Here is a 55623-nt window from a genome sequence, read left to right as displayed (position 1 = left end):
ACCCGAAGATCACCGCGGGGATCACGGGCACGCCCTACAGCCCGGGCGCCTACATCAACCTGACCGGCGCGGAAATGAAGGCGATCGCCACGGCCGCGACCGCGATCGCCGGACTCAGCGCCGTCGCCATCTGCTCAGGAACGACCAAGCTCCCGTCACCAGTGGCAAAAGTCGCGGCGGTCCTGTGCACCGCCGCTGGAGGTGTGACGGTGAAGGCAGTCTTCAAGAGCATCGCCAAGATCTACTCGAACAAGAAGTACGCCAGCAACTCCTGCTACCAGACCAAGGTCGGCTCCGCGAAGCCCTTCGTGAAGACCGCCCGCAAGAACTGCAGCAGTTAGGGTCGATCCGATGTTGCTGAAGTTCATCGCGGTACCGATCGTCGTCCTCGGCCTGATCGGCTTCCTCACCGACACCAGTTGGTGGTTGCTCGCCATCCTTGGAGCTGCCTCGGCGCTTGCACTCATCGCGGGCGACGCCCTGATCGCTCGACACAAACGGCGGACGTCACCACGCCGATAGAGCAATGACGTAACAGAGCCCCAGCACCCAACGGTGCTGGGGCTCTCGCGTTGCGTCTCACGTCACAACCGTGTGAAGGATCGTGCCCAGAATCGGGCAGATCAGCGTGGACCACCACACACCCGGATCCCCAGATCTCCGCGGGCGCCGGATTCACTGCCGAGGCGTGCGGTAGCCGATCGGCTGTCGGACACGTCATCCGCCGGGAAATCGCCCCATCCACTTGTGCACGAGACTCCCTTCCCACCGCATCCCTGCCGACGACGGTCGGGGTCGCTAGGGTCATGGAAGGATCGACCCACACAGAATGGGACTGCTGCAGGTTTGGTTGACTCGTTCGATTAGGCCGGGAGTGCGACCTGTGGGTTGATGATCGTCTCGTACTCGATCGGGGTCAACTTCCCCAGACCACGTTGGCGCCGTTTCCGGTGGTAGGTCGCTTCGATCCAGGTGATGATCGCGAGCCGGAGCTCGTCCCGGGTCGCCCAGCGTCTCCGGTTGAGGACGTTCTTCTGCAGGAGCGCGAAGAATGATTCCATCGCAGCGTTGTCCGCGCACGCGCCGACCCGCCCCATCGATCCGAGCAGCCCGACGTCCGATAGCGCCCGGACGAACTTCTTCGATCGAACCTGGCTGCCCCGATCCGAATGGACCACCGTCCCTGACGGGTTCCGGCGGTGCACCGCCATCTGCAGAGCCGCGACGGCGAGCGAGGACCGCATCCGGTCACTGATCGAGTAGCCGACGATGCGCCGCGAGCACGCGTCCTTGATCGCGCAGAGGTAGAGCTTGCCCTCACCGGTCGGGTGCTCCGTGACGTCCGTCAGCCAGAGCTTGTCGAGGTCTGGTGCCGTGAACGCACGCCGGACCCGGTCGTCGTGCACCGGCGGCCCGGCCTTGCGATTCAGGCCGCGCTTCTTCGCATGCAGCGACCAGAGCCGCTGCTGCGAGCACAGCCGCCACACCCGCCGCTCTGATGCTCGGTGGCCGGCAGCATGAAGGTCATCGGCGATGAACCGGTATCCGAACGTCGGATCGTCGCGGTGCGCATCGATCGTTGCGTTGGTCAGGTGCGCGTCCGCCCAGTCGCGATCGGTCACCGGATCGACACGCCACCGATAGAAGGCCTGCTTCGAGAAGCCCAACACCCGGCAGGCCACCGCGACCGGGATCCGATCGTCGGCGAGTTCGAGGACCAGCGGGTAGATCATTTTGGGAGTTGCGACTGGGCGAAGTACGCGGCCGCCCGGCGGAGGATCTCGTTCTCCTGCTCGAGCAGCCGGATCCGTTTCTGCGCGTCTCGCAGCTCCGCTTGCTCGACAAATTTCGCCGACGGCGACGCTGCAACCCTGATGCCGTCGTCGCGGTCCGCGAGCCGCAACCAGCGGGCCAGGCAGGACTCGGACACGCCGAAGTCCTTCGCGACCTGCCGCACCGACGTCTCGCCCTTCCGGGCGACCGCGATCACGTCGCGGCGGAACTCTTCCGGATACGCCTTCACCATGGCGCACATCCTTCCAGCAGGAGCCAACGCCCCTACCCGTCAGGAGTCAACCAAACCTGCAGCAGTCCCGAGGTACTGATGCCTGCCGCAGATGTGCGAAGACGCGTAACGCGCGGCGGTCGGGCTGACATGGTGCGCCAGGTCATCAGCACGTACGGGGTGAGCACGCTCGCGGCCGCGATCCGCCTACACAGCCTGCAGCTGATCGAGACGGTGGACCTGGAACAGGTTCGGCAGGAGTCCGATGACGTCTGGCAGCGCGAACGCGACCAGCTCAGCGCCGCCGACGGCCACCCGCCGTACGCGACGCTGCGATACCGCGACCTCGGCCCGACCTATGTCGGCCGAGTGATGCGAGCCCTGCACCAGAACCGCGTTGACTACCTCGAGGCCAGCTACATGCTCGGCGCGAAGATCCCCACGGTCGAGAAGCTCGAGCAGGAGTACCAACGACGAGGTAGCCAGTGACCGACTACACACTCGACACGAACATCCTCATCCTGCTCAACCGGCACTACCCGCGCGACATTTTCCCCGGCCCCTGGACCGAACTCGAAGCGCTCATCGACGCCCGGCACGCCTGCATCTGCCGGGAAGTCCTCGACGAACTCGCCCGCGGCGGCGACCAGCTGCACAGCTGGGCGAAGAACGAGACCGGTTTCGTCTGCGAGATCACCGCCGAGGAAATCCCGATCGTCGACGCGATCAGCATCGCGCACCCCGGCTGGGTGCAAGGCACCGCCAATGCCGCGGATCCATGGCTGATCGCACACGCAGCGGCCAGTGGCCGAACGATCGTCACAGAGGAACGCCGCGCTGGCGACAACGTGCAAGACCAAAACCAAAAGATCCCCACCGTCGCCACCGAACAACAGGTCGACACGATCAACTTCTTCGCGCTTGCACGCGCCGAAGGATGGCAGTTCTCCTCCAACGTGTGATCATCCTTGGACCGAATGTGGTCCCGGTTGAGGATCCGCTAACGGGCGCGCGAGGGGGTTCAGGATGCGGCTACGCCGGGCGATCAGCGGTGGGTTCCGAGTTGCGCGATGGTCCGATGATGATGCGACCGACCGTCTTTGGTGGCGCTGCTACGGTCTTCTTGTGCGGATAGCAGCCATTTCCGACGTCCACGGGAACGTCTTCGCCCTCGAAGCAGTGCTCGACGAAATTAGTTCCTTGCAGATCGATCTCATCGTGAACCTCGGCGATCTCCTCTCTGGTGGTGTCCGACCCGCGGAGACTGCCGATCTGCTCATGCGGACCCCTGCGGTCACCGTCCGCGGCAACCATGAACGGCAACTCCTCGAGCTCCCGCGAGACCAGATGAGCCGGTCCGACTCGCTCGCTGCGGACGAAATCACCGCGACGCACCGACAGTGGATCGCGTCACTTCCCGCGCGCGTGGTGCCCGTTCCGGGCGTTCTCGCGTTCCACGGGGCACCCGATGACGACCTGGTGTACCTGCTCGAAACCGTCACTCCCGACGGGGTCCGTGCCGCCACGATGGACGAGGTCGTCGCGCGACTCGGCGGGCTTCCGGACGAACGGCTGCTCCTGTGCGGCCACACACATCTGCAGCGGCAGCTGCGGCTCAGCAACGGTGCGCTCGTCGTGAACCCTGGAAGTGTGGGCTGGCCGGCGTACGACGACGATCGGCCCCACCCGCATGTGATCGAAGCGGGCTCACCAGAGGCGCGTTTCGCGGTTATCGAGGATGTGGCCGGCTCCTGGGAAGCCACCTTTTACAGCGTCGCTTACCCGATCGAGACGGCCGCGGAGGTCGCGCGCGCGAACGAGCGTCCAGATGTCGAGTACGCGCTACGCACGGGCCGCATGCCCAGCAGCGGCAAGTAGCGAACCGTTGCCGGAATACTCAAACGGGGGGCGTTGACATCGTCGTGCCATCCGACCGCTTCGCGGCTGCGCGGTTCAGCCCTATGCGATTCGAGAACAGTCACCGGCCAAACCCGCACGTGGCTGAGGCGGTACTCGACGCTGCGCGACTGGCACCCTCTGCCGGAAACTCGCAGCCGTGGGGTTTCATCGTTGGCCTTCGCGGAGACACCACACACTCGCGGTTCTCACGCCGCCTCGCGCGGAGTTCGGCCCAGTGGGCGCCGGACGCGGACTTCTTGTCGCGAACCTCACCCAAGTGCGCATCATCGACAGCGACATGGAGTACTCCGAGTTCGCACGGTACGACCTCGGGCAGGCAGTAGCGCACATGACCTTCGAAGCGCATCGTCGCGGGCTGTCCGCCCACCAGTTCAGAGCATTCGACAGGGAGGCACTCAGCCACGAGTTCTCCCTCCCAGGGCACCTCGAGCTGACGAGCATGACAGCATTCGGCGTCCCGGCGCACGCAATTGGTGAGGTCGTGGGACCCGGTACGAATCGTCAACGGCTCTCACACGATGAGATCCTTTGGAGCCAAACCGATGGATGAACGACCACGGCACGCTGCTCGCTGAACCCAGCGTCGCCCCCCCCGATCCGCATCGCAGTCACTCACTCACTCAGCGATCCTGATCCGAACGCGCGATGAGGCAGCTCGGGGACTGCAGCAGTCCCATGGCTGCTCCGGGCCGGTGTCCATTGCGGGTCGGAACGGTTGCGCCTTCAGTCAAGATTCGCATCATTTGTAGAACTGGGCGACGCCGCCGTGGTGTGAGCACGCGCCTTGGTGGTGCGCAGCGTACGAGAGAGAACCGTCAACACAGAGAGCGGTGGCGCCGCCCCCGTCGGGCACGGCCGGTGCCGGTGCAGGCGCCGGCGCCGGGGCTGGTGCGACGTATGTGCCGACGCTTGTGACCTGCGCCACTGGTGGTGTGGTGACTTCCTGGAGAACCTGTTGGCGTCTGGTCTCTTTGCCGTCGGTGATCGTGACGCGGTACGTCGTGGTCTGGACGCCGCGGACGCCTTTGGTCGTCACGGTGGTCGTGCCCTGCGCGAGAGTGTCGTTTTCGACGGTCGTGGACTCGAACGGGATTCTGGCGGTCTCGGTGACGAGCTTCGTCGTTACCGTCGGTGTCGGTGTCGGTGTCGGTGTCGCCGCCGCGTGTGGTGTCTTGGTGGGGGCGGGGGAGGCGGCCATCGCCGCCGGCTGATCGGCTGCGGGACTCGACGGGTGCGCGGCGCCGAAGGCTGATCCAGAGCCGAGGAGTACAACGAAAGCGAGCCCTGCCCCGAGCGCCGCTGCGGAGCGTTTCCGGGGGAGCCTGAGCCAGGTGGTGCGCCGGAACAGCAGACCGTAGACGGCAGTGATCAGGACTACGAGGGCGGTCATCAGGAGCATCGACCACACACCGCCCGAAGCGAGAGCGATCAGCGCCAGCACCAAGGTGACGACGATCCCGACCCACGTCGCGGTGGGGAGCTTCCTGCGGTTGGTGCCGATCGGGCGGTGGCTGCTCGGGCGGTGTGAAGGCATTGCGGCTCCCTGGTGATGAGGACCGCACAAGTCTGCGGGGCTGCTCAGCTCAACGCTTTCCCCCAGATCGGGGGTGCGTTGTGCGCCAACGACATCGGCGGAAGACCGCGCCGAAGGACGCCGCCCGGTTCCTCGCGGTCGCGCTGACCCGCCACGCCGCCACCCGGTACGCGTCCGGCATGGTGTCCGCCCGCGGGCTGCTCGGCATCGAGACCACCGGGTGGGAGGGCGACACGCTCTCCCAGTGGGTCGAGGAACACCCCACGAAGGGGCTGCACCTGTCCCTCGCGGTGGTGTTCTCCGGGTTCGAGAACATCGCGAACCGTGAGTGGTGGCGCACCCCGGACGCGGAGTCCCGCGGCTACCTGAACCAGTTGGCCGCGTGGGGGTACCCGCTCAGCCACGTCGAGCAGTTGGCCGCAGGCATCCAGCCCGACCCCGACCAGGCGGACGGCGAGGACGCGGCAGCCGAGTAGGTGACACGGCATGAGGGTCGCAGCCAGCGGCCCTCACGCCCACGCGGCACCGGTTCGTGTCCCATCCGACACCGAAAATGTCCCACGGACTCTCCCGACGTCCGTGGGCTGCGCGTCGGCTTCGCCACCGCATGAGGGGCGTGCCCCTCATCGCTCCCCAGCGCTGCTCGACGGACCTCGCACCGTGACGACACCGCAGAGCGGCGCCGCATCAATCCCGCTCAGACGCCCGCAGGATCCGCCGCCGGCGACGTTGACGAGCGATCCTGGGTGGCCCATGCGATCTGGTGGTCGTCGCAGAACCGTCCCGGCGGTTCCTCGCCCGTGTCGAGGTCCAGTAGCTCCCACGCTTCCGGACCGGCCTGAGCGGTGCAGCCGGCGACGTCGCACGGCTCGAGTACAGCGAACTGCACCCAGAACGCGTTCGACACGACAATCGCGGTCGGCGCGGTCGTCGCTGCCGCATATGGGTCTGCGGCCGCGGACGGCAGGGGCTTGGGTACCAGCTCGAGCAGCGCGTCTGCTGGCTGAATCCGGGTTCGGCTCTGTTTCCTACGGCCGCCGCGACGAGATCCCATACCGGCGATGCTGCCAGCGGCACCATCGACGCTGCTGTACGACATGCCGTCGTTGGGAGGTGAAACCGGGGCGGGAGTACGCACGATCACTCAGAAAGAGTTCCCGCCCCGGCGCCGGCCCCAGGGGAGGGAAACCGGCACCAGCAACCATGCCCGACCGACTCGCTTCACGTCCACTGCTTCTGGCCAAGCTCCCACCGCCACCAGCATGGACTGTGCGGTAGCTGCCTGCAGCGATCAGTTCTGTGTCGGCCCCGACGAGGGGAAGGCGGCCGCGGGATCTCCGCCGCGTGCCGCGACGTCATACCGTGCCCACGACTCCACCTGCAGCGGAGACGGGGTCGCGCCGCCGTGGACGGTGGCCGCGATCTCGTTCGCGTACATGTCACGCATCTCTTCAGCATGCTTCCGCAACAACACCATCGACTCCCCTCAGGCCGGAGCACGCATCGACGATGCGCCCCCATAGCAGCGCTCCACCGCATCGTCGATGCGCTCGCATGATTGTGCCTCACTTCGTGCGATGTTGCACAAAGTCGTGGATCCGAACATGCCGAAGTGCTCGCCGCTGAGCGCACGGATCAGCAGGTTGATGACGAGCGCCAGGCCGGCGAGGACGCCGAGGAAGTCGAGCAAGGGCCCGACCGAGTCGAAGAACCGGCCGATCGCTCGGAACGGGCGCCGGCGTTGCCGCGGGGCGGGGTGTCCGGCGTGCTCGCTCATGGGACGAGTATCCCAAGGCTTCCGGCCAGAGGCCGGGAGTCGCTGCGCTCCGGGTGGAACCGGCTCCGCCGGCACTGTGGGCCCTTCGGGCAGTTGGTTTGCCTGGAAGCCTTCGGCAGCGTACGGACGTCCAGGTTCCGCGCAAGCGGCAAGCGGCAAGCGGCAAGCCGCAAGCCGCAAGCCGCCGGATCCTCCGAGATTTCCGGCACGCGCTTCGCTTATTTCGCGCCGAAATTCTCTCCCCTCCGCCCTTCGGGTTGCACTGCACCCTCCCGTCCTAGCGGCGACAAGTCGCCTTCCAGGCAAAACAACGAGAGGGAGAGAGGAAACCCAATGCAGCACATTAACACCGTCACCACCATCGTCCCGGTCGTGGACGCGGACGACATTCCGCGCCAGTTGGCGAAGATCGCCGAACGAGACGAAGACCTCCGGGTCCGCGCCCGTCAGGGGTACCAGCTGACCCACACCGCCACGGTCGCAGGTCCGCACTTCACCACGTTCGTCGACACCTTCACCCACGACAGCGGCCGGGAGTGAGCAAAGCGGCCGGGACCAACACGAATTTGGTCCCGGCCGCCCGAATCACTCTCCCACAACCGATCCCGAAGGAACCGGCACCACCATGACTACCACCATCCTCCCCACGAAGGCCGTCGCGGCCTTGCTCCGCAAGGAACTGCGCACCCGGTTCCCGGGCATCAAGTTCTCCGTGCGCTGCTCCACCGGCACCGCGGCCGCGTGGATCAACGTCCACCACGAAGACGGCCCCACCAGTGCGCAGGTCGACGAGATCTGCGGCAAGTACGAGGGCCGCTCGTTCGACGGGATGGCCGACACCTACACCGACCACGGCACCACGTTGATCGCTGGGGAGGCGGGGGAGATGCCGACCGAAGTCCAGTACGGCTGCGACGGCATCAACACCGCCCGCGACTTCACCCCAGCCGGACACATCGAAGCCCAGCGGATTGTCCGCGAGTCCAGCAACATGCCGCACCTGGTCCTCTGCGACGACGCCGGCGTCCTCGTCGAGGGCCGCGACATCACGGACGGGCAGAGCTGCGAGTTCAACGACGGCTGGCACGCCTGGGACCGCTCGCACCTCTCCGCCTGGTCTGCGGTGCGGTTCCTGTTGCAGCACGTTGACCTCACACCGGCCCCAGCACGCCAGTAGCCGAGCAGGCCGCGCCGCCGATAGCGACGGCGACGCGGCCCCCTATCTCCCACGGAACGCCCGCCGACCAAGCGGGCACCCCAGCAGCACTGTAAAGGACTACCGCTCATGTTCATCACCTACGAACGCCCCACCCACCTCACCGACGAGCAGACCGACCCGCAGGCCCCGGCCGCCGACCTGGCACCCGGCGCGGACGTCGACCCCCGCGTGCCGGTGTGCGGTGCGTCAACCTACGACGTCGACGGCACCCGCTGGACCTGCACCCGTGGTCCAGGCCACGCCGACGACGAGCACCGGGCCGTGTTCGACCGCTACCACGGGGGTGCCGTCGGCCAGGTCGCGTTCGCGTGGCAGTACGAGTGGGGCGGAGCCGGCCACGGCCCGTCGTCGACCGTCCCCATGACGACTGTCATCGTCACGGTGTCGTTTCCGTCGACGGCGTGGACGAACGAGCAGCTGCCCGAATCGATCGCCGACGAAGTACGGTCCGTGTTCTGGGAGTGCGACCACGACGACGTCACCGTGCAGACCATCGCGACCAGCACCACGCACCCCGTCGCGGGCTGACCCGCCGGGGCGGTGACGGTCGGCGACGTGGTGAAAAGCGCCGGGGTGACACATTTAGAGAATGCGCAGCACGCTATTTCTATCGGGTGACGGTAATAGCAGCACGACGTTAATGCGCCAGGGGATAGCCAGCCCTCCCGCCGTGATCGATGCCCCAGCCGTGCGTTCGTAAACGTCAAGCGTTGGTGCCAGATAATGCATATGCAACAACCTGCCAGCAGTAGTGCCGCCCGGTAAAAAATAGTAGAAGAATGTGCGAAAAAGGCTACCCATATAGGCCCGCGTGTTATAGAATAGAAGCATGCAACGGGGGAGAGTCCCCCGGCATCACAAACTTTACGAAAAGGTGATTTCGATGAGCATCACGGTGTACACCAAGTCCGGGTTCTGCGGCATGTGCAAGGCCACCGAGCGTGCTCTCGCATCCGCCGGCATCGAGTACACCGAAGCCCACCTCGAAGACGTCGACCAGGCGCAGATCGACGAGTGGAAGACCACCCTCGGCATGAACGCCCCCATCGTCATCACCGACACGGAAGTTGGCGCATGGTCTGGGTTCCGCCCCGACAAGATCGGCGAACTCGCCTCGAGCGCGGCCGCGTGATGTCGATGACCCTCGAACGTCCGACCACCGTCCGCCCCGACGTCATCCAGCCGGCGACCCGTGCCGCCGTCGACGAGCTCTACGCCGGCGACACCGTCACCGCGTTCCGCGCCATCGACCAGGCCACCGCCGACCCGACCGAGCACGTCCACGGATGGGAACTGTCCGACGAGCAGCGGCAGGTCTACGAGGCCGGGTTCATGGTCGGGTTTCAGATGGCTGCGCCGGAGCTCATGGCCGAGGTCGCCTCGCTGCGGGCCCGCCTCGAGCAGGCCGAGCACGACGCCGACCGGTACTACGCCGAATTGTGCCGCCGACCCGCACCCGCGGAACCGTTCGCATCGGACCCGACGTTCGCGGAGATCTCTCAGTTCCGCGGCGAGCACGACCGCGCCGCCCGCCACGATGCAGCGATCGACCGGATGTTCCCCCAGTACGCCCGCGCATGAGCAGGGACACTAGAACGATGGTGACAAGCGACGACGACGAGTGGCTGCGTTCCCGGCCGGTGTCGCGGGAGCTGCAGCGTGCGTCTGCTCGTGCGCGGCCACCGCACATCCGGGTGCACGACGCGGAGCAGTTCCGCCGGGACGTGCTGCAGCACATCGACGCCCTCGCGCGCCTCGACGTGACCGCGGCCGAACGCGCCGAGACCGCCGCATGGCGGCACCGCATCGAGGCGGCACCCTCCCACCGGGTGTGGGTCGAGTACCAGCACCCCTCCGCCGACGACCAGGAAGCACCGCGGTGAGTGCCGGACGGAAGCGAGTCCGCGTGCAGGGGTTCGAGATCCCAGCAGGGGAGATCATCGGACTGATCCGCTGGTTCCCCCTCGAGGGGGAGTGGCAGCACGAACTCGTCACCGGCGCCCTCCACGGCCTCACCGCCGACGGCCGAATCGAGCTGATCAACGGCGACGAGCTCCGCGCCTACGACGCCGACGTGTGGGCCGTGTGCTCGGCCGTCCCGGAACCGCTCCACGGTCTCGCGTCCTGATGTCAGCGCAGCCCACGTTCACGTTCGCACGGCAAGCCGAGACACGGGAGCCTCAGCCGTTGGTTCCGGACGTGTTCGCGGCGCCGGCGGATCTCGACGAGTTGGCAGCACCGCCCGCGGATCGCGGTTCGGGTGAGACCCCGATGGGGGAGTTCACCGCGCGGGAGTGGGCGATCTTCCGGCAGGGGCAACGGTGGGGGTATGAGTCACGGCAGGCGGAGGTGGACGCGGCGTGGAACGCGTTCAACGCTGCGGACTTCGACGCCGACCGGTACTACCGGGCCGCGTACGACCACGACAACCATGACTGCGCCATCCATGCGAACAAGGGCCGCTACCAGGGTGCGTCGATGCGGCTACTGCACTGGGTGGATCCCGACGACGCTGAACCGTCCGATTCTGCGGGGCGCGCATGAGTGGTGATCGTGGTGGTGTGTCCGCGGCCGAGGTGGACCGGCGGGTGCAGTTCGCGGACGCGGCGCTCGGCGCTGCAGGCCATCAGGTCACGGACCCGGTACTCCGCGAGTACGTCCGTCGCGTCGCCGCCGAGACGATGACAGTCGACGCCGCACTCGCAGCCGGGCTCGCGCACCTTGACGCCGAACAGGACCGGGGCGGGGCCGACACGTGACCAGGTCGACGTCGGCCGCTCCGGAACGGTTCTGGTCGCACGTGGTCAAAGGGCCGGGAGCGGCGGACTGTTGGATCTGGACGGGCGCGATCGGTGACGACGGGTACGGCCGCTTCTGGGTCCCGCAACCCGACGGTGGCCAGCGGGCGATGCGGCCGCAGCGGTGGCTGTACGAGCATCTGACCGGTGTCGCGCTTCTGCCGGAGGTGTTGCTGCTGCACGCGTGTGACGTGCCGTTGTGTGTGCACGTCGACGTTGACGCGGAGTGGTCGCACCTGGCGACGGGAACGCATCGGGGGAACATGCTCGAGCGGGTGCAGCGCGGACGGCACCGCAACGGGTCGACCGCGATCCGCACGGCGGGCATCGCGCGTGCGGAGCGGGTGCGGTTGTCGCGTGCGCTCCGGGCGGCGTTCCGCGAGCACGGCTGGGATCCCGCCGCGATCGCCGCGCACAAGACCGGGATCGAGTCGGACACACCGACTCTCTGGTGAACGCAGCCCAGCCGCGTGCGTTACCCGACGCGTGGGGTGGCCGCGTGTGTGGGGCAGAGATCGGTGTAGCTGCTGGAGGTGTCCGCGGTCGACCATCCGTGTTCGCGTGCGAACGATCGTGCTTCGGCGCGACTGCTGGTGTCGTCGGCCGTCGCGATCGGAATGATGACGCGATCGCAGCCGAACGCGTCGCAGCTCACGATCATTGCTGAGCGGGCAGCCACCGTGCGCCCCCCCTACCTGAGCGGCCCGGCGAAACCGCACGCGGCGAGAGTCATGATCACGCGGCCGGGTCTTCGCCGCGATCGACGTCGCACTCGTCCGCTCGTGCGCTGTCATCGACCGCCGGCAATTCGTCCGGCCGCTCAGCAGTGGACGTGGCCGTGCCCCGCTTGGGGCGCTTCACCTCGCGCACGGGCAGGCCCAGGCGTTCGGCGACCTCGTCGCGGGTGACCTTGGTGTCGAGCATCTGCCCGACGATGTCGGCTGCGTCCGCGCGGGACGCTTCGACCTGCTGCTCGGTCTCGGCACGGATCGCGGCGATGCGCTCTTCCGCGGCCGCCTCGATGCCCGCGACTGCGTCGACGGCAACGAAGTATTCGACCGCGAGTTCTTCAAGCTGCTCCTGCCGGCGGCGGAACTCCGCGGCGCGCTGCGCTGCCTGTTCCCGCGCCGCCTTACGGGCAGCGGTCTGCTTCGCTGACTTCCGGTTCTCGGCCATGTCGATCTCTCCCAATCATCCGCCCGGCCGCCCTGTCACGACCTAACGGCCACTACACCGACCGTGAGCGGCCGGAAGCGGACCGGCGGTCGCCGGGCCGTGTTCATCCGAGCCAGAACCGGACTGCGGTTCTGGCTCGGATGCTGCCCTCGACGCACTCCCAACCAGCTGCAACGACAGTCTTCGGTCCTCAGCCGTCGAAGCATCTGGTTTCATGGTCTCAACCAGCATCCGCGCTCACTCTAGCTCGCGTGCAAGTTCCCCTCATCCTTCGGTCCACTAGCTGTCACACCATAGGCATTATGAATGAGTGGGGTACCCTTGCCGCATGTTCGCCGCCGCATACCGTCCCGCTCTGGGGGGCTGCTGATGACGATGAGCTTGCACGTTCTGTCCACGGGTGACGGCTACACGTACTACACGTCGGAGGTCGCGACCGGCGACGTGCGGCGTGCGCGGGGCCGGGAGATCGGCGACTACTACACCGTCGAGGGGAACCCTCCGGGGCAGTGGGTCGGTGGCGGGATCGGTCTGCTCGGCATGGCCGGTGAGGTCTCCGAGGCGCAGATGAAGGCCCTCTTCGGTGAAGGTCTGCACCCGGACGCGGAGGCGATGGTCGCGAGCGCTATGGAGGCGGGGAAGAGCTACGAGGACGCGGAGAAGGACGCCCGGCTGGGCCGGGCGCCGCACCGCATGTCGGCGTCGTCGACGAAGCTTGCGGCCGCGATCAAGGAGGCCGAGGACCGGTTCGAGCGCACCCGGCACCGGGAGCCCGACGCGTCGGAACGCGCGCAGTTGCGCACCGCTGTCGGTGCGCAGGCGTTCCGCGAGGCGAACGGCCGACCGCCTGCAGACGGCGAAGAACTCGGGAAGTTCATCACCGCCGCGACCCGCTCCGACCGGAACACCGTCTCGGGGATCGACTTGACGTTCTCGCCGCCGAAGTCGGTGTCGATCGCGTGGGCTGCCGCGATCGCGCAGGACGACCACGCCACCGCACGGCTCATCGAGCAGGCCCAGGAGCGCGCGATCGCTGACTCGATCGCGTGGCTTGAGGAGAACGCGATCGCCACCCGCGCCGGCGTGAACGGCGTCCGCCAGCTCGACGTCGAGGGTGGGCTGATCGCGACGAAGTTCCGCCACCATGACTCCCGCTCCGGGGACCCGCAGCTCCACGACCACGTCGTCGTCGCGAACCGTGTCCTCGGCTCCGACGGGAAGTGGCGGACCCTGGATTCGAAGCTGCTGCACCGGCAGGCGATGGCCGCCGCGGCGATCCACAACCGTGCCGTCATGGACTACGTCTGCGAACTGACCGGCGCCACCACCCGCGCCCGTGTCCTCCGCGCCGGTGACCCCCCGGTAGTGGAGCTCGCGGGCGTCAGCGACGACCTGATCGCCGAATCGTCCACTAGATCGCGTGACTCCCGGAAGGTCGCCGCGGACCTCGAGCGGGACTACCGACGCGACCACGGCCGTTCACCTGACCGTGCCACGAGGCGCAAGATCGCCCAGCAGGCGGTGCTCGCGACGCGGCCGAAGAAGGAGCACAGCCGCCCCGTCGCCGAGGTCGCGAAGACCTGGTTCACCGCCGCCCGGAAGAGCACCCGACGTCAGGACCTCGAGGTCGGTGCGCTCCTCGGCCGCGGTCTCGGCTCTGACCAGGAGACCCCGTTCGACCCGGAGGACGCCGCACGGGCGATCCTCGCGAGGGTGTCCGAGGATCGGTCCATGTGGGGCGTCAACAACGTGCAGATCGCCGCCGAGCAGTGGGTGAACGAACACCGCGGCATGCCGGGCCTGGACGGCAAGACCGGTGCCGCGGTCATCACGAAGACCGTCATCGACGGCCACTCCATCCGCCTGACCCCGCCGCCGGCGCACGGCGCGTTCCAGCCCGTCGCGATGCGCGACGGATCCTCCCCATACGCCTCCAAGGGTGCCGTGGTGTTCTCCTCGCAGGCCGTGTTCGACGCGGAAGCGATCATCCTCGACGCCGCAAAAGATCGCACCATCGGCCCCGTTCGCGCGGAGACGTTCGCCGCCGCACGGGCGGAACACGGAGCGCACCTCGACGACGGGCAGGCCGCTCTCGCCGCGGCGTTCGCATGCGACCCCCTGCGGGTCTTGGTCGGTGTCGGGCCCGCCGGCACCGGCAAGACGACCGCGCTGAAGGTCGCCGCGCGTGCGATCGAAGCCGAAGGCGGCCGCATGATCGGTCTGACCCCGTCCGCCGCGGCGGCCGCGGTCATGTCCGACGCCGTCGGCATCCGCGCCGTCACGCTCGACAAGTTCCTCGTCGGCACCACCCTCGAGCAGCTGCTCGAGGCGAAGTCCATCACGGGCGACATCGACCTGCTTCGTGGGGACGTGATCGTGGTCGACGAAGCCGGCATGGCCGGCACAGTGAACCTCGCCAAAGTCGTCCGCATCGCCGAGCTCACCGGCGCGCACGTGCGGTTCATCGGCGACGACAAGCAGCTCGACGCCGTCGCCTCCGGCGGCATGCTCCGCCTCCTCGAGCACGAAGTCGGCGCCACATACCTCGACGAGCTCCACCGGTTCAGCAACCCCGACGAAGCCGCCGCCACCCTGCTCCTGCGCGACCCGACGGTTAAGGACCCGTGGGCGTGGCATCTCGCCAACGACCGCGTCGTCGGCGGGGACGCGGACCGGATGGCCGACCACGTCTTTGGCGGCTGGCAGCAGGACATCGACCAGGGGCTCGACGCCCTCATGGCCGCCCCGACCCGTGTGCAGATCGCCGAGCTCAACGCCCGCGCCCAGGCGTACCGGTTCACTACCGGCGAGGTGTCCGGCCGCCGTGGGGCGAATCTGATGGACGGATTCCAAGCCCACGCCGGCGACCGGATCGTGACGCGGAAGAACGACTACAAGCAGCGCACCCTCCGGGGACGGGAGTTCGTCAAGAACGGCGACCGCTGGACCGTGAAGCACGTGAACCAGGACGGATCCCTTGACGTCGTCCACGCCGGCCACGGCGGAAAGCTCCGCCTCCCCGCCGACTACGTCAAAGACCACACCCAGCTCGGCTACGCACGCACCACCCACGGCGAGCAGGGCAACACCGGCGACACCATGTGGCAAATCGTCGACGCATCCACCACCCGGAACGCCGCGTACGTCGGCGGGACCCGCGGCCGCCACAGCAACACCTTCGCCGTCATCACCGAACCCGGCCAGGACATGCGCGACGTCCTGACGAAGATCGCCGGGAACGTCGACCCGAACCTCACCGCACGCGAACAGCTGCGGATCACCCACCGCGACGCGGATCGCATCGTGACCCTCGCCGACCAGTACGCCGACCTCACCCAGCAGGCCGACCGGATCCGCTTCACCGCAGCCGCGGAACAAGCGCTCGGCCCCGACGTCACTAACACCCTCGGTGGCGAGGACACCTGGGGTGTCACCGTCACCGCAATGCGCCGCGCGGAGCGGGCCGGGCTCGACCCAGCCGACGTGCTCTACCGGGCATGGACAGAACGTCCCGTCGACGACGTCGACAACGTCCCAGCCGCACTCGGCTCCCGCATCACTGCCCTCACGAAGCAGTGGAAACAGGAACACCCACAGCCCGCCGTCGAACGGGCCGTCCCGACGTGGATCGCCGACACGGCACCCATCCGGTCGCCCCACCTCCCGCAGGCATGGCGGGACGAGCTCCAGGAACGCCACGACCACCTCCGCGCCCGTCTCATGGAGCGCGGTGAAGCGATGGCCGCTGAGCAGCCCGCTTGGGCAGCGCAGCTCGGCTCCGTGCCCGCCGAGCCCGATCGGCGAGCGGCGTGGGTGCGGCTCGCCGCGGAAGTCGACACCTTCCGCGACCGCCACAACGTCCCCCTCGCGGAGACCCAGGCCATCCCCGTCGGTCGACGCGATGAGGGCGTCGGGAAGGACCTGCAGGAACGTGTTGTCGCGTCGCACAAGTCACAGAGCCTTCGTGAGCAGGCAGCGGACCGGAAGGACCGCCTTGCTGCGATCCGTGGCCGCAACGCCGACGACGCTCGGCGACGCCGCGAGGCGTGGGAACAGGCTCACGGCCGGCAGGTGCCGACCGTTCGGCCGGACGACAGCACGACGAGCCGCGACCTCCCGAAGCCGCCGAGCCGCGACAATGAACGAGAACGCTAACGCGGACCGGGCAGTTGGGTTGGCGGGTGGTGCCAGAATGCTCGCGTGGGGGTGTTGTGGTCTGTCCTGGTGGGTGTGGGTCGGCACGTGCTGAGCTGGTGGCGCAGAGCCTTTCCGAGAACCCCTGAGCATGTCCACTCGGATCTGCGGGCGTTCGAGCAGCGCCTCACGGCGTATCGGGCCGCAAGCGACTCCGCGCGAGCTGAAGCCCGCGCGGTCCTCCGAAACAGAGCGGTCGCGGCTGGGAGCGCCCTTCCCGGCACAGTCCTCGGCGCGGGGCTCACCGCGATCGTTGCTCTCACCGGCTTGATCGGCACCTACACGATCTTCCTCATGCAGTCCGGCGTCTCCGCCGCGCGTGACGCGCAGGTCCGATCCGACGCTCTCAACGACGTAGGCAAACTTGATGACGCCAAGACAACCCTCAGCGCAGCGCTCACCGGCATGGACAGCCTGCTGCACAGCGGCGGCGAACTCCTCATCACCATCGGTGCGATCGTCCTCGGTGCGATTTTCCTTGCCTGGGTGATCGCCCGCGATCGAGCCGCGCTCCATGCCATCGCGAGCGCTTGGCTCGAGGCGTATCTCGAAGTGGAAAACCCTGCACCGGCTCCCCTGCAGCGTTCGCGCTGGCTACGCCGATAATCGCCGTTATGTCAGATATGTATGTGGACAGCGCCTGGGTCTCTCCTACGTTGCCCCAGGGCTGGTACCAGCCGTAGCCGGATATCGATGCTCCCGGGTCAGGACTTCGCGCATCGGATGGTGGGAAACCGCCACCAGGTCATGCGGCCACCACCGTCGAGGGTTGCTCGAAGTCGCCCCTACTGTGAAGGCGTGCAGAAAGTGATCGCCCTCTGGAAGTCCGCGGTGGACCTCCTCTTCGACGCGTTGCTCGGGCTGATCTGGGTCGTCCTGTTGGTGACACTGTTCGTCACCGCTGTCGGGACGATCCCGGCAGGCGGGGTCGGTGTGCTCCTGCTGGTAATCGCCAGTGCGGTCGCGCGCGGTGCCGCGCAGTCGGAGCGGCTCCGCGCCGTCGCGCTCCTCGATCTGGCGATCACCCCGCCCACCCGGAAGACCACCCGGGTCACCGGTCTGCGCCGACCGTTCGCGCAGGCGTTCGTTGACATGGCGGATCCAGTGACGTGGCGGGCGCTGACCCATCACCTCGTGTCCGCGGTCCTCGGGTGCGGCTTCCTCGGCATCCTGGCCGCAGTGCCGTTCTTCGTAGCTATCGTTCGCACCGCGAACCTGCCGGGCTTGCCAAGCGGCACCGCAACCTGGGTGGTCGCCGGTGTCGTGGTTCTCGCCCTGGCGCCGCTGTACGTGTTAGGCGCTGGCATGCTCGACCGGTTACTCACCGTCGCGCTCCTCGGCGCGAGCCGAACCGTGGCACTGCAGGAACGGATCGATACCCTCGCTTCCGCTCGACAGGGCGCCGTCGATGCCGCCTCGACCGAACGGCAGCGGATAGAGCGCGATCTGCACGACGGTGTGCAGCCCCGACTTGTCGCGCTGGCGATGACGCTCGGTATGGCTCGGTCACGTTTCGACAGCGACCCCGCGGCCACGCGGGAGCTCCTCGACCAGGCGCACCGCGATGCGAAGGAATCAATCACGGAGCTGCGGCAGCTCGCACGGGGCATTCATCCTGCGATCCTCACTGACCGGGGGCTTGATGCTGCCCTCTCGGCGGTGGCGGCACGAAACGTCATCCCTACCACCGTCGACGTCGCGCTCATCGGCCGGCCACGGCCCGAGATTGAGGCGGTGCTGTACTTCGCGGTAGCCGAGGCGCTCACGAACGTGGCCAAGCACTCCGGTGCGTCGCAGTGCACGGTGACCGTCGCTCAGGTGCGAGACGGCGTCCGGACCGTGGTGTGGGACGACGGACACGGCGGCGCCGGCTCCGAGGGCCACCCTGGTGGCGGGCTGAGCGGCATGCGCGACCGCGTCCGCGCCGCTGGCGGCACCCTGTCCACCGACAGCCCCGTCGGTGGGCCAACCCTCGTGACCGTGGAGGTCCCGTGCGCATTGTGATCGCCGAGGACGCTGTCCTCCTCCGTGCAGGCCTTGTCAGACTCCTCACCGATGCCGGACACGAGGTCGCCGCCGCAATTGACACGGCACCCGCGCTGCTCGACGCCGTCAACGTCACCTCCCCGGACCTTGCGATCGTCGACGTCCGAATGCCTCCCACCTTCACCGACGAGGGGGTGCGCGCGGCGGTCCTCATCCGCGCGCAGCACCCGGGCGTCGCCGTCCTCGTGCTTTCGCAGTACGTCGAGGAGCGCTACGCGGCGGACCTCATCACGAGCAACACCGCGGGACTCGGCTACCTACTCAAGGACCGTGTCGTCGAGGTCGACGAGTTCCTCGGCCACGTCGCAAGAGTCGGCGCCGGCGGAACCGTGTTCGACCCTGAAGTCATCGCACAGATCCTCGCCAGGTCGCGCCGTTCAGACGGCATGGAGACCCTATCTCCGCGGGAACTGCAGGTCTTGCAGCTCATGGCCGAGGGCCGCTCAAACAGCGCTGTCGGCAACGAGCTGCACATCGCCGAGAGCTCGGTCGAGAAGCACGTTTCCGCCGTATTCACCAAGCTCGGCGTCCCCACCGAGGGATCCAGCAATCGGCGTGTCCTTGCAGTGCTCCGCTACCTCTCCGAAGCCACCGGCGCCGGCCGCTGACCTCCACACACATCCGCCTTCACCCCACAGATCGAGGACCCCATGACCACCTCCTCCGCGCCCTCCCCGGCCCCGCGACGCCCGCGCACCCTTCGCATATTCCTGCTCATAGTGGGATCGGTACTCATCGCGTCGCTGCTGGCGCTCATCGCCGTACAGCTACTCGCGTCGTCCGACCAGCAGGGCCAATCCCAGACCAGCTCGATCAAGGGCGACTTTGACCGGGTGACACTGCAGACGGCAGCGACAGACGTTGTCGTGGAGCACGCCGATATCGACCAACCGCAGCTAGTGTTCGTGCCTGGAGACACCAAGCTGCGCGAAACACACGAAGTCACGGATGGTGAGCTGACCGTTGCTATCGACGGACCCGCATGGAGCTTCTCCGAGCTATCCGTCGTCCGACAAGGAGCCCACCTCACTCTGCGCCTCCCGACCGCCGACGCGAAGCCGTCGGTGACGGTTACCGCGACCGCGGCCGACGTTAATCTTCGCGGCAGCTACGCAGACGTGACGGTGACGAGCGCGGAGGGTGATGTCACCATCGTCGGAACCGTCAACACAGTGAAGATGCAGAGCACGCAAGGAGACGCCGCCCTGAATCTGTCTCGCGCACCGTCAGCGATATCGCTCGAAAGCACATCGGGAGATCAGGACGTGCGTCTGCCCACCGGCCGATACGCGATCACGACCGAAACGACCGCCGGCGATGTCACCAGCGACCTCGACAGCTACCCGGACGCAGCAAACCGGTATCGCTTCACCACAACCGTCGGCGACATCGAACTCCGCACCCGCTGACACACCGGTGTAGCACGCTCGGTGTGGGCGCATTTGAACCGGCCCGAGAATGCTGCCCGTGAAGGTTGTCAGATGACGGTGGCCTAACCCGCACGGCGGATCCACTGCTGCTCTTCGAGCCCAGTCCCTGGGTCGATTTGGCGGTGGCCGCTCTGCAAGAAACCGTGCCGGGCGTAGAACCGCTGCGCCCGCTGATTGAACGAGAACACGAGCAGGTGAGCGTCTTCCGCTCCGACTGCGGCATACAAGAGGTCGTCCGCGATGCCGGTCCCGTGCGAGCCCTGATCGACGTATATCGTGCACAACTCCAGCGCGGGAAGAGCGCTGCTCGCTGATAGCGCTCGAGCGGTACTCGCCACCCCAAGCAGTTCCCCACTCCCCGAGCGAGCCATGAACACATTCCGGGACGAGGATCTGATCCGATTCGCCCAACGCCGGATACGCGCTGCAACGGTCGTTGCGTCGAGCGACTCATTTGAGATCACACCTCGGTACGTCTGCTCCCAGCACGTTGTCTGGAACTGGCCAATCGCCTCCGCATCTCCGGAGGTTGCACGAACGATGTGCGTCATCGGCTCGCCCGATCGATGTGATTACGGCGTTCAGCAGGAACACAACCGCTTCCCTGGCCGGTTTTCACCGAACGACCGTGCCGGTCGTCTGTTGCGTCGCCGGACGGTGCATCGCGTATGGGTAGCCGCTTGCGAGGAGCCCCATACTTGCTTGATCGGTGAACCCGAAGCGCTTGTAGAGACGACGGCTTCCCGGCGTTGTCGCTTCCAGATAGGCAGCTGCGTGCTCTTCATCAATTGATCCGAGCCGGTGCTGAAGAAGGTTGGAACCGATCCCCTGTCCGGCGGAGCGTGGATCCACCGCGATGTCCGCCAGGTACCAGTGCGGCGTCTGAGGGCGGTTCTCGCTGTAGACACGGGAAGCGCGCGTCGTCGCTGGCAAGTTCCGCAAACCGATCGCGCGAACGTACGTCGGCAAGTAACGAAGCCGCCTAAACAGCGACGTCGTCGCCCCAGGCGCCTCCCACACTGCTACCCCGATGACGTGCCCGGCGGCGTCCTCAACGACATCGACGAGACCGTTCCTGAAGGCACCCGCGAGAAGGCTGGCCGTGTAGGACAACACCAGACGCTCCTCGCGCCGGCTCCGGCCCGGAATCAGCACACGCACAACTTCGTCAGACTGCAGCGCCCGTGCCAGCAGCCGAGCACACGTCGTCACCTCAGAGCTAACAGCTGTCCGAATCAACACCCGACGATTCTGTCAGCCGGCCAGACACCACACGGAGCGAAGATCACCCGTGACCGTCGAAACGCCTCTGACCAAGCCCGACTGTCGCCACCGTCGTCGACTAGGTGATCAGCATGAGGCAACGCCCGTCGTCGTCAGAGATGCGTGGCTACTGTTCTGGCGGTCTCGCGGGTGTGATCGCGTTGATCTGGCCGCGGTCCTCGTCGTAGAGGTGTCCGCGTTGCATGCTGCAGTCCCGGAAGGGCCCGGTGGCCGCGTCGAATAGCACGGCACGGTGCGGGTCCCAGTGCCGGATCCACCAGTCCGAGAGCGCGGCCATGTTCCCGTTCTCGTCCTCCTGCTCCGCCTCCGCGGCGATGTGTGCGGTCCACAGCGCCTGCAGCCGGTCGACGACCTCGGGATGTTTCCACCACTCCGGGCACCAGGTCGCCCGCTGCGCTGACCCGGTGACTTCCACCCGGGCGAATCGTTCCTGCACCCAGTCGTAGAACATCGACTGGAACGGGTTCCCGCCCTCCGCCGCCGATCCGGTGTCGACGTCGTCCGCCCCGTCCACGTCGACTGCCTCGATCTCAGACATTCAGGGCCTTCTTCCCGCCGTTGATGCGGCGGCGGAGCCGGAGGTTCCGAAACCACGGCTTCGTTCGAATCAGGATCGGGTCGACGCCGCTGGCGAAGACGACGGCCCGCCACTTCCGCAGCGATCCCAGCGCCCCGGCGGTGAGGATCGGACGCAACCGGGTGGCGCCGGTTGCGCTGTCGATGACCTCTTCGTACTCACCGATCAGCGCGGAGAGCTCCTGCAGCCGCGGCTGGTCGACCACGCCCCCGCCGAACACCCGCATTGGGGCGGCGGACCAGATCGCTTCCCACCCTTCCTTCCCGTACGCGGTGATCGCCTGTGCAGGGGACTGGAAGTACGCGTTCAGCACGATCCCGAGGGAGCCGTAGTACGAGTACACCTCCGGCAGTTCCGGCCACTTCACGACGTTCGCGCACTCGTCGAGCTCGACCACAAGGGGCACCCGCAGCCGCCCACCGTTGGCGTGGGCCTGCTCCTCGGCGGCCTTGCACACCGCCCGGACAAGCGCGGTCACGAACGCCGCCGCGGACCCGCCCTTCTTCGACAGCAGCACCAGCGTGTCCTTGCTCTGAGCGAGCGTGGCCGGGTCGAACTGCCGGATTCCCGTCGTGGGCACCGTCCACGCCATCATCGCTTCATTCGACAGGGCGCCGGCCATGCGCTGCGCGGTGGCGTACATGCCGGAACGGGTCTTCTCCGTCCACTCGGCGAACCCGTCGAGGGTCGCGGCAAGCCCGACAACGTCGTGCCTCCGGAGGATGTCGGCGACGGTGGTCACCTTCTCCCGGGTCAACCACCCGTACACGTCTCGCAGTTGCCGCTTCTCGAGCGCGGCGGCGAGGAAGCAGCCGGCGAGCATCTTCCGTCCTGACTCGTCGAACTGCGCGTCCCCGCCGCGGTCTGACGCCTTCCGTGTGGACGCCTCGAAGATCTCCGCGAGCTCGTATGCGTCGTCGTCGGTGCGGATGTCGGTGAGGAGGTTGAACGTGAAGTCGGGCGTCGACGAGCGGCGCACCACCTGGTTCGGGTCGAGGACGTAGGTCTCGCCGGCGCCGTGGCGGGCGGCGAGGATCTCGCGGATCCCGTCCGGCTTGTTCGAGGTCACCATGACCCCGCCGGGCGCGACCGCGCAGTGCGGGACGACCTCGGACGTGGTCTTGCCGCGCCGGGTGCCGTGCAGGTGCACGCCGGCGTCCTCCCACGACTGGAACACCTTGTGGCGGCCGCGGGTCGCAACCGCGCCGATCGGCAGACCCGGGCCGATGTCCGGTTCATCCTCGTGCAGGTCCTCCCGGGCCTGCTCAAGGCGCGTCTTCTCCAGCAGCGCCTTGTACTCGTACGGTGGTGCCATCCGGCGGACGGTCTGCCGCTCCTCGCGGCGGATCCGGCCGAGCCGTCCGACGGCGATCGCGGCCGCCACGACAGCGGCGGCGACGACGGCCAGGATCGGGATGGCCGCACCGGGCACGCGCGCGCCGTCGATGAACTGCCCGATCAGCTCCACGACGTTCCAGGAGTATTCCGTTCCCGTCGGGGTGAACACGGCGCCGATGTGGATGCTGAGGTACGCAGCGGCCACGACGACCGCGAACAGCGCCACCGTTTCCAGCGTTGACCGCACCTCGGTCATCGCTTCAGGCCCCGCTCCCCCAGCGTCGGGCTCATCGCTGCTGTTGCTGGGGTTGTGTCATGCGTGTGGTGGCTCATGCGACGTTCTCCGTCGATGCGCCGGCGTCCATCGTGCCGGGATCCGCGAGCAGCTCGGGAAGGTCCGCGGCGTCGGCGTCCTTGTTGTCGATCCACCACCGGGCCCGGTCCAGCGGCCGCGCCGTCACGAGGACTTGCTCCTCGAAGTCGGCGTCGGTGAGCTCCCCGCCCTCGACGAGCGCCTCGTACGCGCCGCGGATCAGCTCCGCGCGGATCCGCAGTGCCCACGGCACCTGCTTCTCTGTGCCGACGAGATCCAGCGGCAGGCCGTCGCGGTTGGCGTCCTCACGGATCTGCTTCGCTTCCTCCTTGTGGCGGGCGTTGCGGTCGGCGTCGGATTCGCCGGAGCCGTTCTGTTGCTTGAAGCAGCGGCCGCACACCAGGTGCTCACCGAACCACTTCGCGGACGCTGCCCGCTTCCCGGCAGGCTTGTCGGACAGGTCACGGTTCTCGATGTGCCCGCACGTGTATTCCACGGGCCAGATCGTCTTGACAGCCATGATGCGTTCTCCTTCGGTCAGCGGGCCCGCGTCGACGTCGACGCGCCCTGGTTGCGGTTGGTGACGAGCTGCTGGATGCGGGACATCGACAGTCCCGACGCCTCGGCGACGGCTTCGCGGCCGACAGCGATCGCGGCGGCCGCGATCGCGTCATCCCGTGCTTGCCGGGACGCCTGGTACGCGGCGACGGCGCGGCGCACCTGGTCGATCGGGTCCGTGTGCGGCTGGGTGGTCGTCATGAGCGGGACTTCCCCTTCGCAGCGGACAGGGTGAGCTGCTCCGTGGTGCTGCCGAGGTCGACGTGCTGGTGCGAGCACGGGTCGGAGAATTGCCGGAAGTTCGACAGCGGCGTGTTTGGCCGGCACTGCACCTGCCCGACTTGAGAGCCCTTCGGCATGATCGTGTTGAGCCAGGTGAGGAACTCGATGTCCTGCGGGCCCGAGCCGAGGAGCGGCTTCCCGCCGACGGCATTGAAGTCCACGGCCACGGCCGGGTTCTTGCAGTGCAACGACCCGGACGTGCAGTGCGTGCCGATCCCGACGCAGGGCCGGTTCATGTCGGAGATCTGTACGGACCCGTACCGGTTGAGGGCGGCGACGAGGATCTGCAGGATGCGAGTGTCGACCTGGCAGCCGGGCTTGGTGGTGCCGTCGACGATCGGGAGGATCTCCTGCTCCACCATCTGCGGGTGGTACGTGTCGGTGAAGGTGCCCTTCTTCCACGCCGCCGCCAGCACCGACGCGAGCTCCTTCTGATCCCCGGAGACGTCGCAGCCCGACGTCGTGGCCGTCCCGGTGAGCGCCCTCACGACGTCTTGGGCTTGGGAGAAGAACTCGGCGTAGTGGTACGGGTCGGCGTTGCCCTGCACGGCATGCGCGGCGAGAGTCGGCTCCATCGACTCCCACCCGTCGACCTGCAGCAGCTTCGTCAGGAACGCCTTCGCCGCGGTGGGGATGTCGAGGCGCTGGTCGCGGGTGCCGTAGGCGGCGTTCTGCTGCAACACCCCGATCGTGGTGTTGTCGACCGCGTCACCGTGATTCGGGTTCGACAGCGACGACTCCCCCATCGCGGTCATCACCACGATCGTGGTGGCCTGCTGGTTGACCTGCATCTGTTCCGCTGCGGCGATGAGCTGCGCGGCCACCGTCAGCTGGTCATGGCCCCACTGCCCGACCTTGTCCGGCACCTTCTTGGTCACCGTCCCGGTCGTCCCGGACGCGGTGCCGCATGCGGCTGCGGCCGCGGCGGGCGGGTTCGATGACGCGACGACTGCGAAGTAGATCCCCCCGACGATCAGCAGGATCGGGGCGAGGATCAGCGCGATCGCCGCGAGGATCCCGCCCTTCACTGCCCACTCCTGGGCAGTTGCGCGGAGACCACCAGCCACCGGCCGTCCTGCTGCTGCAGGTTGACCGTGTACCGACCGGCGTCGGTCGGGACGGTGACGATCGCGGGCACCGGGTCGGACTCGCCGTCATCGTCCGCACTACCCGGCACGGGAGCGGCGGACACACCAGCAGTGACGACCGCCTTTCCTGTCACCCGGATTCCGGGCACCTGGGTCCGGTCGGTGCCGGCGTAGGCGGTCTTCGCCTGCTCGGTGAGGTAGCCGCTGAACGTCTTCTCCCACGCATCCGCCGGCGCCTGGTGATCCGTGAACGCGGTCACGAAGCCGGCGGCCGCCGACTCCGGCGTGTCCGACGGCGCCGACGGTGGTACGGGTGCCGTCGACGCTGTCGTGGTCGGTGTCACGGCGGCGCGTTCCGGTGCGGGCACCGACGTCTGCCGGGCGATGCCGAGAGCAAGCCCGGCGCCGAGGATGATCACGACGGCGCCGAACACGACGGTGAAGACCACCCATGCGGGAACGTCTCGGTCCTGCCGGGCGCTCATGCCGCCACCAGGCTCGGCAGCTGCGCGTTCTCGTCCTCGAGCATCCCCATCGCGTAGTTCGTCTCGGTGATCTTCTTCTCCAGGCTCGAGCGGATGTGCGCGACGCGGGTTTCGGCGTCGATGCCGACCTTCTTGAAGTGGTGTCCCTGCGGCAGCGTCATCAGGTAGTCCGACGCCCCCGTGCGCAGGCCCGCGATCGCGGCCGCCTGCTGCGCGTCGTCCTGCCGTGCCTGCCGGAACAGGTGCAGGGTGCCGGCTTCCTTGATGAACGAGATCGCCGGGTCATCGGTGGGGATGTCGGCGACGTGGTGAATGTTCACCACGTTCGACAGCCCCAGCGCGCGGGACAGCTTGGAGTTCGACCGGATCACGGCGCCCATGGGACCGCCGACAAGGAACCAGCCTTCGTCGACGCAGAAGTTCGTCTGCTGCTGCTCCGTGGAGGTGCGGATCGCGCCGATGGTCCACGCGTTGGCGAGCATCATCCCGATCGACCGGGCGGGCCCGTCCTCGGGCAGCTGGCTGAAATCGAAGAACGTCGCCTTGTCATCCAGCGCCACCGACGAGGACGTGTCCCCGTCGAACAGGCCGGGCATCTCTTCCGGGATCCGCTCGAGCAGGATCCGGGCGCCGTAGCCGGCGAGCTCCTGGTGATCTTTCACGAACGAACTGAGGCCGGCGTACTCGGGGACGTCCATGTTCCCGAGGTGCTCGAGCACGTCGAGGATGTTCGCCGACCGCCGCTTCTGCTCCGCCGAGCGGAGCGCGTGCAGGACCGCGACGCGGACGGCCTTCTTCTCGAACCGGTTCAGCTCGATGTTGTCGTTCAAGACCGCGGCGGCCTGCTGCACCATCTGCACCATGCCGGTCGGGCCGGGCACGAGCTGCGTCTGCAGCAGCCGCTTGTCGAGCAGGTTCAACGTCACACCCTCACGGGCGGCGGACGTGGACGTGTCAGCGATGATGAACCGGATCGGATCGACCCCGATCGCGGCAGCGACGGGGGTGTACTCGCCGAACCCGGAGTCACCAGTAAACGGCTTGATGTCGATGACCACCACCCGGCGGCCCTTCAACACCAACGGGCGGAGCACGTAGTCGCACTTCATCAGCGTCGACTTCCCCACCCCGACATCGCCGATCGTGCACACGTTCGCACTGGTGACCTTCCCGGCGCGGAACGCCGCGAACTGATCGTTCGTCGCCGGCGTCGACGACAGCGTCTCGATGCCCGACAGCAGCCCCTGGAACTCCATCGGCGACGCGATCGGTGCGGGGTTGAGGATCTCCACCTGCCGCGTCGTCGACGGCGCACCCTTCACCAGCGGGCCGTAGTAGCCGATCCGGGTCAGCAGCTTCCGCCGCTTCGGCTGATATCCGCCGTCCGCGGCCACGGGGAACCCGTGCGCGTCCTTCCCGGGGGCGAGTTCGTCGGTGACGTCGTCGACGACGACCGGCGCGGACCGGATGCTCCGCTTGACCCGCTGCTTCGCGGACAGCAGCCCTGCGCGCCGAGCACGACGAGTCGGCTCGTACGGCTCGTCCGTCTCGTTCGGGCTGTTCGTCGTCGCGCTCATCGAGTTGGTCCTGTCTGTTCGAGGGTGGTGGTGTTGAGCTGCCGGATGCGGCGCCGGAGCAGCCACGCAGCGAGGGCTGTCACGGCAATCAGCAGCACGCCGGCGACCGGACCGAGGGCGTTGCTGATAGCCAGCGCGGCGATGGCGACGACCGCGAGGCCGAACCCTTGGAGCACGCGGACCTGGTTGCCGGTGAAGAACCCAACTGCGAAGAGGGCCGTGCCGGTGAAGATCAGGACGACGGTCCCGGCGAGGAGGATCCAGCCAATGACAATCACAGCGACTCCGCCGCTTCCTGATCATCGGTGTGGCGCTGCAGCCGTCGCGTCGCCCGACGGGACCACCCGTACAGCACCGCCAACGGGAGCAGCACCAACACGCAGATCCCCGCCACCGGCCCCACCAGGGTCGCAGCCGGCATGCTGAGTGCGATTGCGGTGAGGAACGTGATCGCAGCGCCCATGGTCGGTCGCACCGCCGACAGCAGCGCTGTTCCCAACGCGAGGAAGAACACCGCGCCGAACACGGTGAAGAAGATCTGATCGAGGGTCACAGCGATTCCTTCGCTTCCTTGCCGGCGGCGAGCTTCTCCACGCGCGTCCCGATCGACGCGTTCGACGACGCGATGCCACGGCCGACGGGCCACGTGTACGCGGCGACGGTCTGCTGGTGCGGGTCGAGCCAGGTCAGCTTGCTGATCCCGGCGTTCGATGCTGCGGCGGTGATCTCCTCGACAGCGTCGGAGAGCTCCTGACGACTCCCCGCGGTGACGGTGATGTAGCCGACCCAGTTCGCGCCGGCGTACCCGGTGCCCGGGGTGAGGTCGGCGATGCGCCGTTTCGCGGCTTCCTGCTCGACAGTAAGGGTGGTGTCTTCGATGCCGCCGCCGCGGGCCCGCCGGTTCGCGTCCGCCATATCGGACACACGGTCCTTCTCTGCGAGGAACAGGGCGTGATCCTGCGGGGTCAGCTCGAGGTGGAAGCTGATCGTGCGGACGACCTGGTGTTCCATCTCGCCGAGCAGCGGCGCCATCCACAGCGACGTGCGGTGCGAGATCTTCACATCCTTCGCCGTCACCCGGCACGTCCGCGACAGCGACTGCGATAGCCGCCCGTCGGGGGCGCCGACGTAGGTCATGTAGGACCAGTCCTCTTGCGAGGGCAGCCACGCCCGGTCCGGGGTGATGTCTCCGGCCTGGTCCATCGGGAACCCGGGGTGCTGCAGGTGCCGCAGCACCGCGGCGGTCTGCCGCGCTGTCATGGCGTGCACGTTCCGGAACCGGGCCGCCGTGAACGCCGCCGTCACGGACCGGATTTCCCGGTCCATGACCGCCAGCCAGCCGTCGATGCCGTCGCCGGCGCGTTCGGCGCGGGCGACGAACCGGTCCGTGACGGGCCAGCAGACGACGAACATGGGCCGGTTCACCAGTTGCGCGGCGGAGATGTCGTCGACGACTTCCCGGTAGGACTCGTGGATCTCATCCGGGACCCTGTCGTCGCCGTGCTCGGCGAGCCACGCCTCGTGCGGGGCGGGGTCGGAGGGCAGGATCCGGGAGATCGTCTGCACCCGGTTCGGCAGCGTCAGTGCCGCACCGAACTGGGCGAGGACCTGCTCGTAGCCGGCGGCGGAGGCGTCGAAGACGGCGTCGGATTCGATGCCCTCGACCTGCCCGGTGGTGCTGAACACCACGGCGAGGTACTCCTGCCCGAACGACGGACGGTGCCACTGAATGCCGGGCATTCGGTTCCGCTCCCGCAGCCACAGCATCCCCTCGACCCCGTCAGGTGTGAGCCGCATCGCGTGCATCTGCCGCTCCGCCGCACGGCGGGCCCTCCGACCGCGTGCGGACGCCCACGCGTCGGTGAGTGCGTCCCACCCGTCCGTGTCGTATGGGACGAACGTCGTCAGACCACGCTGCACACGGTCGCGGTAGGAGCGTTTGTCGATGTTCCGCTGCAGGACGGTGTTGTTCTCGGTGTCGATCGTGACGAACCACGCCACCAACGGCAGCACCGCCAACGCGATCAGCCCCCACAGCTGCCAGAACGCGGCCGCGGCGAACCCGGCAACCAGTGCGACGGTCAGGGTCCAGAGCCGGGTCTTGGAGATCCGTCCGCCGAAGAGGCCACGGTGGGTGACGTCGCCGCCGATCAGTGAGGTCCGCATCAGCGCACCGCCCCTGCCTGCGGCACCCCACGGGGGTCGTCGACGCTGAACCGCCCCCACCCGACAACGAGCAGCGACACGAACACGGCCATGACGGAACCGGCGATCAGCTGAATGTCGAGGGTGGTCATCTGCTGCCCGGCTCGAGCAGCGGTCCACCCGAACACACCGGCGATGTACCCGACCGACAGCAGGAGCACCAGGTCGGTCACCTTCCGCCGCACTGCACGGAGCGCCGGTGTTTCGAGGAACACGGCAGTCCAGGTGGGGCCGGTGAACCGGCCGGTGCGCTGCCGCCACCCCTGCCCTTCACCCCACAGACCCCAGCCCTCGGACGCGACGACGGTGCCGGCGGTGACGGTGGATGGGTCCGGCAGGTTCGCCGGGTAACGCTTCGCGGTACGCATCAGGAGCACTCCTTCGATGGTCAGAGCGGGTTAGTCGTGGGAGCCGGCGTCGCCGGCCTGCTCAGCGGCCTGGTGGCCGGCACGCACCGCGGATGCGGCAGCTTTGAGGGCAGCGTTGGCGAGGACCGCGCCGACGGCGACGGGCGCCCCGACACCGGTTGCTGCGGTGCCGGCGGTCGCGGCCTTGCCCGCTGCGGTGGTGGCGCCCTTCTGCGCGGCCGCCTGCGCGGTCTTCCGTCCCCCGGACTGCGCTGCCTGATTCGCCGCACCACCAGCCCCAGCGCCGCTACCGCCGATGGCGTTGATCGTCGTAGAACCACCGCCCCCGCTGGCCTGTGCGGGCTGGGTGGACGGTGTCCACCCGCTGCCGCTGCCGCTGCCGTTCTGCGCAGCGTCGTTGGGGCTCTGCGGCCCCGCACCGCCACCGCCACCGCCACGACCCCCACCGTTGGTGGGGATCTGCGGGACGGAGTTCCCGTTCGGGCTGTTCAGCCCGCCGTCGCGGGACTGCCCGCCGCCGCCGACTGCGGCGGTTGCTGGGGAGGCGATCTTCATCAGCGCCATCGGGGCGAAGACCATCATGCAGATCAGTACCGCGGGCAGGGCGAGGTTGACGAACACGGCGAAGTCGCCGGCGTCACCGTTCACTGCCTTCATCTGCAGGCCGCCGACGGCGCGGAACACGATGCCGACGAGGAGGATCAGCAGGGCGTGGGCGAAGTTCAACGCGATCCACACCGTCGGGCCGATCTTTCCCAGGTGCCGGGTGCGGGCGTTGATCAGCCACACCAGGAACAGCGACATCAGCGCGCCGGTGAGGTACATCGTGGCGAGCTGGATCAGCAGCACGAACACCACCACGATCATCCCGAGCAGCAACCCGATGAGGGTGATCTGCGAGATCAGCGCGGTCCCCCACAACGCTTGCGCGTTGTCGGACGCGGCGGCGTCGCCGAGGCCGGTGAAGTAGTCCTTCGTCGACGACGACACCGACCACAACGCGATCGAGTCCTCGAGCTGGACGAACACCTTCCCGACCAGCTGGCCAACCAGCGGCCCGAACGCTGCGGAGATGACGAACCCGGGCAGCGCCACGAACAGGGTCTCGGCGAGCTCCTTGCCGGAGTTCTTGCCCTTCTGGGTCTGCACGAACGAGATCACCAGCAGCACCGCGGCGACGAGGAACGCCATCCCGAACGACACCCGGTACGACGAGATCCACCACTTCGCCGTGTAGTCCGGGTGGAGCGCGTCGATCATCGGCGGGACCAGCTTCGTGGCGACCACGTACACGCCCTGCTGCAGCAGCGACGTGATGTATCCGGCGGGGTCCTTGGTGAACTCGACCGCTTTCACCACGTCGGATGCTGCTTTCGCACCGTGGCCGACGATCCCGGCGACGATGCCCGTCAACCCGCCCGCGAGGTTCGCGCCGGCGTCCTGCCACCAGGCCATCAGCAGCCTCCAGTGAACGTGGTGCCGGTCTGGGTGGCGTTCTGCCGCCAGTCGCCATCACCGGACGCCCCCGACACGACCCAGCCGCCGTCCGTGGCGGTGAGGGTGAACTGCCCGCCCGTGTAGTTGGTCTGCCCGTTCCGCACGTCGGCCTTGCCGTCCGTGGTCGTCGCGGCGGCGATGTCGATCGTCACCGTGTGGGTGGTGAGGTCGACGACCTTGAACGCGCCCTTGGACAGGTCGGCGGTGTGCTGCTGCGCGTCCGCGTACGGGGTGCCCTCGGAGACTTGGTTCTGCAGCAGGTCGTGCGCTGCGCCGGTGGTGGCGATGTTCACGACCTGTTCGATCCCGGACCGCCACTCCGGGTCGGCCGCGGATGTGACCTGTAGGAACCCGCCGAGGAACTCCGCGGCGCCCTCGACGGTGAAGTCCTTCGTCCGTCGCAGCTGCAGCAGGTCCTTCCCGGTGATCTCGACCCCGGCGACGCAGCCCGACACAGTGCGCCGTTCTGAGGTGCCGAGGCTGTCCACCGTCGGCGCCGAACCCGGCGTCGCCGACGACGTCGTCGCCGGCGCAGAGGCGGACGCGGCGGGAGCGCTCGTCGGTCGGGGCAGCAATGCCACGACGATCAGCACCACCAGGGCGGCCGCAACAACTGCGGCGGCGAAGATCAGCGCAGCCTTTCGGACGCTGACCCGCTTCGGATGTCCGGTGTTCGTCTCGTGCTGATCGGGGGTGCTCATCAGGCGCCTCGCTGCGCGGCGGTCGTGATCGCGACGAACAGGGTCGGGGCGAGGATCACGCCCGCGATCGCCAGCCCGGTTCCGAACGCGACGTTCCGGGCGTGCTCGGCCTCGTTCGGCTTCTTCGCATCGAGCGCTTTCCGCAGACCGAGCAGGGCCTTGATGAAGAAGAACGCCAGGATGATCAGCGCGATCCCGAGCGCACCGCCAAGGGCCGGCACCCAGACAGCGTTGAAGCCGTCACCGAGCCAGTCGAAGTTCGGCGTGACACCGCAGAAAGGGTTCGTGTTGTTCCCCGAGCACGCTGCGACGACGCGCGTCGGCACCGGGGCGGTGGGGATGGGCAGAACAGACATGGATGGTCCTTTCGTGGGTTACGCCGACACCCGGCCGGAGCCGGAATCGGAGTCGTCGTCGGAGTCGTCATCGGTGGGGACGGGCGGGAGTGCGCGCAGCTGCTCGGGGAGGTCTTCCGCGGGCTCGGCGTACCCGGAGGCGCGTCGGCCGCGGTTGTAGAAGCGCTGCAGGTTGACGTTGTCGGTCAACTGGTGCTTGCAGAACGAGCAGTACGTGTAGGGCGGGGTCTGCTTGCCGCACTCCGAGCACGTCACCCAGTCCTCACGCGGATCCGACGCCACTGCCGGCACCACCGACGCCCGCGGTGCGGCCGCTGCCGACACCGGCGCCGGCGTAGGCGCCTCGTCAGCGTTCGGCGCGGACTCTGCCCCGTCGGGGTCCTCGTCATCCTGCGGCGACGTTGCCGCAGTGGGTGCTGCTTCGCTCGGCCGTGCAACGGCCGTGCTGGGGGCCTCGCCTCGCACGACGCGGACGATCTCCGCGGCCGCGAACGTGAACGCATCCTGCGTCTGCTGGGACACCTTCGCCCAGGTGATGTCCCGCCGCTCTGCGATGTGCGCATCGAACGGGATGTCGAACTGCCGTGCACCGCCGCGCTCCTCGAGGTAGCGAACGACGTCGTCCCGGTCGACGCTGTTCTCCGGCCGCCCATCCGTCATGCGGAGGATCACGGCGTTCCGAGCGAGCTCGGCAGCGTGCCCGCCAGTCGCGATCAGCCCGTCGAGCATCTCGATCGCTTTCAGGCCGGAGTCGCGGGCCATCATCACCGGCACGACCAGTACGTCCGCGACGTCGATCGCGCCGAGGAACGGCCCCGTCGTGACGACGTTGCCGGAGTCCATGAACCGGAACCGGTAGTACTCGTCAATCACCCGGGACACGTTCACGACGTCGTCCGCGGTCAACGCGGGACGGGACTCCCCCGGCCGGGAGCCGAACACGTCGACGAACGAGGACTGCTGCACGGCGTAGCCGGCGAGCTGCCCGGAGGATCGGATCGACGTGATGTCGCGCACCAGGTCGCCGAGGTCGAGCTGCGGAACACCCTCCGCACGCAGTGCAAGCGTGCCGGAGTCATCCGCGACCTCGAGCGCGCAGATCCCGTTGCCCTTCACCGCCGCGAATGCCGACGCCAGCCCCAGGGTCGCGGGCGTCTTCCCGGACGTGCCCTTCGGGTTCGCGATCAGCACCCCCACCGGGCGGGTAAACGCACTATGCAGGATCACCGCCCGCGCGCTCTCGAGCGCCGCGCGGCGCTCGCGTGCCTGCTGCTCCGCCGCACCTGGCGGCAGCTTGAAGCCGATCCGGTTCAGCCCGCCTCTCAACCCGGTCTTTGCGAGCCCGGCGGCGTCCCCTTCCACCTCCACGGAGCGGAACAGCGTGTGTGCCGGATCGGGGGCGTGATGCACGCTGGTCTGGTGCTGAGTCTCCAAGAGAGCCCTCCAACTTAATAAGTTGTGGGTCCCCCACCCCTGCGGAGGTCGCGAACTGCGGGGGCAGTGGACCCCCATTTAGGGGCAGAATGTGCCGCTAACAGTAAACTACTGTGCCGGCAGCGGCGCAAGCCGTTCGAGGCCTTCTCTGTGCCGCTAGCGGTACGTGCCGCTAGCGGCACACTACATACTTCCCTGGTGGGAGTCCCTATCCTGGGTGGATGCCGGATGTACCCCAAGGCGCCGCGGACGAGTTCTCGCAGGCGATTGCGCGAGCGATCGAGGACGCCAAAGCTGCCGCGGGACTGACCACCCGAGACCTCATCAAGCGCTCTGGTCTGTCGGCGAACTACTACTACCGCCGGGCCCGCGGTGAGCTGCCGTTCACGACGAACGACATGTCAGCCCTGGCAACCGCGTGCGGTGTGACCGTCGGCGACCTGTGGTCTCGCGCGCAGGACTCCCTCACGCCCAAGGTGAAGAGCCCGGAAGAGGTCGTGTCGGAGCGCGTGCACAAGCTGCTCGCAGTGGCGCAGGCTCAGTTCCCGAAGCTGGACGTCCAGGGCGCCCTGCTCGCTAGCGACGTCGCGCAGGAGTCCCACCTGACCCTCCAGCGTTGGCAGGCCGTGCTTGCCGGCGAACACTCGGATATCACCGCTGAACAGCTCGTCGCGATCGCAACGTTCTTCGGCGTTGATGAGTCCTACCTGACGCAGCTCGAGCTCTCCGGCACCATCGACGACATCGACGCGCGCCTAGACGTGCAGCAGGCGTTCGCGCAGACTGAAGCGAGGGGCGCGTCGTCACGTGGGGTCGCCGGCGCCAGCCCCGCATCCCTCCGCGCACTCGCGCGCGCGATCCGGGAGAGCAAGCGGGCAGAGGAGTAGATGTACGTGAGTCAGAGCGACCAGGTCGAAGTCGCCGTCGACGAGCAGCTGCAGGGGATCTTGGATCGCCTCGCACTCCCGGACGATGACCGCAGCTTTGACCGTTTGTTCGGCATCGTCGAGTCCCTGTACGGCAAGCGCCTCAACATCAGTTCGATCAGCAGCCCGGATCAGCACCACACCGGCTACTGGATTGACCATGACGACTACGGCGTGATCATGTACCGCAAGGCCGATACGGCCACGGTGCGGCTCCACACGCTCCTGCACGAGTTCATCCACGTCGTGGGACGCCACAGCGGCTGTTCCGCACGCCCGGAGGCGGCAGACGCGATCCGGAACGCCGGCGGCGGCAGCATCATCTCGATCCGAGGCCGGTCGGTCACCGACGGGCATCTCAGCGACGAGCTGCAACTTGAAGAGGCCGTCGCAGAGCAGGGCGCCTTCGCGCTCGCGAGGTGGCTCCGTGGCGCTGGTAGCGAGGCGGCGGCGGACATCTTCTGATGCCCGTCGTGCTCTCCGCGACCGCGCTCGCGCTCGCGCTCGCGGTCTTCATCGGCCGCACTCCACGAGCACTCCGCCGGCGATTCTCCACTGGTGAGCAGCAACCGCTCCCGCCGGCGTGGGTGGCGTCCGGCTATGCGATTCTTGGCCTCCTAACCCTTGGTCTCCTCTGGCCAGCAACCACCCTGGACCAGGCGCTCCCCTTGGTCGGTGGGCAGAACTTCCTGAACCTCATCGAAGCGCTGACCGCGACCGCCGGCTTCTGGTACCTCCGCGACGCGATCCGTCTCTACAGCGGAGATCGAGAACCAGGGCAAATCCGCTACCTCGTTCTCATCGCCGCGGTCCTCACCGGCTTCTTCATGGCCATCCCGAATCGGGAAGGGCCAACAGAGACGTTCATCGACGAACACCTCGCGTCCCTCGCCTGCTGGGTCTACATCAGCCTGTACATGATCGGGTTGCTGTGGATCTCGCTCAGCTCGCTCTTCTCCGCACTGCCACGTAGGAACGCCGTCGCGGGACGCCTGTTCATCGCCGGGTTCTCTCTCGTCATCGCCGCGGCGATCGCCGACCTGGTGTACACGGCCATCGGGCACTTCGCCGGCGAGCTCACGCCGCTCGGGAGCGCGTTCTTCCTCGCCTTCCAGCTGCTGTTCTACCCCGGAATGATCACGATCATCGTGGGCTACGTGCTCGCCGGCGTCAGCCGCACCCTGTGGCGATACAGCGCCTGGCAGCTCGAACGGATGCTCGGCACACCGAGCTCGCTCAGCCTCATCAAGCGGATGGTTCAGGCCCCCGACCCGCTCGACCATGCCTACGGCCTCACCATCGAGATCCAGAACCGACTCATGAACGAGACCCTGCAGCTCACCGGCGCCGAAAGCCGGCGGTTCCGCAGGACCGAGCGTTGGATCGCCCGCACCACCCTGAACCCCTCCGGAAGGACCTGGAACGAATGACCGGATCAGCAGCACTCACCACGGGTATCGCGATCGGCGCCGGCCTCGTCCTGGGCGCCGCAGCGCTGGGCGTCGTCGGCGGCCGACGGGCCATTCACCCTCGGCCGAAACGACGCCCCGTCGTCCGATCCGTCGACGTGCAGCAGATCCGACTCGAGCGCACCCCCGCCACGAGTGCACCAGGTCAGTACCGCATCCGCTTCGGGGCGCAGGACGCCCTCAGCGCCCTCGTCGGCGACATCGAGGGCCAGGACGAGACAACGGTCACGCGCGCGCTCGTAGACGCCAGTCAGGGCCTCCCGGCCGTTGACGACGCTGTTCTGTGGACCGGGTACGTCTACCCGGATCCTGCTTCGGTGGACGCGCCGTACGAGGAAGTGCAGATCCACGCCCCCAGCGGCCCGCGGAAGGCGTACCTGTTCCAGAGCGGCACGCCGACCACTCGTTGGGCTATCCACGTCCACGGCATCCACTCGTCCCGCACCTCCGCGCTCAGGAGCGTGCCCGGCGCACTGTCGGCCGGGCTCACCTCCTTGGTCGTCTCCTACCGCGGCGACGTCGAGGACGCCGCCGCACCTCCCGCGACGCTCGGCCAGGAGGAGGCGCACGACGTCGAAGCTGCGATCCAGTACGCCGTCGACCACGGCGCGAAGGACGTCGTCCTCGTCGGCTGGTCGATGGGCGCCACCATTAACCTGATCCTCGCCGCCACCTCGAAGCAGCGGTCGCGCATCGCCGGCCTGATCTTCGTCGGACCCGCCCTCGACTGGCGGTCCATCATCGGCGCCGCCGCTCGGCGCTCCGGGATCCCCGGATTCCTCGCACCGCTGTTCACCACCGCGCTGACAGTGCCCGGTCTCGCACAGGCTGCCGGCCTGCGCCGGCCGCTCCGCGCCGCCCACCTTCGCCCGTCCCTTGACGGCACAACCGCGCCAGTGCTGATCCTGCACTCCGAGGGCGACACGGACGCCCCGATCGGGGCATCCGAGGACCTGATGCGGACTTACCCGGCCCAGGTCACCCTCGAGCGGTTCGAGCCCGTCCCGCACGGCATGGAGTGGAACAGCGACCCGGAACGATTCACGACGCGCGTCCGCCAGTTCGTCGAGTCTCTGCCGTAAACGGCACTACGGTGTGCCCGCTGCGGTAACCTATCGAACATGCCAACCGCTCTGTCTACCGCGAGCCCAGCCAGGACTCTTCTGACGAGCGGTATCCGACACACCGTCCCGGCCTCCCCGCATAAGCCACCCGTTAACACCACACTCGTGCGTATGACCGGATCCAACGCAGGTGTGAAGCGCAATCGTCTTCCCCGCGGTGTGAACGCCGCGCGCCCGGATATCGCCCTGCACCCGGACACGGGGCAGGACTACCTCGATGCCGCTCGCGCATCCGGGAATCTGAGCGTCTCGCTCTACCTCGAGCGGCTTCGTGCCCAGCTCGTGGCGGAGTACGGCGCCCTGCCGATCCTTGACGACTCGCTGGAGGTCGCCCACACAGCCGCTTAAACGACAAAACCCCCGCCGAAGCGGGGGTCCGGGGCTAGGCCCCAAGTCATGTGTCTCACTGCCTGTACAGGACGCCAATCAGGTCAGGTTGTGAGGTTCCGAGAGAAGAAGCCCGGTTGGAGCCGGGAGCCTTCGTCGTACCGCCACCCCGAGAGGAGGAGGTGTCGCCATCGTAACGCACGTTGCTGCGCCTGGTACAGATCAATCTGCCCGCGTGTCCTCAACGGATACCGCCTGGGCTCTCACGCGCTCGATCGCGCCTCGTCGGTACGTGAACCGCATGATCGCGGAGGCTGACGGGACGATCCGGTCGAACAGCTACCCGTCGAAGTTCCCGACTGCCGGGCGTACTCCCCCGTCGACGCCGTGGACGATCGATCTCACCGACCTTGACGGACGGTTCTGGTTCGCCGCGTTCGACCTCGACGCGAAGACCCCGGAGGACTTCGACCAGGCGGCCGAGGACCTCGGCGTGCTGGTGCGGATCCTCCGCGACGCGCGGGTGCCGCACGTGGTGTGCCGCTCGAGCCCCACCGGCGGGTTCCACGTGTGGGTGCCCCTCGCAGGCGTCGACAAGGCCACGATGGTGCAGCTCGCCGGCGCCGCGCGCGCTGTCCTGCCGTCCCTTGACCACGGGCTGCTCTGCAACGACCGCACGGGAGCCGTCCGCCCGCCCCTGACTCCACACGCACGCGGTGGCGCGTCGGAGGTGATGGCTGGTGCCGACGACGTCGACGTGCTCCGCACCCCGATCGTCACCGCCGGCGATCTCCTCCGTGTCACGGCCGCGTTCCGTGAGCTCCGGCCCACCGTGGATCCCGCGGACTCCTCCCCCACCGGTCCCGTCGACTCCCACCACCGGGTGCACCGGTCCCTGCCGGCGTGGGGTGAGGCGCACATGGGAACCGTTGCCGGCGGCCGCGACCCGTCGCGCACCGGCTACCTGTGCCTGCTCGCGGCCGCGGTGTCCGGGTGGACCCTCGCCGACGTCGAGCACGCCGCGAAGACCGCACCCGGCATGGAGCACTACCGCACCCGCAACCGCCCCACCGGCGGCCGCGAGCCCCGCACCGCGGCGGAGGCTGCCGCGCGCCTCGAGCGGCAGTGGGCGAAGGCGCAGGAGCGGGCCGTGCTGTACCGGTACGCGCCCGAGGAACGCCAGCAGCGCGACCTGACCCAGCTGACCGGGATCGTCGACATCGTCGATGCCATGCTGCAGGCGTTCACCGCCTCCCCCGGCCGCTGGACCCGCACCGAGGCGGACCTGCACGACAGCACCGTCCTGACCCACCTCGCCTGGCTGTCCCTGCGCTCCGGCTCCCGCGACGTCGGCGCCGCACTCCGGTCCGTGGCGATCGCCACCGGGATCCCCTCGAGCACCGCCGACCGCTCACTCCGCCGCCTCCAGGCGGCCGGATGGATCACCCGCCGACGCCAGGCAGACGGCCCCAACGCCGCCGTCTGGCGACTCACAGACCGGTTTTCCACACCCTCCTTACATGTCGGGCCACTTCACGATGTGACCGCCCGCCCCCCGGCCGACCTCTTCGACACGAGAGTCACCCTCCTGGAAGCTTTGGAAGACCGACTCGACGCTGGACGACACGACGTCTTCACTCGCGCAGGACTCGGACCCACAGCCCGCCGTGTCTACGAGAGCCTGACCACCGACGAGAACGCCCCCGAGGTCGTCGCTGACCGTGCAGGACTCCCCCGCGGCCGCGCACGCGCAGCGCTCGCACGCATGCGCCGTTGGACCCTCGCCATCGTCACACCCACCGGCTGGCGCCGGCGGCTCCAGGACTTTCGCACACACGCGGCCAAGCAGCTCGGCGTCGACGGGATCCTGCAACGCCGGGAACAGCAGTACACCGACGAGCGCGACCTCTGGGCCTGGTGGCAGAACCACCTCATCCGCAAGGCCGGCCGCCGCGGCCGCGACCGCACTCCCACCACGCAGGTCGTCATGTTCCGATCCGTCGATGACTACGGCGGTCCCGAGGCGTACCCGTCATATCCATGCTCGAGCGACGGCCGAGCCGACCACCAAGAAGCCATGCGGTTCGTCCGACGCGGGATCCTGCAGGAGCTACGAGACACGGAGTTGGCAGCTTGAACGTATCAACTCCAAGTTAACAACTCCAAACTAGTAGTTGCTACTTTATAGCTCGGCCTGTAGGATCTACTTGGCAGCTAACAACTGCGAGTTGTTAGTTGACAGTTTTGACCTGTCAAGTACACTCTACTTAGGAGTTGCGAACTCCCAACTACGAACTTGCAGTAGCAAGTTGGAGGATCAGATGCGCATCGTTACTGTGCTCAACCAAAAGGGCGGCGTCGGCAAGAGCACTGTCGTCATGAACCTGGCGGCCATTGCCGCAAAGCACTCTCGTGTGTTGGTTGTCGACCTTGACCCGTCTCAGCGCACGCTCACTGACTGGGCGGAGACCGCCGACGAGCAGGGGATCGCATTGCCGTTCGACTTCACAGACGAGAACGATCCCGCAGTGCTTCGTCAGCTTCGCGCCGCCGACAGCTGGGACACGATCTTCGTAGACACGCCTGGCAACCTTGAACCCTCCGCGGCGGAGCGCATCGGCTTGGTGCTGGACTCGACCGACTTCGCGGTCCTTCCACTTGAGCCTCAGCCGGCGAGCATCCGTCCGTTGCTCCGGACGATCAAATCCCTCGTGGAGCCGCGGGGCATCCCGTATCGCGCTGTCATCAGCCGTGTGGGCCGCAACGAGGCGTCCTACGCGCGGAAGGACGACACTTTCACAGCCCTCGATGGCGCCGGGATCCCGCATCTGAACACCTGGATCCGCGAGTACATCGCCCACTCGGATGCACAAGGAACCGGCGAAGTCGTCACCAATTACGCGTCGACCCGCAACACGAGCCTCGCGGTGGACGACTTCATGTCAGCAGCGCTCGAGCTGACAACAATCTGGGCCAACGAAGGGAAGTAGTGATGGCACGCGCGAACCTCGCCGGCATCATCGGCAAGCAGGTAGAGACCGTTCCGGTGGCGGACACGAAGGCACCGCCGAGGCCTGCGGCGCAGTCGACGCCGGCGCCCTCGACGCCCGACTCGGACGTGCCCAAGTGGCTCACGTTCGAGCCGAAGCCCACGCGCCAGCGCCGCGATCAACTCGACTGGGTCGAGGCAAAGCGCAAGGAGCTGAATGCGCTCCGGGGGCGCGCGGGAGAGCGGCTGACTGACAACACGTTGATCCGTGTCGCCATCGACCTTCTGATCGTGAACGGCGAGCGGCTGCAGGGCACCACCGAGGCTGAGCTGCGGGCGTCCCTGGGCATCACCGACGACGCCCTGCCCAAATGAGTTTGCAGTTTGCAGTTTATAACTTGTGACTAGTAACCTTGAGCGTGGTTAGCTGCTGGTCTTCGCTGCGCTGTGGCTGCCTGGGTTGTGTTCGTTCTTCAACGCGGCCGCCGCAGCTGGAATGCCGAGAGGTCTCGTGCCTCCGGCTTCCAGTCAGCCGGTCGCGACTCGAACTCGGCCAGAGACATGGGGCTGGGGTCGTTGCCTTGCACGAAGGCCATCAACGCTTTCTCCCGCATGAACACCGCTTCACGCGGAGGCGTCGTGGACACCCCGCTGTGCGCGGCGACCGCGACCAGCAGTACCCGTGCCGACGCGAGGACCGCGAACGTTGGCGCACCGAACTGCTCCACTTCGCTCGACAGCTTCTCGTCCGTGAGCCCGTCCAGCACGCTCGGTAGGAACCACGCCTTCGAGTGAGTGCCACCGCTTCCCATGTTCCAGTGGTGTGCGTCGGCTTTGAGGTACCGCTTGGCGGCGTCGGTAGCGTTGAACATGACGTTCTCGCGGTGGCCGTCGTAGGCCAGCGACGGCGTGGACCCCTTGTGGAGCGGAGCGAGCTCGACGCCGTACCTCACGAGCATGGCGCGGAAACCTTCGACGCCCTCGCGAATCTCAGCGGCACGGTCGCCGATGACCGAACGAGGGAATGCCGCGGAGTTGCGCTCCGACCCTTCGAAGGCATCGAGCTGCCGGGCGAGGATTCGGAGCATGGACCGCGCCGGGGCTGCGTCAGCGTCATGGACGTAGCAAAGCGTCAGAACGGCCTCGATCAGCGCACGCTGGAGCGTCACGAGCGACGTTGACGCCGCGCCGGCTTCCATGACGAGCTGCATCGCATGCGCGTGTTCGTCGATCGCGGTCAGGAGGCGGGTGGCGTCCTCCAATGACTCGTCGGCCATGAATCGGAAGAATCCCGCGGTGTCTGGGTCGTCAATGCCGGCGACCCAGTGGATGAGCCGGCCACGGCCGGACGAGTCCTCGCCTTCATCCCGACGCTCCACGGCTTCGACAATGGCCGCGGCGACGTCTTCTCGAGTCCGTTTGAGTAGCCGGGCACAGTAGGCCGCTGGCGTAACTGCACTCATCGACTAAGCCTCGACGCGGGGGAGCGTGGGGTCGGGAGCCTCGGCGACCGGGTTCCGGTCGCCCGCCCGGTACACCGTCGCGCGTCCGATCCCGAACAGCTCCTGATGCGCGCTCGCGCCGACGCCGGCCACGACCCCGTGCCACTGACCCATATCCGTCTCGATCAGCTCGTCGACGTCGCCCTCGACGACTACCCCGACCATCACATCCCCCTCGAGACAACACCGACCGTCGTCCTCGGCAACGGTGAACTTCTCACCCGGAACCTCGTCGACAACGCCCTGAAATAGAGCGGCGACACCCCGTCGGTCCAGGTCCGCGACGCAACGCTCACCGTCACGGATCACGGACCGGGGGTACCCACCGCGCAGCGACGCCTCGTCCGGCAAGCCGGGTACGGCTCCAGCGAGGGCACCGGGACCGGGCTTGCGATCGTGGAGTGGATCGCAACAGTTCATCACACCCACCTCCAGCTCGACACCCCACCCGAAGGCGGCCTCCGCGCCACCCTTCGCTTCGATCCGCCGCAGGACGAAAACACCCGCATCGCGCTCCTAGCGCTGATCCGGTACACGCAGGTTGGGTACGACATAAGCACCGGAACGGTGTTCATCGACCGCACCCATTCCTGGAACGTAGATTTCAGCAGCGTGTTCGCATCACGCAGTGAGGCGCCCCTGCAGCTTGCCCGCGGCGGCCTGGACCTGCGCATCCTGGTCGACGCTTCCTCGATCGAAGTGTTCGGCGCCGACGGCCAGGTCGTTCTCACCGATCAGATCTTCCCGGACTCCACCAGCACCGGGGTCAGCGCGTTCGCCACGGGCGGCACCGCCCGCGTCGATGACCTCCGAGCCTGAACTCTGAAGTCGATCTGGAAGTAACGCGGAAACGAAGTGCGCCTGCCCCGTCGTCCGGGGCAGGCGCACTTCGTCCGTGCCAGCGTTAGCGAGTGCGGACCGTCAGGCGGTCAAGCGTGAACGCGCCGTCCTGCACGAACACGCCGACGCGGCCGGCAGGGCTGTCGTAGAGGCGTGTGCTCAGCGCGACGGCCCCGTCGATGACAGCGACACAGATGTCCCCGTCCAGGTGCACCTCGATGTGGTGCTTGCCGGGGGCGAGCTCTACCGAGCGCTCGAGCTCGACGGCGTGCGGCACATCGCCGAGGATTTGCCACTGCTCGGTGCCAGTCGTGCCACGTGGCCACCGGTCCAACACGAGCCGGTTCCGGTCAGGTTCGAGGCGGAGCGCGTAGCCCTCTTCCCCGTCGTCGCTGGTGCGCAGGAGCAAACCCAGCGAGCGGGTGTCTGCTTCCAGGGTGAGGTCCACAGCCACGAGCGCTTCCTCTGGTAGCTCCGGGCCAACCCAGGATGCGTATCGGGTGGTTGCGCCAGCGCCGACGGTTGCCTCCGCACCGTTGGTCGGTTCAAGCTCCGCGGTGACGTCGACCTCGTTCGGGTACGCAGCCTTCACCCCGTCAGGTAGGTCGAACCGCAACGACCCGTCGGCACGCTGGTGGGCCTGCAACGTCGCCATGGTGCCCGCCCACTGCCACGGGCCGCCATCGCGTTCGTCTTCCTTCGACGCGATCCACCCGACGAAGTACCGCTGATCGCCAAGGGCAACTGTCTTTGCTGCGTAGAAGGCGCGGCCGTCGACTGTGTCATCAGCGGGCGCGAGCCATGGGCCGTCTGGTGACTTCGCGATACGGTATCGGGTGCAAAAGGCGTCGGAGAACTCCGAGTACACCAGGTACCACCAGTCGCCCCACTGGAACACGTCCGGGCACTCTTGCGTGATGAAGCGGTGCGGCTCCCAGATCGGCTCGGCGTCCCGCCAAGTGACGAGGTCATCGGATTCGAGGCGTGCAACGAGGCCGGAGCGCCGGTACGGCTCGCCGAGTCGCCGCGTGGCGAGGAGCATCTGCCAGGGCCGGTCGGCCGCCGGGCGGAAGACGAAGGGGTCTCGCCAGTCTTCGGGGGAGTAGCCAGCGAGCGCCGGGAAGTTCCAGTCGGGGTGCTTGACCCAGTCGGTCAGGTCGCCGGACGACGTCGCGTGCGCGATGACCTGCGCGTCCTTGCCGCCGCCATCGGATCCGGTCTTGATGTGGGGGTTGTGCCCTGTGTAGAACAAATGCAGCGTTCCCTCTTCATCGCGGACGACGCTGCCGGTGTAGCAGTCGAAGTCGCTCGCGTCGGGGCCGCCGGAGGGCAGTATGACGCCCTCGTTGGTGAAGGTGACGAAGTCGGTTGTGGTGACGGCCGCCCAGGGCATCCCCGTTGTTCGTTCGAGCGGCGGAGCGTCCGGTCGTTCGTCGAGGAGGTAGAACAGCCACGCGGTTCCGTCGTGTTCGAACGGGATGACGTCGCCGACGTAGCCATTCGGGGGTTGGAAGTGGGTGCTGGGCGGGGGAGTCACTTAGGTTCCTTCGGGTCGTGGGGCCGCGAGCGAGCTGCGGGAGACGTATTCGCAGGGCACGAGGTGTCGGCCGGGCTGTTCCGCCTCCGCCAGGAGCAGCGTTCCGGCTTCGAAGCCCATCTGCTGGTGCGGGAGTGCGACGGTGGTGAGCGGTGGATGCATCTGGTCGGCGAGGTCGGGCTGGTCGTCGAATCCGACGATGCTGATGTCCTCCGGGCAGCGCATTCCCAGCGCCTGGGCCGCCATCAGCGCACCGACCGCCATTCGGTCGTTGCCGCAGATGATCGCCGTCGGACGGGTGGCAGCGTCGTCGAGGACCTCCACCGCGAGGTCGTAGCCGGATCCCACCTGGAAGGTGCCGAACGTGATGCTGATCTGCGTCGAGGGAATGCCCGAATCGGCGGTGGCACGTTCGAGTCCACGCTTGCGCTCCTGACAGGCGTAGTCGTCCGCAGGGCCGCCGAGGAAGGCGACATTGGTGTGGCCGGCTGCGAAAACGGCGGCGGCGACGTCGTACCCGCCCTGGTATTCGTCAGCGAGTACGGTCACCGCGGGCGTATCCCCGGGCGGGAAGCAGTTAACGAAGACTGTCGGGACCGTGTCCAGTCCGTCGACAGGGGTGACGTACTCGGGCCCAGGCGCTGCGTAGATCAAGCCGGCGACGCCCTGCTGTACGAGGTTCTCAACGGCGGCCTTGCCGCCGTCGGTGGTTTGCGCGGTCTCGACTACGAAGCAGACGTACCCGGCCTCCTGCACGGCCTGCTGCACGCCGAGCACGATGTGACCGGCGTAGGGCTGGGAGACAAGCCGGTCGGCGATCACACCAACTGTGTAGGACCGATTCGATCGCAGCGACTGCGCCGCCCGGTTGGGCTGGAAGTTCAGCTCCTTCGCGGCCTCGAGGACACGAGTGCGCGTCTCAGCAGCGATTGAAACGTCCCGGCGATCGTTAAGGACGAACGACACCGTCGGCTGGGACACGCCAGCGTGGCGCGCGACGTCCTTCATGGTGACGCGCTGTGACTGCGTTGTGCGCTTGCGGTTCGCCATTGAGCCTCCTCCGTTGCCATCATCATGCCAGAAGCAAATACGTATTGCGTCCGCTCTGCATGCTGTGTACGCTCGCCATGCAAATACGTATTGGCCCCGACCTAGCGGGGTCACTATCGCTCAGAGAGGAGCGACCCATGGCGAACGGATTCAGCACCCCGATCGACCGGCGCACGCTGTTCAAGTTCGGTGGCGCAGGCCTCGCGCTGGCCGGTATCGGATCGCTGGCTGCTTGCTCAACCACCGGCGGCGGAGGCAGCACCTCCGGCACGGTGAAGATGCTCTACTTCGGTGAGCAGAGCGCAGCGACGGCCCTGCAGAAAGCCATCGAGCCGAAGATCAAGCAGCTCGACAAGAAGGCGAGCCTGCAGGTCACGGCGATTAACGGGACCGACTGGAACGACTTCCTCGCAAAGGTCCTCACGCAGATCGCCTCGGGTGACGTGCCAGACATCGTCAGCGTGGCAACCGAGGGGCAGCAGCTGCTGGCGTCGAAGAACCTCCTCACCCCGCTCGACGACTACGTCACGAAGAACCTCTCGGACCTGCACACCTACTTCACCGGGGCCCACCCGGCGCTGCTCGAGTCGACGATGTACCAGGGGCACCTCTACACGCTGCCCGACAGCTTCAACGCGGGCAGCATGTTCTACTCCACCGACCTGTTCGACAAGGCCGGCCTGTCCCGCCCGACGAGCAAGTGGTCGATGGACGACTTCCACTCCTCGGCTGAGAGCATCGCAAAGGTCGGCGGCGGCACCTACGCCTTCGACTGGGTCGTTCGCCTCTGGGGCAGCTGGACCTCGTTCCTCTACGCCAACGACGGGAACCTGCTCGAGGAGGGCAAGTACTCCGGCGGCGACTGGCTGTGGAACAGCAAGGCCTTCTCCGACAACCCGATCGGTGTCTCCGGACGCAAGGGCGGCTGGAAGTGGGGCGACCCCACGGCGAACTCGGATGCCGCCATCGAGGCGCTGCAGTACGTCATCGACCTGCAGAAGTCCGGTGCGTCCCCGTCGCCCGACGTTGGCGGTGGCGCCACGCTGCAGGGTCTGATGGCATCCGGACGGATCGGTATGACCATCGGTGGCGGCTTCTGGGCCGGTGGCCTCCACAACGCCGGGATGAAGAACGGCAGCTTCGATGTCGTCGAGTTCCCCACGTGGAAGAGCAACAAGTCGCTCTTCGGCGCCGGCGGCTACGGCATCTTCAACTCTTCCAAGAACAAGGAACTCGCGTTCGAGGTCATCAAGGTCATGGTGCAGCCGGAGAGTTTCGACGCCCTTTGGCCCGGCAACGTCACTACACCGGCACAGAAGTCGCTGATGACCGCCGAGCGGTACAAGACAACCGGGCCGGAGCACTGGTCGGTGTTCTACGACCAGCTCGACAACTCGGTGCCGATCTCCGCACCGCCGTACTACAACGCCCTCGCCACGGCTCTGAACCAGCGCACCACCCAGGCGATTTCCTCTGGGAACGCCAAGAAGGCGCTCGACGGCCTCCAGGCAGACATCGAGAAGGCAGCGTCGCAGGCTTCGTGATGACAGCAGCAACAGAAACACCAATCCGGCGGGCTGCCAAGGTCGCAGCCCGCCGGCCGGCGGCCAAGCGCGCCCGCCGACGTGAGTCCACGTTCGGGTTCCTGATGATCGGGCTCGCGGTGCTCTTTGTCGCCGTGTTCACCCTCATCCCCATCCTCGCCTCCCTCGGGCTCTCGTTCACGTCATGGGACGTCATCAGCAGCCCGAAGTTCGTGGGACTGGACAATTACAAGCGGCTCTTCACCGACGGGCCGGTCCTGGCATCGTTCGGTGTGACCGTCGCCCTCGCGATCGCCATCGTCGTGCTGCAGATCTCGCTCGGCCTGCTCCTGGCGGTGTTGGCGAACAACCGGAAGCGCAACGCCACGCGTGTGTTCTTCCGGACGTCGTTCTACCTGCCCCTGCTGGCGTCGACGGCGGCCGTGTCGATCTTCATGGGCTACATCTTCGACACCAAGTTCGGCCTCATCAACTACTACCTGAACGAGATCGGACTCCCCGGGGCGCACTGGTTGAACGATCCCTTCTGGGCGAAGGTCACGGTCGTGATGGTGGTGGTCTGGCAGCAGGTCGGCTTCACCTTCGTGCTCTTCGTCGCCGCACTGCTCGCGGTGCCCGTCGACGTGCAGGAAGCTGCAGCGATCGACGGTGCCGGCCCCTGGCGGACCCTGTTCCGGATCAAGATCCCGCTCATCAGCCCCACGATCCTGTTCGCGACCGTGATCGCGATGATCAACGCGATGCAGCTGTTCGACCAGCCGTTCATCATGACCAAGGGCGGCCCCGGCACCGCGACGACGACCGCGACGATCTCCATGTACCAGGCCGGCTTCCAGAACCTGCAGTTCGGGTTTGCCTCGGCCATCGCGATCCTGCTGCTGGTCATCATCGGCATCATCACCGGGATCCAGTTCATCGCCGCACGAAAGCTGGTGTTCTACCAATGACGACCACTGACACCCTCAACCCGTTGCACGCCCCGGAAACCGTCGCGCAGCCGGCCGTAAGCCACATCGTTCGGCGCCGCAAGCCCGTCGCCAAGGTGGGAAGCATCCTTGGGATGATCATCCTGATCATCGCCGCCGTGTTCGCCCTTGGGCCACTGCTCTGGACGCTGACCACCTCGCTGCGCACCCCGGCGGAGTCGTTCCAGAACCCGCCGCAGTGGATCCCGCTCTCGTGGGACTTCGGCAACTACGCGGCGGTGTTCAACCAGATCCCGATCGGGCAGTTCTTCGTCAACAGCGTTCTCGTGACGTTGCTCATCGTCGTCGGACAGACCATCACCTGCACCTTGTCCGGGTATGCGTTCGCGATGATCAGCTTCCCCGGGAAGAACACCATCTTCGGCATCTTCCTCGCCACGATGATGGTGCCGATCCAGACGATCATCATCCCCGTGTTCGTCATCCTGAAGGACTTGGGGCTGACCGGTTCCATCGCGTCCCTGATCGTCCCCGCGCTCGGCAGCGCGTTCGGGACGTTCCTCATGCGCCAGTACTTCATGCAGATGCCCAAGGAGCTCGGGGAGGCGGCCCGCATCGACGGCGCGAGCCAGTTCGGGGTGTTCTGGCACGTGTACTCGCGGATGGCCAGCCCGGCGATCGCGACGCTGGCGATTCTCAACTTCTCCGGCTTCTGGGCCGAGTACTACCGGCCGCTGATCTTCCTCAACCAGCAGGACACCTTCACCCTGCCGCTCGGGCTTGTCGGCCTGCAGGGGAACCTCGGCACCGGATCGATCTCAGTCGTCCTCGCAGGCGTCGTGCTGACCATGATTCCGAGCGTGCTGCTGTTCATCTTCGCGCAGCGGTACTTCATCGAAGGCGTCACCGCGGGGTCGTCCCGATGACCGACCTCCACGCCCTGCCACCAGCACCCCAGGAAGCCGCACCCGCCGTGACCGCAACAGACCACCTCCTTCCGCAGTTCCACGTCCGACTCCCTCGTGGGTACGTCAACGATCCGAACGGCCCCATCGACATCGGCGGGCAGGCGCACCTGTACTTCCAGTCCCGGCCGCGGGTGGACCTCGAGATCCCCGTCGAGTGGGGCCACGCCACCAGCGACGACCTCGTGCACTGGACGCTCCACCGGCCGGCGATCGTCCCCGTCCCCGGTGGCGCCGACTCCGGCGGCGCATGGTCTGGTAACACGGTCCTGCACAACGGCACCGTCCGCGCCTACTACTCCGGCAAAGTCGATCACAGTCCGTTCCAGTCGGTCCTCCTCGCGGAATCCACCGACGGTGGGATAACGTTCGGCCCTCCCGTGCAGGTCGTCGCCGACCCGTCTGCTGACGAGGCGATCACCATGTTCCGCGACCCATTCGTCTGGCAAACGGATGACGGATGGTCGATGGCGGTCGGCGCGGCGGCCAGGAATCACACCGCGTCTGTCCGCCACTACCGATCCGTCGACGGCATCAGCTGGAGCCACGCGGGCGATCTGGTGTCGATGGCACGCGACACGGTCAACGGCATCGATACCGGCGAAGGGTGGGAGTGCCCACAGATTCTCACCGTCGACGGCATCGACATCGCGATCGTGGCGTCCTGGTCCCACGCCGCCGGCCCGGGCGAGGTGGTCGCCATCCCGCTGGCCGTGTCTCCTTCGCCGTTCAAAGTCGATGAAGGGCAGCACTTCTACGCAGCTTCCGTGATGCGGACCAGCTCGTGGGGGCCGGTGCTCTTCGGATGGGTCACCGAAGGCCGAACCGAGCAGTGGACCGAGCAAGCAGGCTGGTCCGGCGCGATCTCTCTACCGCGCCGGGCGTGGATCACGAACGGTCGGCTCGGCACCGAACCCCACCCCGCAATCGACGCCCTTCGCGTCGGCAGCTCGCAGGCTGCAAACGGTGCTCGCATCGGCGCGCAAGCCGAAATCGTGCTGCCCGTCGCCATCACTGGCTGCATCCGGCTGCGCTTCTCCGATGCCGAATACCTCGACATCACGGTCGACGTCGATGCAGACACCCTCACCGTCGACCGGGCGCACGCCAGCACGGATTACCGCGCTGACCCGAGCCCCGCGGTGATTCGTGCTCCCTTCGACCGGACCGCGGACCGACCCGCAGTCCGAGTGCTGCTAGACGGTTCGGTTCTCGAACTGTTCACCAGCGCAGGACGTTCCGTCACCACGCGCGTCTACCCGACGCAGGCGCCGCCGTGGAGCGTGGAAGCCCCAAACCAGGCGCTGGCGTGGCATCTCAAGCCGAGCGTCACAACTGTTTCAGCTCCCGCCGCCGACGCCACGGCTGGATCCGCCTCGATCTAGCGGAGCGGCGCCGACAGGTTCGCCGACACCACCTCGTTCCCAATCATCGAAGGAGATGACTGTGCATCGAATCACCGTTGCGGGAGAAGCCCTCGTCGACATCGTCCACGACGACGCCACACGGGAGATCCCCGGCGGGAGCCCCGCGAACGTCGCTCTCGGGCTCGGACGGCTCGGCGCGCCGGTCGAGTTCGCCACGTGGCTCGGGAACGACGCTCGCGGCAACCAGGTCGCAGATCACCTCGAGGCGTCAGGGGTCGAGCTGGTGCCAGGCGTCTTCGGTGCCACGAAAACCTCCGCGGCGACAGTCCTGCTTGCTCCGGACGGTCAGCCTACCTACGAGTTCGGCATCGAATGGGACCTGCCGCACCTGCAGGACACGCCTCGATGGCTGCACATCGGATCGATCGGCGCATTCCTGCAGCCCGGAGCGGGCAAAGTGCGAGAGCTCGTTCGACGCACCGCAACCGCCGGTGGCATTGTCTCGTTCGATCCGAACATCCGACCCGCGCTCCTCGGAGATGCGGTAGCAGAACGGGTTCGGTTCGAGCAGCTCGCTGCGGACACCACTGTGCTGAAACTCTCCGACGAGGACGCCGCCTGGCTCTACCCAGGCGACAGCGCCGACGTCGTCCTCGACCGGCTCCTCGAGCTCGGCGTCACGCTGGCCGCCATCACCACCGGTGCCGCCGGCGCAACGCTCACCACCGCACGAGAGCGGATCGCCGTGCCCAGCGAACGCGTCGACGTCGTCGACACGGTCGGGGCCGGCGACACGTATATGGCCACCCTCATCTGGCAACTCCAGGACACCACCATCACGCTCGACGCCCTGGACTCCAGCACTCTGACAAGACTCGGGCAGGTCAGCGCCACCGCCGCGGCGATCACCGTGAGCCGTCGTGGTGCGGACCTACCAACCGCTGATAACGTGCTCGCAGCGCGGGGAGCGCCCACCAGATGAGCGCCCCGTCCATTTCCGGAGGGACGACGCGGCATGAGCGCCCCGCCGCCGGAACGATGTCACTCGGCCGGCACCTCAACGAGCTCCGAAAGCGGCTCTTCCGCGCGGTGCTCGCCATCGCAGTCTGCGCGGTCATCGGCTGGTTCCTCACACCGTTCGTGCTCGATCAACTCCGCGCACCCGTCACCGAGCTCGCAAACGCCGGCGGCGGTCACACCGCGGAACTGAACTTCCCCGCGATCAGCGGCGCCTTCGACCTGCGCCTCCAAATCACGATCACCATCGCGGTCGTCATCGCCAGCCCCGTCTGGCTGTACCAAGTCTGGGCGTTCGTCGTTCCTGCCCTGGTGCGGAAGGAAAAGCTCTACGCCGTCGGGTTCCTCGGATCCGCGATTCCCCTGTTCCTCGGCGGATGCTGGTTCGGCTGGTACGTCCTGCCGCACATCGTGCAGATCCTCGGCAGCTTCGTCGCCCACCAGGACACCTCGATCGTCGACGCGAAGGCGTACTACGACTTCGCCGTGAAGCTCGTCCTCGCCGTCGGTATCGCGTTCGTCCTGCCGGTGTTCCTGGTCCTGCTCAACTTCGTCGGGGTCCTCACCGCGAAAGCGATCCTCGGCGCATGGCGCATCGCCGTGCTGTGCATCCTCATCTTCACTGCACTCGTCACACCGTCCGCTGACATCGCGTCGATGTTCTTGCTCGCCATCCCGATGGGCGTGCTCTACCTCGCAGCGTGCGCGGTCGCCTGGCTACACGACCGCCGTCTCGCCCGGCGCCTCTCGACGGCTTCCTCAACCACCACCCCGTGACGTAGCGTCCGCTGCGCCGCCTGCACACGAAGGACTCATCATGCTCGGCAACCTCACCGGCATCCACCTGCTCATCATCCTCGGCATCGTCGTACTCCTCTTCGGCGCCACCAAGCTGCCCGCCCTGGCAAAGGGGCTGGGACAGTCGCTCAACATCTTCCGCAGCGAGATCCACGCCGGCGACAACAAGAAGAGCGCAGACCCGGCCAGCACCCCGGTCACACACGACGGCACCGTGCCGTCCCACGAGTGAGTTGCTCCCTGGCGGGCTGACGAAAGGAAAGCACCGTGGACCTCGAGAAGCTGCTCGTCATCGCCGCCATCGCAGGGTTATGTCTGGGACCGGCTCGGCTAGCTGCCCACACCAAGCAGCTCACCGCTCTCTTGCGTCAACTCCGGGGATGGGCTGACACGACTAAAGCGCAGATCGAAGAGCAGACCGGGGTCGACATCGACTGGTCCGAACTCGATCCGCGCCGCTACGACCCGCGCCGCATCATCCGCGACGCTCTCACGCAACCCCAGACACCACACGAACCGGCCGTCCAACCAACGGCGCTCACCCACACCGCAGGACCAACCAACCCTCGAACCGGAGTCAACGATGACCTCTGAAATTCACCGCCGAGCCCTCTTCCAGGGCGCCGGAATCGGCGCCCTGGCGCTGTTCGCCACCGCGGCACCCGCTGAGGCCGCCCAGGCCGCCACCGCCGGATCCGCTTCAACGTCAGCCACCGCAGCGACATCATTCCGCGCGAAGTACCACATGACCCCGCCGGCTGGATGGCTGTCCGACCCGCAGCGCCCGGTGTTCACCCGGGGCGCCTACCAGCTCTACTACCTGCACTCCGATGTCGACAACGGGGACGGTGGGTGGGACCACGTCTCCACCACCGACGGCATCAACTTCACCTTCCAGGGCACCGTCATCCCCCTGCAGACCAACCTGCCCACCTGGACCGGCTGCACCCTGATCGACACGAACAACACCGCCGGCTACGGCGCCGGCGCCGTCATCGCGCTAGCCACCCGCCCCACTGGAGGCGTTCGGAAGTATCAGGAGCAGTACCTCTTCTACTCCACCGACGGCGGCTTCACCTTCACCGCCCGACCGACCCCCGTCATCGTCAACACCGACGGACGCGCCGCAACCACCGACGCGCAGATCTCCAACGCCGAGTGGTTCCGCGACCCCAAGGTGGCCTGGGACGACGCCCGCAACGAATGGGTCTGCGTCATCGGCCGGCAGCGCTACGCCGCGTTCTACACATCGAAGAACCTCATCGACTGGACGCTGCAGCACAACTTCGACTACCCCGACCACAACCTCGGCGGCATCGAATGCCCCGACCTCTTCCAGATCGCAGCAAATGACGGCACCAAACACTGGGTCCTCGCCGGCAGCATGGACGCCTACAACGAGGGGCTGCCCTGCACGTACGCGTACTGGACCGGCTCCTGGAACGGCACCACGTACACGGCGGATAACCTCACCCCGCAATGGCTCGACTGGGGGTGGGACTGGTACGCTGCAGTCACCTGGCCTGCCAACGAAGCGCCGACAACAAAGCGGTACGGCCTCGGCTGGATGAACAACTGGAAGTACGCGAACCGGCAGGTACCCACCGACGCATCCGATGGGTACAACGGCCAGAACTCGATCGTCCGCGAGATCACGCTGCAGAAGCAGACCGATGGTCGCTACACCCTCCTCAGTGCACCGATCGCGGCGCTCAAGGGCACCGCGAAGCGGACCGTGCCGATCGCGAACCAGACCGTGAACGGTTCGGTGGTGTTGCCCTACAACGGCCGCGCGTACGAGATCGAGCTCGACGTCACGTGGACCAATGCCACCAACGTCGGAGTCTCGGTCGGACGTTCGACGGACGGGGCGCGGCACACCAACATCGGTAAGTACGGGAGCGACCTGTACGTCGACCGCGCGCCGTCCGACCGTGCAGGATTCGCGTTGGCGCCCTACACGCGGGCTGCAGCGCCCATCGATCCGGCCGCCCGCGCCGTGCATCTCCGCATCCTCGTCGACACGCAAAGCGTCGAGGTGTTCGTCAACGCCGGCTACACGGTCCTGTCCAACCAGGTGAACTTCGACGCCGGCGACACAGGTATCTCGCTGTACTCCGACGGCGGTCCCGCCACCTTCTCTAACATCACCATCCGCGAATACGGAAGCTAGCACGCGCAGGGCGAAAGGCAGCAGCTGCCTTTCGCCCTGCGGCGGCTTCTGCGCTGCCCGCCAGCCGGTCGCCTTCCGGTGCACGTTCGGCGGCATCAACCGCGACAACTTGCCCCTGTCCTGCTTGACCCGGGGAATCCCGTGTAGGTGTCCCGCGAAACTGCCCGGTGAGGGTGCGACAAACGCAGCACGTCGTCCGCCTCGTAAAACTATAGTTTTCCGAGATGCAGCCGTGAGACACATTGCCATGTCGGTGACATCAGCATCCAAGCGGGTGCCGCTTGTCTCGGAATGTCGTCTCGGCCTGGCTGGTGGCTCGTTGCGTTGTCTTGACGGTTTGTGGGACGCAGCGCGTGGCAGAGGGCTTGGGGGAGCTGTTGGCGAGCCCGTGGTGTCGCCCTTTCCGCGGGAGCAGTGAGGGTCCCTGAGGGGATCGCTACGCGGTCATGCTTTCCCAGAAGATGAGTTCGCTGCGGCCCGCTTCACTAAGGGGGATGCCAGCAAACCGTGCCGGCTGCGGCGGCCGTCCTCGGGGACGCTTTCACGATCCGTGACCGTGGTTGGTGGGCTGGGTCTACGGTCGGTTCATGTCGACGTCGTCGGACGAGCTTGCAGCGGTGGGGATCGATGTTGGCGCGCAGAAGCCGGCGGTGGCTCGGGCGTTGGTCTGTATCGGGTCGCGGTATCGGGGGCGGCTGACAGCGCCGGAGATCGCGGTGGCGAGCGGCTACAGCAAACGGGGCCTGCAGGAAGCGTTCCAGCGGGATTTGGGGATGCCGCCCTCCCTCGTGGTCCGGGTGCTGCGGTTGCATCGGGCACGACAGATGATCCTCGCGAACCCGTATCAGCCAGTCGGAACGGCCGCGGCGGCGAGTGGGATTGCGCACTTCGGCCGGTTCTCCGCCTA

66 protein-coding genes and 1 pseudogene (1 of these 67 only partly in view) are annotated in these 55623 nt (G+C 67.3%); 42 read left to right on the top strand and 25 right to left on the bottom strand.

Translation table 11 applies throughout. The annotated features are described in order from the left end of the window. Positions 1–341, top strand: the 3' portion of a protein-coding gene (locus EDF33_RS18445) for a hypothetical protein (protein WP_132100788.1). The gene continues 46 nt to the left of window position 1, outside the view; only the last 341 of its 387 coding nucleotides appear in the window; its start codon lies beyond the left edge, outside the window; the stop codon is at positions 339–341. Positions 342–351: 10 nt separating this feature from the next. Beyond that, positions 352–522 (top strand): hypothetical protein, encoded by a 171-nt coding sequence (locus EDF33_RS20295; RefSeq protein ID WP_165901488.1) that lies wholly within the window; start codon positions 352–354, stop codon positions 520–522. Positions 523–863: 341 nt separating this feature from the next. Here EDF33_RS20295 and EDF33_RS18440 read toward each other — a convergent pair. Next, positions 864–2026, bottom strand: a protein-coding gene (locus EDF33_RS18440) for an IS3 family transposase (protein WP_132100793.1) whose coding sequence is annotated in 2 segments (ribosomal slippage) — positions 864–1744 and positions 1744–2026 — 1164 coding nt in all. Because the reading frame shifts where the segments join, the coding sequence is not laid out codon by codon here. Between the two features lie 159 nt (positions 2027–2185). Between EDF33_RS18440 and EDF33_RS18435 the strand changes: the two genes are divergently transcribed. From EDF33_RS18435 to EDF33_RS20610, 4 genes are all read left to right on the top strand, one after another. After that, entirely contained in the window at positions 2186–2494 is a 309-nt protein-coding gene (locus EDF33_RS18435; RefSeq protein WP_134196120.1) for a hypothetical protein, read from the top strand. Further along, entirely contained in the window at positions 2491–2967 is a 477-nt protein-coding gene (locus EDF33_RS18430; protein ID WP_131847324.1) for a DUF4411 family protein, read from the top strand. The genes EDF33_RS18435 and EDF33_RS18430 overlap by 4 nt, the downstream gene beginning before the upstream one ends. A gap of 163 nt (positions 2968–3130) precedes the next feature. Beyond that, positions 3131–3883: a metallophosphoesterase family protein gene (locus EDF33_RS18425; RefSeq protein WP_132100787.1), complete on the top strand. Its 753-nt coding sequence runs from the start codon at positions 3131–3133 to the stop codon at positions 3881–3883. Positions 3884–4181: 298 nt separating this feature from the next. Then, on the top strand, positions 4182–4475 hold the full coding sequence (locus tag EDF33_RS20610) for a hypothetical protein (RefSeq protein ID WP_243650144.1): 294 nt from the start codon (positions 4182–4184) through the stop codon (positions 4473–4475). A 189-nt stretch (positions 4476–4664) separates the two neighbouring features. Here the strand turns inward: EDF33_RS20610 and EDF33_RS18415 are convergent, their stop codons facing one another. Continuing rightward, positions 4665–5459: a G5 domain-containing protein gene (locus EDF33_RS18415; RefSeq protein WP_243692498.1), complete on the bottom strand. Its 795-nt coding sequence runs from the start codon at positions 5457–5459 to the stop codon at positions 4665–4667. A gap of 80 nt (positions 5460–5539) precedes the next feature. Here EDF33_RS18415 and EDF33_RS18410 point away from each other — a divergent pair, with 80 nt between their 5' ends. Next, positions 5540–5935 (top strand): hypothetical protein, encoded by a 396-nt coding sequence (locus tag EDF33_RS18410; protein WP_132100786.1) that lies wholly within the window; start codon positions 5540–5542, stop codon positions 5933–5935. A gap of 221 nt (positions 5936–6156) precedes the next feature. On the opposite strand, the gene EDF33_RS18405 is transcribed toward EDF33_RS18410, so the two are convergent. Next, entirely contained in the window at positions 6157–6558 is a 402-nt protein-coding gene (locus tag EDF33_RS18405; protein WP_131847318.1) for a hypothetical protein, read from the bottom strand. 387 nt (positions 6559–6945) lie between these two features. Further along, complete coding sequence (locus EDF33_RS18400; RefSeq protein ID WP_131847316.1) at positions 6946–7236, bottom strand: hypothetical protein; 291 nt, start codon at positions 7234–7236, stop codon at positions 6946–6948. Between the two features lie 333 nt (positions 7237–7569). On the opposite strand from EDF33_RS18400, the gene EDF33_RS18395 reads away from it, so the two are divergent. The 10 genes from EDF33_RS18395 (at position 7570) to EDF33_RS18350 (ending at position 11708) form a co-directional block, all read left to right on the top strand. Next, positions 7570–7776, top strand: a complete 207-nt coding sequence (locus EDF33_RS18395) for a hypothetical protein (RefSeq protein WP_132100785.1) — start codon at positions 7570–7572, stop codon at positions 7774–7776. Positions 7777–7861: 85 nt separating this feature from the next. Next, positions 7862–8413 (top strand): LPD29 domain-containing protein, encoded by a 552-nt coding sequence (locus EDF33_RS18390; protein ID WP_132100784.1) that lies wholly within the window; start codon positions 7862–7864, stop codon positions 8411–8413. A 108-nt stretch (positions 8414–8521) separates the two neighbouring features. Beyond that, positions 8522–8983, top strand: a complete 462-nt coding sequence (locus EDF33_RS18385) for a hypothetical protein (protein ID WP_132100783.1) — start codon at positions 8522–8524, stop codon at positions 8981–8983. A 355-nt stretch (positions 8984–9338) separates the two neighbouring features. Then, a complete protein-coding gene (locus EDF33_RS18380; RefSeq protein ID WP_131847308.1) occupies positions 9339–9587 on the top strand; it encodes a glutaredoxin domain-containing protein in 249 nt (82 codons plus the stop codon). 5 nt (positions 9588–9592) lie between these two features. Next, on the top strand, positions 9593–10036 hold the full coding sequence (locus tag EDF33_RS18375; protein WP_132100782.1) for a hypothetical protein: 444 nt from the start codon (positions 9593–9595) through the stop codon (positions 10034–10036). Positions 10037–10053: 17 nt separating this feature from the next. Then, positions 10054–10338 (top strand): hypothetical protein, encoded by a 285-nt coding sequence (locus EDF33_RS18370; RefSeq protein WP_131847304.1) that lies wholly within the window; start codon positions 10054–10056, stop codon positions 10336–10338. Continuing rightward, the gene (locus EDF33_RS18365; RefSeq protein ID WP_131847302.1) at positions 10335–10583 is read left to right on the top strand and encodes a hypothetical protein; all 249 of its coding nucleotides are present in this window, start codon (positions 10335–10337) and stop codon (positions 10581–10583) included. The genes EDF33_RS18370 and EDF33_RS18365 overlap by 4 nt, the downstream gene beginning before the upstream one ends. Beyond that, positions 10583–10999: a hypothetical protein gene (locus EDF33_RS18360; RefSeq protein ID WP_132100781.1), complete on the top strand. Its 417-nt coding sequence runs from the start codon at positions 10583–10585 to the stop codon at positions 10997–10999. The genes EDF33_RS18365 and EDF33_RS18360 overlap by 1 nt, the downstream gene beginning before the upstream one ends. Further along, positions 10996–11214: a hypothetical protein gene (locus tag EDF33_RS18355; RefSeq protein WP_131847298.1), complete on the top strand. Its 219-nt coding sequence runs from the start codon at positions 10996–10998 to the stop codon at positions 11212–11214. Before EDF33_RS18360 ends, EDF33_RS18355 begins: the two co-directional genes overlap by 4 nt. A 149-nt stretch (positions 11215–11363) precedes the next feature. Beyond that, positions 11364–11708 carry a hypothetical protein gene (locus EDF33_RS18350; protein WP_243692497.1) on the top strand — a complete coding sequence of 115 codons (345 nt, stop codon included), beginning with the start codon at positions 11364–11366 and terminating at the stop codon, positions 11706–11708. Positions 11709–11988: 280 nt separating this feature from the next. Here the strand turns inward: EDF33_RS18350 and EDF33_RS18345 are convergent, their stop codons facing one another. Beyond that, a complete protein-coding gene (locus tag EDF33_RS18345) occupies positions 11989–12429 on the bottom strand; it encodes a hypothetical protein (RefSeq protein ID WP_207896292.1) in 441 nt (146 codons plus the stop codon). 375 nt (positions 12430–12804) lie between these two features. Here EDF33_RS18345 and mobF point away from each other — a divergent pair, with 375 nt between their 5' ends. The 5 genes from mobF to EDF33_RS18320 all read left to right on the top strand — a co-directional run bounded on the left by mobF (position 12805) and on the right by EDF33_RS18320 (position 20078). Then, on the top strand, positions 12805–16584 hold the full coding sequence (gene mobF, locus EDF33_RS18340) for a MobF family relaxase (protein ID WP_165918876.1): 3780 nt from the start codon (positions 12805–12807) through the stop codon (positions 16582–16584). Positions 16585–16890: 306 nt separating this feature from the next. After that, on the top strand, positions 16891–17229 hold the full coding sequence (locus tag EDF33_RS18335; RefSeq protein ID WP_131847292.1) for a hypothetical protein: 339 nt from the start codon (positions 16891–16893) through the stop codon (positions 17227–17229). Between the two features lie 192 nt (positions 17230–17421). Further along, positions 17422–18627 (top strand): sensor histidine kinase, encoded by a 1206-nt coding sequence (locus EDF33_RS18330; RefSeq protein ID WP_165901486.1) that lies wholly within the window; start codon positions 17422–17424, stop codon positions 18625–18627. Next, positions 18615–19277 carry a response regulator transcription factor gene (locus EDF33_RS18325; protein ID WP_131847288.1) on the top strand — a complete coding sequence of 221 codons (663 nt, stop codon included), beginning with the start codon at positions 18615–18617 and terminating at the stop codon, positions 19275–19277. The genes EDF33_RS18330 and EDF33_RS18325 overlap by 13 nt, the downstream gene beginning before the upstream one ends. Positions 19278–19319: 42 nt before the next feature. Continuing rightward, positions 19320–20078 (top strand): DUF4097 family beta strand repeat-containing protein, encoded by a 759-nt coding sequence (locus EDF33_RS18320; RefSeq protein ID WP_131847286.1) that lies wholly within the window; start codon positions 19320–19322, stop codon positions 20076–20078. 636 nt (positions 20079–20714) lie between these two features. Here EDF33_RS18320 and EDF33_RS18310 read toward each other — a convergent pair. From EDF33_RS18310 to EDF33_RS18235, 16 genes are all read right to left on the bottom strand, one after another. Beyond that, positions 20715–21215, bottom strand: a complete 501-nt coding sequence (locus EDF33_RS18310) for a GNAT family N-acetyltransferase (protein ID WP_165901485.1) — start codon at positions 21213–21215, stop codon at positions 20715–20717. Between the two features lie 274 nt (positions 21216–21489). Beyond that, the gene (locus EDF33_RS18305) at positions 21490–21921 is read right to left on the bottom strand and encodes a DUF4913 domain-containing protein (protein ID WP_131847280.1); all 432 of its coding nucleotides are present in this window, start codon (positions 21919–21921) and stop codon (positions 21490–21492) included. Continuing rightward, complete coding sequence (locus EDF33_RS18300) at positions 21914–23524, bottom strand: TraM recognition domain-containing protein (protein WP_165901484.1); 1611 nt, start codon at positions 23522–23524, stop codon at positions 21914–21916. The genes EDF33_RS18305 and EDF33_RS18300 overlap by 8 nt, the downstream gene beginning before the upstream one ends. 103 nt (positions 23525–23627) lie before the next feature. Further along, entirely contained in the window at positions 23628–24131 is a 504-nt protein-coding gene (locus EDF33_RS18295; protein ID WP_131847276.1) for a hypothetical protein, read from the bottom strand. 17 nt (positions 24132–24148) lie between these two features. Next, the gene (locus EDF33_RS18290; protein ID WP_131847274.1) at positions 24149–24370 is read right to left on the bottom strand and encodes a hypothetical protein; all 222 of its coding nucleotides are present in this window, start codon (positions 24368–24370) and stop codon (positions 24149–24151) included. Then, a complete protein-coding gene (locus tag EDF33_RS18285) occupies positions 24367–25479 on the bottom strand; it encodes a hypothetical protein (protein WP_132100778.1) in 1113 nt (370 codons plus the stop codon). Before EDF33_RS18285 ends, EDF33_RS18290 begins: the two co-directional genes overlap by 4 nt. Beyond that, a complete protein-coding gene (locus tag EDF33_RS18280) occupies positions 25476–26024 on the bottom strand; it encodes a hypothetical protein (RefSeq protein ID WP_131847270.1) in 549 nt (182 codons plus the stop codon). The genes EDF33_RS18285 and EDF33_RS18280 overlap by 4 nt, the downstream gene beginning before the upstream one ends. Then, positions 26021–27601 (bottom strand): hypothetical protein, encoded by a 1581-nt coding sequence (locus EDF33_RS18275; RefSeq protein ID WP_131847268.1) that lies wholly within the window; start codon positions 27599–27601, stop codon positions 26021–26023. Before EDF33_RS18275 ends, EDF33_RS18280 begins: the two co-directional genes overlap by 4 nt. Then, a complete protein-coding gene (locus EDF33_RS18270) occupies positions 27598–27879 on the bottom strand; it encodes a hypothetical protein (protein ID WP_131847266.1) in 282 nt (93 codons plus the stop codon). Before EDF33_RS18270 ends, EDF33_RS18275 begins: the two co-directional genes overlap by 4 nt. Then, positions 27876–28154 carry a hypothetical protein gene (locus EDF33_RS18265; RefSeq protein WP_131847264.1) on the bottom strand — a complete coding sequence of 93 codons (279 nt, stop codon included), beginning with the start codon at positions 28152–28154 and terminating at the stop codon, positions 27876–27878. The genes EDF33_RS18270 and EDF33_RS18265 overlap by 4 nt, the downstream gene beginning before the upstream one ends. Continuing rightward, complete coding sequence (locus EDF33_RS18260; RefSeq protein ID WP_132100777.1) at positions 28151–29767, bottom strand: hypothetical protein; 1617 nt, start codon at positions 29765–29767, stop codon at positions 28151–28153. The genes EDF33_RS18265 and EDF33_RS18260 overlap by 4 nt, the downstream gene beginning before the upstream one ends. Next, positions 29767–30174 carry a hypothetical protein gene (locus EDF33_RS18255; protein ID WP_131847260.1) on the bottom strand — a complete coding sequence of 136 codons (408 nt, stop codon included), beginning with the start codon at positions 30172–30174 and terminating at the stop codon, positions 29767–29769. The genes EDF33_RS18260 and EDF33_RS18255 overlap by 1 nt, the downstream gene beginning before the upstream one ends. Before the next feature lie 30 nt (positions 30175–30204). Continuing rightward, the gene (locus tag EDF33_RS18250; RefSeq protein ID WP_131847258.1) at positions 30205–31629 is read right to left on the bottom strand and encodes a hypothetical protein; all 1425 of its coding nucleotides are present in this window, start codon (positions 31627–31629) and stop codon (positions 30205–30207) included. After that, positions 31629–32372, bottom strand: coding sequence for a hypothetical protein (locus tag EDF33_RS18245; protein ID WP_131847256.1), 744 nt, complete (start codon positions 32370–32372; stop codon positions 31629–31631). Before EDF33_RS18245 ends, EDF33_RS18250 begins: the two co-directional genes overlap by 1 nt. Then, positions 32372–32728 (bottom strand): hypothetical protein, encoded by a 357-nt coding sequence (locus EDF33_RS18240; RefSeq protein WP_131847254.1) that lies wholly within the window; start codon positions 32726–32728, stop codon positions 32372–32374. The genes EDF33_RS18245 and EDF33_RS18240 overlap by 1 nt, the downstream gene beginning before the upstream one ends. Before the next feature lie 18 nt (positions 32729–32746). Further along, positions 32747–34096: a hypothetical protein gene (locus tag EDF33_RS18235; protein WP_131847252.1), complete on the bottom strand. Its 1350-nt coding sequence runs from the start codon at positions 34094–34096 to the stop codon at positions 32747–32749. 287 nt (positions 34097–34383) lie between these two features. Here EDF33_RS18235 and EDF33_RS18230 point away from each other — a divergent pair, with 287 nt between their 5' ends. The 8 genes from EDF33_RS18230 (at position 34384) to EDF33_RS18195 (ending at position 41372) form a co-directional block, all read left to right on the top strand. Further along, on the top strand, positions 34384–35049 hold the full coding sequence (locus EDF33_RS18230; RefSeq protein WP_131847250.1) for a helix-turn-helix transcriptional regulator: 666 nt from the start codon (positions 34384–34386) through the stop codon (positions 35047–35049). A 6-nt stretch (positions 35050–35055) separates the two neighbouring features. Beyond that, positions 35056–35553 (top strand): hypothetical protein, encoded by a 498-nt coding sequence (locus EDF33_RS18225; protein WP_131847248.1) that lies wholly within the window; start codon positions 35056–35058, stop codon positions 35551–35553. Next, a complete protein-coding gene (locus tag EDF33_RS18220; protein ID WP_131847246.1) occupies positions 35553–36518 on the top strand; it encodes a hypothetical protein in 966 nt (321 codons plus the stop codon). The genes EDF33_RS18225 and EDF33_RS18220 overlap by 1 nt, the downstream gene beginning before the upstream one ends. Continuing rightward, complete coding sequence (locus EDF33_RS18215; RefSeq protein WP_131847244.1) at positions 36515–37639, top strand: alpha/beta fold hydrolase; 1125 nt, start codon at positions 36515–36517, stop codon at positions 37637–37639. Before EDF33_RS18220 ends, EDF33_RS18215 begins: the two co-directional genes overlap by 4 nt. A 153-nt stretch (positions 37640–37792) precedes the next feature. Beyond that, a complete protein-coding gene (locus EDF33_RS18210; RefSeq protein ID WP_131847242.1) occupies positions 37793–38029 on the top strand; it encodes a hypothetical protein in 237 nt (78 codons plus the stop codon). A gap of 280 nt (positions 38030–38309) precedes the next feature. Continuing rightward, positions 38310–40145: a hypothetical protein gene (locus EDF33_RS18205; RefSeq protein ID WP_132100776.1), complete on the top strand. Its 1836-nt coding sequence runs from the start codon at positions 38310–38312 to the stop codon at positions 40143–40145. Between the two features lie 184 nt (positions 40146–40329). Next, a complete protein-coding gene (locus EDF33_RS18200) occupies positions 40330–40998 on the top strand; it encodes a ParA family protein (protein WP_131847238.1) in 669 nt (222 codons plus the stop codon). A gap of 2 nt (positions 40999–41000) precedes the next feature. After that, positions 41001–41372, top strand: a complete 372-nt coding sequence (locus tag EDF33_RS18195; RefSeq protein ID WP_207896290.1) for a hypothetical protein — start codon at positions 41001–41003, stop codon at positions 41370–41372. 98 nt (positions 41373–41470) lie between these two features. On the opposite strand, the gene EDF33_RS18190 is transcribed toward EDF33_RS18195, so the two are convergent. Both EDF33_RS18190 and EDF33_RS20435 read right to left on the bottom strand, forming a co-directional pair. Continuing rightward, positions 41471–42460 carry a hypothetical protein gene (locus EDF33_RS18190; RefSeq protein ID WP_131847236.1) on the bottom strand — a complete coding sequence of 330 codons (990 nt, stop codon included), beginning with the start codon at positions 42458–42460 and terminating at the stop codon, positions 41471–41473. Positions 42461–42463: 3 nt separating this feature from the next. Continuing rightward, a complete protein-coding gene (locus tag EDF33_RS20435; protein WP_207896288.1) occupies positions 42464–42808 on the bottom strand; it encodes a hypothetical protein in 345 nt (114 codons plus the stop codon). 18 nt (positions 42809–42826) lie between these two features. Between EDF33_RS20435 and EDF33_RS20605 the strand changes: the two are divergent. Next, positions 42827–42925 (top strand): annotated as a pseudogene (locus EDF33_RS20605) (hypothetical protein); the annotation flags it as partial. Continuing rightward, positions 42905–43318 carry a GH32 C-terminal domain-containing protein gene (locus tag EDF33_RS18180; protein WP_243650145.1) on the top strand — a complete coding sequence of 138 codons (414 nt, stop codon included), beginning with the start codon at positions 42905–42907 and terminating at the stop codon, positions 43316–43318. The pseudogene EDF33_RS20605 and the gene EDF33_RS18180, both read left to right, overlap by 21 nt. Before the next feature lie 85 nt (positions 43319–43403). Here the strand turns inward: EDF33_RS18180 and EDF33_RS18175 are convergent, their stop codons facing one another. Together EDF33_RS18175 and EDF33_RS18170 are read right to left on the bottom strand one after the other, a co-directional pair. After that, the gene (locus tag EDF33_RS18175) at positions 43404–44876 is read right to left on the bottom strand and encodes a glycoside hydrolase family 32 protein (RefSeq protein ID WP_131847232.1); all 1473 of its coding nucleotides are present in this window, start codon (positions 44874–44876) and stop codon (positions 43404–43406) included. After that, positions 44877–45926, bottom strand: a complete 1050-nt coding sequence (locus tag EDF33_RS18170; RefSeq protein WP_131847230.1) for a LacI family DNA-binding transcriptional regulator — start codon at positions 45924–45926, stop codon at positions 44877–44879. Between the two features lie 137 nt (positions 45927–46063). On the opposite strand from EDF33_RS18170, the gene EDF33_RS18165 reads away from it, so the two are divergent. The 10 genes from EDF33_RS18165 to EDF33_RS18120 all read left to right on the top strand — a co-directional run. Next, the gene (locus EDF33_RS18165) at positions 46064–47470 is read left to right on the top strand and encodes a sugar ABC transporter substrate-binding protein (RefSeq protein WP_131847228.1); all 1407 of its coding nucleotides are present in this window, start codon (positions 46064–46066) and stop codon (positions 47468–47470) included. Further along, entirely contained in the window at positions 47470–48417 is a 948-nt protein-coding gene (locus EDF33_RS18160) for a sugar ABC transporter permease (protein ID WP_131847226.1), read from the top strand. The genes EDF33_RS18165 and EDF33_RS18160 overlap by 1 nt, the downstream gene beginning before the upstream one ends. A 113-nt stretch (positions 48418–48530) precedes the next feature. Beyond that, positions 48531–49322, top strand: coding sequence for a carbohydrate ABC transporter permease (locus EDF33_RS18155; protein WP_243650141.1), 792 nt, complete (start codon positions 48531–48533; stop codon positions 49320–49322). Then, positions 49319–50746 carry a glycoside hydrolase family 32 protein gene (locus EDF33_RS18150; RefSeq protein ID WP_131847222.1) on the top strand — a complete coding sequence of 476 codons (1428 nt, stop codon included), beginning with the start codon at positions 49319–49321 and terminating at the stop codon, positions 50744–50746. Before EDF33_RS18155 ends, EDF33_RS18150 begins: the two co-directional genes overlap by 4 nt. 55 nt (positions 50747–50801) lie before the next feature. Beyond that, on the top strand, positions 50802–51710 hold the full coding sequence (locus EDF33_RS18145) for a carbohydrate kinase (RefSeq protein ID WP_131847220.1): 909 nt from the start codon (positions 50802–50804) through the stop codon (positions 51708–51710). A gap of 56 nt (positions 51711–51766) precedes the next feature. Beyond that, positions 51767–52522, top strand: a complete 756-nt coding sequence (gene tatC, locus EDF33_RS18140; RefSeq protein ID WP_131847218.1) for a twin-arginine translocase subunit TatC — start codon at positions 51767–51769, stop codon at positions 52520–52522. A 40-nt stretch (positions 52523–52562) separates the two neighbouring features. Further along, entirely contained in the window at positions 52563–52775 is a 213-nt protein-coding gene (locus tag EDF33_RS18135) for a twin-arginine translocase TatA/TatE family subunit (RefSeq protein WP_131847216.1), read from the top strand. 35 nt (positions 52776–52810) lie between these two features. Next, positions 52811–53137 carry a hypothetical protein gene (locus tag EDF33_RS18130; RefSeq protein ID WP_131847214.1) on the top strand — a complete coding sequence of 109 codons (327 nt, stop codon included), beginning with the start codon at positions 52811–52813 and terminating at the stop codon, positions 53135–53137. Further along, positions 53127–54716 carry a glycoside hydrolase family 32 protein gene (locus EDF33_RS18125; RefSeq protein ID WP_132100775.1) on the top strand — a complete coding sequence of 530 codons (1590 nt, stop codon included), beginning with the start codon at positions 53127–53129 and terminating at the stop codon, positions 54714–54716. The genes EDF33_RS18130 and EDF33_RS18125 overlap by 11 nt, the downstream gene beginning before the upstream one ends. A 587-nt stretch (positions 54717–55303) precedes the next feature. Continuing rightward, positions 55304–55623: helix-turn-helix domain-containing protein (locus EDF33_RS18120; protein WP_132100774.1), on the top strand; the 320-nt coding region annotated here is incomplete at its 3' end.

The sequence above is a fragment of the Curtobacterium sp. PhB146 genome, assembly GCF_004342995.1.
Classification (GTDB): domain Bacteria; phylum Actinomycetota; class Actinomycetes; order Actinomycetales; family Microbacteriaceae; genus Curtobacterium.
This window is presented reverse-complemented; position numbering and strand designations above follow the sequence as displayed.

Coding starts and splice junctions, on each gene's coding strand:
- EDF33_RS18240 (WP_131847254.1), bottom strand. CDS start 32,728: ATGTCTGTTCTGCCCATCCCCACCGCCCCGGTGCCGACGCGCGTCGTC.
- EDF33_RS18205 (WP_132100776.1), top strand. CDS start 38,310: ATGATCGCGGAGGCTGACGGGACGATCCGGTCGAACAGCTACCCGTCG.
- EDF33_RS18360 (WP_132100781.1), top strand. CDS start 10,583: ATGTCAGCGCAGCCCACGTTCACGTTCGCACGGCAAGCCGAGACACGG.
- EDF33_RS18375 (WP_132100782.1), top strand. CDS start 9,593: ATGACCCTCGAACGTCCGACCACCGTCCGCCCCGACGTCATCCAGCCG.
- tatC (WP_131847218.1), top strand. CDS start 51,767: ATGTCACTCGGCCGGCACCTCAACGAGCTCCGAAAGCGGCTCTTCCGC.
- EDF33_RS18275 (WP_131847268.1), bottom strand. CDS start 27,601: ATGAGCGCGACGACGAACAGCCCGAACGAGACGGACGAGCCGTACGAG.
- EDF33_RS18350 (WP_243692497.1), top strand. CDS start 11,364: ATGCGGCCGCAGCGGTGGCTGTACGAGCATCTGACCGGTGTCGCGCTT.
- EDF33_RS18155 (WP_243650141.1), top strand. CDS start 48,531: ATGATCATCCTGATCATCGCCGCCGTGTTCGCCCTTGGGCCACTGCTC.
- EDF33_RS18395 (WP_132100785.1), top strand. CDS start 7,570: ATGCAGCACATTAACACCGTCACCACCATCGTCCCGGTCGTGGACGCG.
- EDF33_RS18125 (WP_132100775.1), top strand. CDS start 53,127: ATGACCTCTGAAATTCACCGCCGAGCCCTCTTCCAGGGCGCCGGAATC.
- EDF33_RS18295 (WP_131847276.1), bottom strand. CDS start 24,131: ATGGCTGTCAAGACGATCTGGCCCGTGGAATACACGTGCGGGCACATC.
- EDF33_RS18260 (WP_132100777.1), bottom strand. CDS start 29,767: ATGCGGACCTCACTGATCGGCGGCGACGTCACCCACCGTGGCCTCTTC.
- EDF33_RS18280 (WP_131847270.1), bottom strand. CDS start 26,024: ATGAGCGCCCGGCAGGACCGAGACGTTCCCGCATGGGTGGTCTTCACC.
- EDF33_RS18215 (WP_131847244.1), top strand. CDS start 36,515: ATGACCGGATCAGCAGCACTCACCACGGGTATCGCGATCGGCGCCGGC.
- EDF33_RS18320 (WP_131847286.1), top strand. CDS start 19,320: ATGACCACCTCCTCCGCGCCCTCCCCGGCCCCGCGACGCCCGCGCACC.
- EDF33_RS18290 (WP_131847274.1), bottom strand. CDS start 24,370: ATGACGACCACCCAGCCGCACACGGACCCGATCGACCAGGTGCGCCGC.
- EDF33_RS18150 (WP_131847222.1), top strand. CDS start 49,319: ATGACCGACCTCCACGCCCTGCCACCAGCACCCCAGGAAGCCGCACCC.
- EDF33_RS18400 (WP_131847316.1), bottom strand. CDS start 7,236: ATGAGCGAGCACGCCGGACACCCCGCCCCGCGGCAACGCCGGCGCCCG.
- EDF33_RS18200 (WP_131847238.1), top strand. CDS start 40,330: ATGCGCATCGTTACTGTGCTCAACCAAAAGGGCGGCGTCGGCAAGAGC.
- EDF33_RS18230 (WP_131847250.1), top strand. CDS start 34,384: ATGCCGGATGTACCCCAAGGCGCCGCGGACGAGTTCTCGCAGGCGATT.
- EDF33_RS18210 (WP_131847242.1), top strand. CDS start 37,793: ATGACCGGATCCAACGCAGGTGTGAAGCGCAATCGTCTTCCCCGCGGT.
- EDF33_RS18145 (WP_131847220.1), top strand. CDS start 50,802: ATGACTGTGCATCGAATCACCGTTGCGGGAGAAGCCCTCGTCGACATC.
- EDF33_RS18170 (WP_131847230.1), bottom strand. CDS start 45,926: ATGGCGAACCGCAAGCGCACAACGCAGTCACAGCGCGTCACCATGAAG.
- EDF33_RS18385 (WP_132100783.1), top strand. CDS start 8,522: ATGTTCATCACCTACGAACGCCCCACCCACCTCACCGACGAGCAGACC.
- EDF33_RS18405 (WP_131847318.1), bottom strand. CDS start 6,558: ATGTCGTACAGCAGCGTCGATGGTGCCGCTGGCAGCATCGCCGGTATG.
- EDF33_RS18250 (WP_131847258.1), bottom strand. CDS start 31,629: ATGGCCTGGTGGCAGGACGCCGGCGCGAACCTCGCGGGCGGGTTGACG.
- EDF33_RS18390 (WP_132100784.1), top strand. CDS start 7,862: ATGACTACCACCATCCTCCCCACGAAGGCCGTCGCGGCCTTGCTCCGC.
- EDF33_RS18370 (WP_131847304.1), top strand. CDS start 10,054: ATGGTGACAAGCGACGACGACGAGTGGCTGCGTTCCCGGCCGGTGTCG.
- EDF33_RS18190 (WP_131847236.1), bottom strand. CDS start 42,460: ATGAGTGCAGTTACGCCAGCGGCCTACTGTGCCCGGCTACTCAAACGG.
- EDF33_RS18305 (WP_131847280.1), bottom strand. CDS start 21,921: ATGTCTGAGATCGAGGCAGTCGACGTGGACGGGGCGGACGACGTCGAC.
- EDF33_RS18355 (WP_131847298.1), top strand. CDS start 10,996: ATGAGTGGTGATCGTGGTGGTGTGTCCGCGGCCGAGGTGGACCGGCGG.
- EDF33_RS18345 (WP_207896292.1), bottom strand. CDS start 12,429: ATGGCCGAGAACCGGAAGTCAGCGAAGCAGACCGCTGCCCGTAAGGCG.
- EDF33_RS18245 (WP_131847256.1), bottom strand. CDS start 32,372: ATGAGCACCCCCGATCAGCACGAGACGAACACCGGACATCCGAAGCGG.
- EDF33_RS18415 (WP_243692498.1), bottom strand. CDS start 5,459: ATGCCTTCACACCGCCCGAGCAGCCACCGCCCGATCGGCACCAACCGC.
- EDF33_RS18195 (WP_207896290.1), top strand. CDS start 41,001: ATGGCACGCGCGAACCTCGCCGGCATCATCGGCAAGCAGGTAGAGACC.
- EDF33_RS18220 (WP_131847246.1), top strand. CDS start 35,553: ATGCCCGTCGTGCTCTCCGCGACCGCGCTCGCGCTCGCGCTCGCGGTC.
- EDF33_RS18160 (WP_131847226.1), top strand. CDS start 47,470: ATGACAGCAGCAACAGAAACACCAATCCGGCGGGCTGCCAAGGTCGCA.
- EDF33_RS18135 (WP_131847216.1), top strand. CDS start 52,563: ATGCTCGGCAACCTCACCGGCATCCACCTGCTCATCATCCTCGGCATC.
- EDF33_RS20295 (WP_165901488.1), top strand. CDS start 352: ATGTTGCTGAAGTTCATCGCGGTACCGATCGTCGTCCTCGGCCTGATC.
- EDF33_RS18165 (WP_131847228.1), top strand. CDS start 46,064: ATGGCGAACGGATTCAGCACCCCGATCGACCGGCGCACGCTGTTCAAG.
- EDF33_RS18255 (WP_131847260.1), bottom strand. CDS start 30,174: ATGCGTACCGCGAAGCGTTACCCGGCGAACCTGCCGGACCCATCCACC.
- mobF (WP_165918876.1), top strand. CDS start 12,805: ATGAGCTTGCACGTTCTGTCCACGGGTGACGGCTACACGTACTACACG.
- EDF33_RS18380 (WP_131847308.1), top strand. CDS start 9,339: ATGAGCATCACGGTGTACACCAAGTCCGGGTTCTGCGGCATGTGCAAG.